Here is a 57,671-nt window from a genome sequence, read left to right on the forward strand (position 1 = left end):
CTCAGAAGTGAAACGCCGTAGCGCCGATGGTAGTGTGGGGTCTCCCCATGCGAGAGTAGGGAACTGCCAGGCATCAAATAAAACGAAGGGCCCTGTCGGAAGACAGGGCCTTTTGTTTTATCTGTAGTCTGTCGGTGGGCACTCTCCTGAGGAGGACAAATCCGCCGGGAGCGGATTTGAACGTTGCGCAGCAACGGCCCGTAGGGGGGCGGGCAGGACGCCCGCCATAAACTGCCAGGCATCAGACAAGTGAAGAAGCCCATCCTGACGGACGGGCTTTTTTGCGTGTGTGGTAACTGTAAAACCGTAGGCCTGATAAGCGCAGCGCCATCAGGCAACCTGCACCGCCGGATGGCGGCTCCGCCTTATCCGGCCTACATGCGCTTATCAGGCAGCGCCACTACTCACGGATAAATTAAATTCAACAATGGATACGGTTTCCCAAGATCGTCGACCTCCGAACGTCCCGTCACCTTAAATCCCATTTTCTTATAAAATCCAACAGCTTGTGTATTCTGCTCGTTAACATTGGTTGTCAACCCCGGCGCCAGTGTTAACGCATGTTCAACTAATCTCTTACCGATACCCTGACCACGCACGTCCGGATCGACAAACAGCGCATCCATATGTTCGCCGGTAAGCAGCATAAATCCTACCGGCTCATCCTGATCGGTCACGGCAACCCATAGTGGCGCTTCTGGCAGAAAATCGCTCACCAGTTCTTCCAGTTCGGCCCGATAAGCGTTTGACAGAAAATCGTGCGTGGCATCGACTGAGCGACGCCAGATCGCAATCAGTTTTTCCCCTTCCTCATGCCTTGAACGGCGAATGTTAATCATCATCTTCACTCCTTTTTTGCTTACTTCTATTCTAATGCAAATGCTGTCGTGAAACTTTCTCACCTTGAACTTGCAGACTCGACATTCGCCTGATTTCTGAGTATCTTCAGCTATCTGGATGTCTAAACGTTTAAACGTATGTCGTGAGGTTATCAGGTTATGCCGATTCGCGTGCTGGACGAGCTACCCGCCGTCAATTTTTTACGTGAGGAGAATGTCTTCGTCATGACGACTTCTCGCGCATCAGGTCAGGAAATTCGCCCGCTAAAGGTACTTATCCTTAACCTGATGCCGAAGAAGATTGAAACGGAAAATCAGTTTCTGCGTTTGCTATCGAACTCGCCATTACAGGTCGATATTCAACTACTGCGGATAGATGCCCGCGAGTCGAGGAACACGCCAGCCGAGCATCTGAACAACTTTTACTGTAACTTCGACGATATCTGCGATCAGAACTTTGATGGGCTTATCGTGACCGGAGCACCGCTGGGTCTGGTGGAGTTTAATGACGTGGCTTACTGGCCGCAGATTAGACAGGTGCTGGAATGGGCGAAAGATCACGTTACTTCGACGCTATTTGTCTGTTGGGCCGTTCAGGCCGCACTCAATATTCTTTATGGTATCCCTAAGCAGACCCGTACAGATAAACTTTCCGGCGTCTATGAACATCACATCCTTCATCCTCATGCTCTGTTGACGCGTGGTTTTGATGATTCGTTTCTTGCGCCACACTCGCGCTATGCCGATTTCCCGGCGGCGCTGATACGAGATTATACGGATCTTGAAATTCTGGCCGAAACAGAAGAAGGGGATGCGTACCTGTTTGCCAGCAAAGATAAACGTATTGCGTTTGTCACCGGTCATCCTGAATATGACGCTCATACGTTAGCGGGTGAATATTTTCGTGACGTTGAGGCCGGGTTAAATCCGGATATTCCGTACAACTATTTCCCGAAAAACGATCCGCAAAACATACCGCGCGCAACCTGGCGCAGCCACGGTAATTTACTATTTACTAACTGGCTCAACTATTATGTCTACCAGATTACGCCATATGATCTGCGTCACATGAATCCAACCCTGGATTAATCTTCTGCTTCTGACGATCCTAAAGCGTTTCAGCATGTTGAATCAGGCACCTTCGGGTGCCTTTTTTATTTCCGAAACGCACCTCATCATGTAATTAAATTTAATTTATATTGTTATCAATAGGTTAATGCATAATTAAATTAAAAATGGAAATTGTTTTTGATTTTGAAATTTAATTGAGTAGTCTTAGTTGTGTTGAACGAAAAGCGCACAGTGATCCTTCGTTCGCATTGGGGACGTATCTGGATCAACAACGAGGAGCTGCATGATGAATCCACAGGCAACCACAACTGATGAATTAACCTTTACCAGGCCGCAAGGCGAGCTGGAAAAGCAAGTCCTGACCGCTGAGGCAGTCGAGTTTTTGACGGAGTTAGTTACCCGTTTTACGCCAAAACGCAATAAACTCCTGGCTGCACGTATCCAGCAACAGCAGGATATTGATAACGGTAAGTTGCCTGATTTTATTTCGGAAACCACTTCCATTAGAGAAAGTAATTGGCAGATTCGTGGTATTCCGGCGGATTTACAGGATCGCCGAGTAGAAATTACCGGGCCGGTTGAACGTAAAATGGTGATTAATGCCCTGAACGCAAATGTGAAAGTGTTTATGGCAGATTTTGAAGACTCGCTGGCGCCGGACTGGAATAAAGTTATTGATGGTCAAATCAACCTGCGTGATGCGGTGAACGGCACCATTAGCTATACCAACGAAGCCGGAAAAATCTATCAGCTCAAGCCCGATCCGGCCGTATTGATTTGTCGTGTACGCGGTCTACATCTGCCAGAAAAACATGTTACCTGGCGGGGGGAAGCCATTCCCGGCAGCCTGTTTGATTTTGCTCTGTACTTTTTCCACAACTATAAAGCGCTGCTCGCTAAAGGTAGCGGCCCGTATTTTTACCTGCCGAAAACGCAAGCCTGGCAGGAGGCAGCCTGGTGGAGCGAAGTCTTCAGCTACGCCGAAGACCGCTTTAACCTGCCGCGCGGTACGATCAAAGCGACCCTGTTGATTGAAACGCTGCCGGCTGTTTTCCAGATGGATGAGATTCTTCATGCGCTGCGTGATCATATCGTCGGTCTCAACTGTGGTCGCTGGGATTATATTTTCAGCTATATCAAAACGTTGAAAAATCACCCGGATCGCGTCCTGCCGGACAGGCAGGTGGTAACGATGGACAAACCGTTTCTGAGCGCCTACTCGCGCCTGCTGATCAAAACCTGCCACAAGCGCGGTGCGTTCGCGATGGGCGGTATGGCGGCGTTTATCCCGAGCAAAGATGTTGAACGCAACAATCAGGTCCTTGCCAAAGTGAAAGCGGATAAAGCGCTGGAAGCGAACAATGGCCACGACGGCACGTGGATTGCGCATCCCGGGTTGGCGGATACCGCAATGGCCGTCTTTAACGAGGTACTGGGCGAGCACAAAAATCAGCTGTTCATTACCCGTGATGAAGATGCGCCGATTACCGCTGAGCAGTTACTGGAGCCATGTGAAGGCGAACGCACAGAAGCGGGAATGCGCGCCAATATTCGCGTGGCAGTGCAGTACATTGAAGCGTGGATCTCCGGCAATGGCTGTGTACCGATTTACGGTCTGATGGAGGATGCCGCGACGGCGGAAATCTCACGAACCTCTATCTGGCAGTGGATTCACCATGAGAAAACACTGAGCAATGGAAAACCCGTAACGAAAGCGCTTTTCCGCGAAATGTTGGCGGAAGAGATGCGGGTAATCCAGGACGAACTGGGCGAGCACCGCTACAGCAGCGGGCGCTTCGACGATGCCGCACGTCTGATGGAGCAAATCACCACCTCAGATGACTTAATCGACTTCCTCACCCTGCCGGGCTATCGCTTACTGGCTTAATTCACCACATAACAATATGGAGCATCTGCACATGAAAACCCGTACTCAACAAATCGAAGAATTACAGAAAGAGTGGACACAACCGCGCTGGGAAGGCATCACCCGCCCGTACAGCGCGGAGGAGGTGGTGAAATTACGCGGCTCGGTTAACCCGGAATGCACGCTGGCGCAGCTCGGCGCCGCGAAAATGTGGCGGCTGTTGCACGGTGAAGCGAAAAAAGGCTATATCAACAGCCTTGGCGCGCTGACTGGCGGTCAGGCGTTGCAGCAGGCGAAAGCCGGTATTGAGGCGATTTATCTTTCAGGCTGGCAGGTGGCGGCAGATGCCAACCTTGCATCCAGCATGTATCCGGATCAATCGTTGTACCCGGCAAACTCTGTTCCGGCGGTAGTGGATCGGATCAACAACACTTTCCGTCGTGCAGATCAGATCCAGTGGGCATCCGGTATTGAACCCAACGATCCGCGCTATGTGGATTACTTCCTGCCGATCGTTGCTGATGCGGAAGCCGGTTTTGGCGGCGTTCTGAATGCCTTCGAACTGATGAAATCGATGATTGAAGCCGGTGCAGCGGCCGTTCACTTCGAAGATCAGCTGGCGTCGGTGAAGAAATGCGGCCATATGGGCGGCAAGGTGCTAGTCCCCACGCAGGAGGCGATTCAGAAACTGATTGCTGCGCGTCTGGCCGCTGATGTGATGGGCGTCCCGACGCTGGTGATTGCGCGTACCGATGCGGATGCGGCAGATCTGATCACCTCCGACTGCGATCCCTATGACAGCGGTTTTATTACCGGCGAACGCACCAGCGAAGGTTTTTACCGCACCCATGCGGGCATTGAGCAGGCGATCAGCCGCGGTCTGGCGTATGCCCCGTATGCCGATCTGGTGTGGTGCGAAACCTCTACGCCGGATCTCGAACTGGCGCGTCGTTTTGCCGATGCTATCCACGCGAAGTATCCGGGCAAACTGCTGGCCTATAACTGTTCGCCATCCTTCAACTGGCAGAAGAATCTGGACGACAAGACCATTGCCAGCTTCCAGCAGCAGTTGTCGGACATGGGTTACAAATACCAGTTTATTACCCTGGCGGGCATCCACAGCATGTGGTTCAACATGTTCGACCTGGCGCATGCATACGCTCAGGGCGAGGGCATGAAACACTATGTTGAGAGGGTTCAACAACCCGAGTTCGCCGCGGCGAAAGATGGCTACACCTTTGTTTCCCACCAGCAGGAAGTGGGTACTGGTTACTTCGACAAAGTCACCACCATTATTCAGGGCGGCGCGTCATCCGTTACCGCATTAACGGGTTCCACCGAAGAATCGCAGTTTTGATTGATGCCCGGTGGCGCTGCGCTTACCGGGCCTACAGATAGCGTAGGCCGGATAAGCGAACGCGCCATCCGGCATGACGTGGTGCCGAATGAGGGAAAAAAATGCCGCGTGGCCTGGAATTACTGATTGCTCAAACCATCCTGCAAGGCTTTGACGCGCAGTATGGTCGATTTCTGGAAGTGACTTCCGGCGCGCAGCAGCGTTTTGAACAGGCCGACTGGCACGCCGTCCAACAGGCGATGAAAAGCCGTATCCACCTCTATGATCATCATGTGGGCTTGGTGGTGGAGCAACTGCGCTGTATTACCGATGGCAAAAGTACCGACGCGGATTTCCTTTTACGCGTTAAAGAGCATTACACCCGGCTGTTGCCGGATTACCCGCGCTTCGAGATTGCGGAGAGCTTTTTCAACTCCGTTTATTGCCGGTTATTTGACCACCGCTCGTTAACACCCGAGCGGTTGTTTATTTTCAGTTCGCAACCGGAGCGCCGCTTTCGTACTATCCCGCGCCCGCTGGCCAAAGACTTCTTTCCCGATCACGGTTGGGAGCCGCTGTTGATGCGCATACTCAGTGACTTACCGCTGCGTCTGCCCTGGCAGAATAAAAGCCGGGATATCCGCTATATTATCGCGCACCTGACTGAAACACTGGGCGAGGACGCGCTACCTCGCTGCCATGTCCAGGTGGCGAATGAGTTGTTTTACCGTAATAAAGCGGCCTGGCTGGTAGGTAAATTAACCACACCTGACGGTACGCTGCCGTTTTTATTGCCGATTCATCGCACTGATGAGGGTGAACTATTTGTCGATACCTGCCTGACCACCACGGCAGAAGCGAGCATTGTGTTTGGTTTTGCCCGCTCTTATTTTATGGTGTATGCGCCGCTGCCTGCCGCGCTGGTTGAGTGGTTGCGTGAAATCCTGCCGGGTAAAACCACTGCCGAACTGTATATGGCGATTGGCTGCCAGAAACATGCGAAAACCGAAAGCTACCGCGAATATTTGTGTTATCTGGCTGAAAGCGATGAGAAATTCATTGAGGCGCCTGGTATCCGCGGCATGGTGATGCTGGTGTTTACCCTGCCAGGTTTCGACCGGGTATTTAAAATCATTAAAGACAAATTCGCCCCGCAGAAAGAGATGTCTGCCGCCCATGTGCGTGCCTGTTATCAACTGGTAAAAGAGCATGATCGCGTCGGTCGTATGGCGGATACCCAGGAGTTTGAGAATTTCGTACTGGATAAACGGCAAATTGATCCGGCGCTGATGGCGCTGTTACGGCAAGAAGCGCCAGAGAAGATTACCGATCTTGGGGAACATATCGTCATTCGCCATCTCTATATTGAACGGCGCATGGTGCCGCTCAATATCTGGCTGGAACAGGTAGAAGGCCAGCAGTTGCGCGATGCGATAGAAGAATATGGTAATGCGATTCGCCAGCTTGCCGCCGCTAATATTTTCCCCGGCGATATGTTGTTTAAAAACTTTGGCGTTACCCGTCATGGTCGCGTGGTGTTCTATGACTACGATGAAATTTGCTACATGACGGAAGTGAATTTCCGCGATATTCCGCCAGCGCGTTATCCGGAAGACGAACTGGCCAGCGAACCCTGGTATAGCGTCTCGCCGGGTGATGTTTTCCCGGAGGAGTTTCGCCACTGGCTGTGTGCCGATCCGCGTATCGGGCCATTGTTTGAAGAGATGCATGCCGACCTGTTTCGCGCCGATTACTGGCGCGCGCTACAGACGCGTATTAAAGAAGGGCATGTAGAAGATGTGTATGCCTATCGTCGTCGCCAGCGCTTTAGCGTGCGTTACGGCGCGATCTCAAGTACGGCGAACTCTTCGTAAACCAGTTCCATCTCCGGCGACCAATTACCCTCGCGCTCAAAAAAGGCCCGGTGTGCCGCTTGCCAGTACGCCAGGCTAAGATCGCCTTCGCCTTCCAGTGCGGCGAGATCGGCGCTCATCTCGTTAAAACGGATCAGCCTGAGCGCCAGCGTGCGTATGACGCACACGGCGTCGCCTGTGCCGTTGAGCACAATGTGATATGACCCGGGCGTGACAGGGGGCTGCTCTTTCTGATAGCTAACCAGCGAGCTACAGGTGCCACGCTTTTTACCGGCGACCACTAGCGCCGCCAGCTCGTCGGCCAGCGCCGGCGAATCACCGAAAGACCAACAGAAGGCCTGTGGGTACTTCTCCTGCCAGTATAATTTCAGGCTGCTCATTTCAGCGAGTTCCACCATAGGCCAGCGTCACCTCTTTCGCCGCTTTAATCACCATGGCGCCAAGTTCGGTGACGCGATCGTCAGTAATGCGTGAGCAGGGGCCGGAAATAGAGAGGGCCGCAAACGGTTCGCGATGTTCGTCATAAATACACGAGGCCACGCAGCGCAGACCGAGCGCATGTTCTTCGTCGTCAAAGGAATAGCCGCGCTTGCGTGTTTGGGCGAGGTCATCTTTCAGATGCAGCGGCGACACCAGCGTCGCATGGGTATAAGCGTGCAACCCCTTGCGGTGCAGCAGACTGGTAACCTGTTCCTCACTGAGCTGTGATAAAAACGCCTTGCCCGCGCCAGAGGCGTGCATGGGCAGCTTGCCGCCAATAGGGGCGGACATGCGCATCAATTGTGTGCACTGCACCTGGTCGATAATAATGGCCTGATGGTCGCTCTGGTCGAGTACGGCAAGGTTTACCGTTTCGCCGGAGTCCTCCATCAACTTGCGCAAAATCGGATGGACAATCGCCAGCAGATTACGGCTCTGTAAGAAGCTGCTACCGACGATAAACGCGTGTGCGCCTACGGCCCAGTGGCCCAGCTCACCAACCTGGCGGACAAAACCCTGCTGCTGCATGGTGGTGAGTAGACGGTGAGTCGTGGAATTAGGCAAACCCGCCTGTTGCGCCAGTTCGGTCAGCGCGACGCTGCCGTTGGACTCGGCAATCCACTCCAGCAGCTTCAGACCGCGAGTTAAAGACTGAACCTGCCCGGTTACGGGTGCAGTGGTAGCGGCAGGTTTTCTCCCGCGTTTCGCGGGAACAGGGGCAACCATGGCAGACTCCTTTTTCTGTATCGTGGAAATCATTTTCGTTTTATTCAATTATAATGCAAGAGTTCCTGAACTGATCGGATGAGTGACATCACAGGATGCCCGATGGCGCTTCGCTTATCAGGCCTACGCTTTGGGAGCCGCCAAAGTAATTTGTAGGCTGGATAAGGCGCTTGCGCCGCCATCCGACAAAGCGACAGAAGTGGGTGGTAAGCTGAACATGTCTCATGTTGCCCGTTGTTCTCTTTTCCGCCAGCACGCTTTGTGCCAGTATGGCTCGTTACGTGGAGCGTTGTCGGGAGCGAGTGTGAGCAGCAAAGTTGAACAACTGCGTGCGCAGTTAAATGAACGTATTCTGGTGCTGGACGGCGGTATGGGCACCATGATCCAGAGCTATCGTCTACATGAAGAAGATTTCCGCGGGGAGCGCTTTGCCGACTGGCCCTGCGACCTGAAAGGCAACAATGACCTGCTGGTACTCAGCAAGCCGGAGGTGATCGCCGCTATCCACAACGCCTACTTTGAGGCGGGCGCGGATATCATCGAAACCAACACCTTTAACTCGACAACCATTGCGATGGCGGATTACCGGATGGAATCCCTGTCGGCGGCAATTAACTATGCGGCGGCCAAACTGGCGCGCGCCTGCGCCGATGAATGGACGGCGCGAACACCAGAAAAACCACGCTTTGTTGCGGGCGTGCTTGGTCCAACTAACCGCACGGCCTCCATTTCGCCGGACGTCAACGACCCGGCGTTTCGTAATATCACCTTCGATCAGCTGGTGGCGGCCTACCGTGAATCCACCAAAGCGCTGGTGGAAGGTGGCGTAGATCTGATTCTGATTGAGACCGTCTTTGACACCCTGAATGCGAAAGCGGCGGTGTTTGCGGTGAAAGAAGAGTTTGAAGCGCTGGGCGTTGATCTGCCGATCATGATTTCCGGCACCATCACCGACGCCTCTGGTCGCACCCTCTCCGGCCAGACTACCGAAGCCTTTTATAACTCGCTGCGCCACGCCGAGGCGCTCACTTTTGGCCTTAACTGCGCGCTGGGGCCAGATGAACTGCGCCAGTACGTCCAGGAACTGTCGCGGATTGCCGAATGCTACGTCACCGCGCACCCGAACGCCGGCCTGCCGAACGCTTTCGGCGAGTACGACCTCGACGCCGACACCATGGCGAAACAGATTCGCGAATGGGCGGAGGCGGGCTTCCTGAATATCGTTGGCGGCTGCTGCGGCACCACGCCGGAGCATATTGCGGCGATGAGCCGCGCCGTTGCCGGTTTGCCGCCGCGCCAACTGCCGGATATCCCGGTTGCCTGCCGCCTTTCCGGCCTGGAGCCGCTGAACATTGGCGACGACAGCCTGTTTGTCAACGTCGGCGAACGTACTAACGTCACCGGCTCGGCCAAATTTAAACGGCTGATCAAAGAAGAGAAATACAGCGAAGCGCTGGATGTCGCCCGTCAGCAGGTCGAAAGCGGCGCGCAGATTATTGATATCAACATGGATGAGGGGATGCTCGACGCCGAAGCGGCGATGGTGCGTTTCCTCAGCCTGATTGCCGGTGAGCCGGATATTGCCCGTGTACCAATCATGATCGACTCCTCCAAATGGGAGGTTATCGAAAAAGGGCTGAAGTGCATTCAGGGTAAAGGCATCGTCAACTCTATTTCGATGAAAGAGGGCGTGGAAGCCTTTATTCATCATGCGAAGTTGCTACGTCGCTATGGCGCGGCAGTGGTGGTGATGGCTTTTGATGAGCAGGGGCAGGCCGACACCCGCGAGCGTAAAATCGAAATTTGCCGCCGAGCCTACAAAATTCTCACCGAAGAGGTGGGCTTCCCGCCGGAAGACATCATCTTCGACCCGAATATCTTCGCCGTGGCGACCGGTATTGAAGAGCACAACAACTATGCGCAGGACTTTATCGGCGCTTGCGAAGATATTAAACGCGAGCTGCCGCATGCGCTGATCTCCGGCGGCGTGTCTAACGTGTCCTTCTCGTTCCGCGGCAACGACCCGGTACGTGAGGCTATCCACGCGGTATTCCTCTACTACGCCATCCGCAACGGCATGGACATGGGCATCGTCAACGCCGGGCAATTGGCGATTTATGACGACCTGCCTGCCGAACTGCGCGATGCGGTTGAAGATGTCATTCTTAACCGTCGCGATGACGGCACTGAGCGTTTGCTGGATTTGGCGGAGAAATACCGCGGCAGCAAAACCGACGAAGCTGCCAACGCCCAGCAGGCGGAATGGCGTAGCTGGGACGTGAAAAAGCGTCTCGAATACTCGCTGGTGAAAGGCATTACCGAATTTATCGAACAGGATACCGAAGAAGCCCGCCAGCAGGCCTCCCGCCCGATTGAGGTGATCGAAGGGCCGCTGATGGACAGCATGAACGTGGTCGGCGACCTGTTCGGCGAAGGGAAAATGTTCCTGCCGCAGGTGGTGAAATCCGCTCGTGTGATGAAACAAGCGGTGGCTTACCTGGAGCCGTTTATTGAAGCCAGCAAAGAAAAAGGCTCCAGCAACGGCAAGATGGTCATCGCCACCGTGAAGGGCGATGTGCACGACATTGGCAAGAACATTGTTGGCGTGGTGCTGCAATGCAACAACTACGAAATCGTCGATCTTGGCGTGATGGTGCCAGCGGAGAAAATCCTCAGAACGGCGCGTGAAGTGAATGCCGATCTGATCGGTCTTTCCGGGCTTATCACCCCGTCGCTGGACGAGATGGTCAACGTGGCGAAAGAGATGGAGCGTCAGGGCTTTACTATCCCGCTACTGATCGGCGGCGCAACCACTTCGAAAGCGCACACCGCGGTGAAAATCGAGCAGAACTACAGCGGTCCGACGGTCTACGTGCAGAATGCTTCGCGTACCGTGGGCGTGGTGGCGGCGCTACTCTCCGACACCCAGCGCGATGACTTTGTCGCCCGTACCCGCAAAGAGTACGAAACCGTGCGTATTCAGCACGCCCGCAAAAAACCGCGCACGCCGCCGGTCACGCTGGAAGCGGCGCGCGATAACGATCTGGCATTCGATTGGGAACGCTACACCCCGCCAGTAGCCCACCGTCTGGGCGTGCAGGAGGTAGAAGCCAGCATCGAAACGCTGCGCAACTACATCGACTGGACGCCGTTCTTTATGACCTGGTCGCTGGCCGGCAAATACCCGCGTATTCTGGAAGATGAAGTGGTGGGCGTTGAGGCGCAGCGCCTGTTTAAAGACGCCAACGACATGCTGGATAAACTGAGCGCGGAGAAACTGTTGAATCCGCGTGGCGTGGTGGGCTTGTTCCCGGCGAACCGTGTGGGTGACGACATCGAAATCTATCGCGACGAAACCCGTACTCATGTTCTGACGGTCAGCCACCACCTGCGCCAGCAGACTGAGAAAGTCGGTTTTGCCAACTACTGTCTGGCGGATTTTGTCGCGCCGAAACTGAGCGGCAAAGCGGATTACATCGGTGCTTTCGCGGTGACCGGCGGTCTGGAGGAGGATGCGCTGGCGGACGCCTTCAAAGCGCAACACGACGACTATAACAAGATCATGGTGAAAGCGATTGCCGACCGTCTGGCGGAAGCGTTTGCCGAGTATCTGCATGAGCGTGTACGTAAGGTTTACTGGGGATATGCGCCGAACGAGAGCCTGAGTAACGACGAATTAATCCGCGAAAACTACCAGGGGATTCGCCCGGCGCCGGGTTATCCTGCCTGCCCGGAACATACCGAAAAAGGCACTATCTGGCAGCTACTGGATGTCGAAAAACACACCGGGATGAAGCTCACCGAATCTTTCGCCATGTGGCCTGGCGCGTCGGTCTCCGGCTGGTACTTCAGCCATCCTGAGAGCAAATACTTCGCGGTAGCGCAGATCCAACGCGATCAGGTGACAGATTATGCTTTCCGTAAAGGAATGAGCGTTGAGGACGTTGAGCGGTGGCTGGCGCCGAACCTGGGTTACGATGCGGACTGATTCATAAAATCGTCACTTTTCCTTACAACATACAAGGCGCTCATTGGGTGCCTTGTCTCTTTCTTACAATTAAACCCTTATACTGAAGGAAGGCTCTACGCTGAATTTGCCGGATGACGGCGTAAACGCCTTATCCAGCATACCGTATTACGTATGGTAAGCCCGGTGGCGTGCAACGCCAGGAGGCCTTAACGCTGTGCGCCATCAGGCAATTTATCGCAAGTGAGCTTCAGGAAAACGTATAACGATAAGGAGAACCTGACGCCGTGTTAACTTTGCTCCATCTACTTTCTGCCGTTGCGCTGTTGGTATGGGGAACACATATCGTTCGTACTGGCGTAATGCGCGTGTTTGGCGCGCGTCTACGCACTGTCCTCAGCCGCAGCGTGGAAAAGAAACCGCTCGCCTTTTGTGCGGGTATCGGTGTTACCGCGCTGGTACAAAGCAGTAACGCCACCACTTTATTGGTAACGTCGTTTGTCGCCCAGGATCTTGTCGCCCTGACGCCAGCTCTGGTGATTGTGCTGGGTGCTGATGTGGGTACTGCGCTAATGGCGCGTATTCTCACCTTTGATTTGTCGTGGCTATCGCCGCTGCTGATTTTTATTGGCGTGATTTTCTTTTTGGGACGTAAGCAGTCCCGCGCCGGGCAGCTGGGTCGCGTCGGTATCGGGCTTGGCCTGATTCTACTGGCGCTGGAGCTGATTGTGCAGGCAGTGACGCCGATCACTCAGGCTAATGGCGTGCAGGTCATTTTCGCGTCGCTGACGGGCGACATTATGCTGGATGCGCTGATTGGCGCGATGTTCGCTATTATCAGTTATTCCAGCCTGGCGGCGGTGTTGCTGACGGCGACCCTGACGGCGGCGGGGATTATATCGTTCCCGGTGGCGTTGTGCCTGGTCATCGGCGCTAATCTGGGATCGGGGCTGCTGGCGATGCTCAATAACAGCGCCGCCAATGCTGCCGCGCGTCGCGTAGCGCTCGGCAGCCTATTGTTCAAATTGATCGGCAGCCTGGTCATTCTGCCGTTTGTCCATCCGCTGGCGAATCTGATGGATGAGCTATCGCTACCGAAGTCAGAGCTGGTGATCTATTTCCACGTTTTCTATAACCTGGTGCGCTGCCTGGCGATGGTGCCATTTGCCGAGCTGATGGCGCGTTTTTGTAAACGAATTATTCGTGATGAGCCTGAACTGGATACCCATCTGAAGCCGAAACATCTGGATGTCAGCGCGCTGGATACGCCAACGCTGGCGCTGGCTAATGCTGCCCGTGAGGTGTTGCGCATTGGCGATGCGATGGAACAGATGATGGAAGGGCTAAAAAAGGTCATGCACGGCGAACCGCGTGAAGAGAAAGCGCTGCGCAAGCTGGCGGATGACGTTAACGTGCTCTACACCGCGATTAAGCTTTATCTGGCGCGAATGCCGAAAGACGAGCTGGCGGCGGAGGAGTCCCGCCGGTGGGCGGAGATTATTGAGATGGCCCTGAACCTCGAACAGGCGTCGGATATTATCGAGCGAATGGGCAGTGAGATTGCCGACAAGTCGCTGGCGGCGCGTCGGGCATTTTCAGAAGAAGGATTGAAAGAGCTGGATGCGCTTTACGATCAACTGCTCAGTAATCTGCAACTGGCGATGTCGGTCTTTTTCTCCGGTGATGTCACCAGCGCCCGTCGGTTGCGCCGCAGTAAACATCGCTTCCGTATACTTAATCGCCGATACTCACATGCGCATGTCGACCGCCTGCACCAGCAGAACGTGCAAAGCATTGAAACCAGCTCGCTCCATTTAGGGCTGCTGGGCGATATGAAGCGTCTTAACTCACTGTTCTGTTCGGTCGCCTATAGCGTACTGGAACAGCCGGATCAGGACGAGGAACGGGGCGAGTATTAAGTGAAATGCCGGATGGCGGAGCCTACGGAGAACATGCGCGTAGGCCCGCCATTCGGCATTCAATGTGGACAGGGATTAAAAGCGATGACCCGCTTCCAGCGCCACGGCTTCTTCGCCCGCTTTAAACACCCAGGTGGTATTCGGGCCGCCGAGAACCGCCTGGCCGTTGCTCACCTGAATCCAGTTACCTTCCGGCAAACCAATCACTGTCAGTTCCGGCGCGACCACCAGCAGTTCGCGAATACGCTGCTCGCGGGTCTCGCCCTTATGACCTTCCGGCAAGGCGTTAGTGAAGTGAGGATTAATTTGCAGCGGGAACAGATCCAGCGCGTCGAATCCGTTTGGATCGACGATCGGCATATCGTTGGTCGTGCGGATAGTCGGGCAGGCAAGGTTGGCGCCCGCGCTCCAGCCGATATACAGCGCGCCGCGTTTTACCCTGTCCGCCACCGGCGCCAGCAGCCCGCGTTCACGCGATTCTTTCAGTAGCTGGAAGGTATTTCCGCCACCGACAATAATGATTTCCGCTTTCTCAATCGCCGCAAGCGGATCGGCGACACGATGAATCCCTGTGACGTTTATCCCTAATGGCGCAAGTACCTCTGCGGTTTTATCCGTGTACTCGTCCCATGTTTGCGTGACGCCGGCAAACGGAATAAACACGGCTGAGCGTCGACCGTTCAATTGATTCGCTATCAGCGGCAGAGCGTGTTCCAGCCAGGCTTTACCCGGCAGCGTCGAGTTACTTAATAAAAGCAGTTCCATTACTTCTCCACCTCATCAGGAAATGTCAAAACGTAATAATGCTACCATTATCCATTTAATGTCTTACTGATATGGCTCATGATGTTACGCGTGTTACAGGCAAAGCGCGGTTGCTAAAAGTGACGCCAGGCCAGATCTGCCATCTGGTATCGCCTGAAAAATTACAGGTATAATCCGCAAAATTATTTAACACGTTTAGAGACGAAAATGGCAAAACTGACCTTACAAGAGCAACTGCTACAAGCGGGATTAGTGACCAGCAAAAAAATGGCCAAAGTCCAACGCACGGCTAAAAAATCACGCGTTCAGGCTCGTGAGGCCAGAGAAGCGGTGGAAGAAAATAAAAAGGCGCAACTTGAGCGTGATAAACAACTTAGTGAACAGCAAAAACAAGCGGTTTTAGCGAAAGAGTTTAAAGCTCAGGTTAAGCAACTTATTGAAATGAATAGAATCAATGTCTCTAAAGGCGATATTGGTTTTAACTTCACCGATAATAACGTCATCAAAAAAATAGACGTGGATAAGCTCACCCAGACGCAACTGATTAATGGGCGTCTCGCGATTGCGCGTCTGGTTATCAATAACAGCGGTGAATGTGAATATGCGATTATTCCCGCGAGCGTCGCCGATAAAATCGCACAACGAGATGCGGACAGTATTGTCGTAAACAGTGCGCTGAGTCAGGAAGAGCAGGACGAAGATGATCCGTATGCCGATTTTAAAGTTCCTGACGATTTGATGTGGTAAGTCACATTCCCGACGTTTATGTAGAAAAATTTCTCAGAGAGTAAATATGCTGACTGACACATCTACCCGGCTTAATAAATATATCAGTGAAAGCGGCATCTGTTCGCGTCGCGAGGCGGACCGTTTTATCGAACAGGGCAATGTTTTTATCAACGGCAAACGCGCCGCCATTGGCGATCAGGTGGTCGCCGGGGATGTTGTTAAAGTAAATGGTCGGTTGATTGAGCCGCGAGAAGCGGATGATTTAGTGCTGATTGCGCTGAATAAACCGGTTGGCATTGTGAGTACCACTGAAGACGGCGAACGCGACAATATTGTCGATTTTGTGAACCACAGCAAACGTATCTTCCCGATTGGTCGTCTGGATAAAGACTCGCAGGGGCTGATATTTCTGACTAACCACGGCGATCTGGTCAATAAGATTCTACGTGCCGGTAACGATCACGAAAAAGAGTATCTGGTGACGGTGGATAAACCGATTACCGACGAGTTTATTCGCGGTATGGGCGCTGGCGTGCCGATTCTGGGTACCGTCACCAAAAAATGTAAGGTGAAAAAAGAGGCGCCGTTTGTCTTTCGCATCACCCTGGTGCAGGGATTAAACCGTCAGATCCGTCGTATGTGTGAATACTTTGGTTATGAAGTGACGAAACTGGAGCGTACGCGCATTATGAACGTCAGCCTGAGCGGGATTCCGCTGGGCGAGTGGCGCGATCTGACGGACGATGAGCTGATCGATCTGTTTAAATTGATTGAGCGTTCCTCTTCCGAAGCCAAACCAAAGGCCAAAGCGAAGCCGAAGACCGCGGGTATTAAGCGACCGGTCGTTGCGATCGAAAAAAGCAATGAGAAAGCGCGCCCGGCATCAAGCGGTAAGCGCTTTACCTCGCCGGGACGAAAGAAGAAAGGACGTTAACGTCTGCCGCGCGTCGGCGTATTCGCCGACCAGGAGAATGACGCTTCCGTATCGGGTTTATACGCCTGCTTTTTCTTCAACTGGCGGGCTTTTTTCGCTTCAGCTTCACGCAGCGCCATCAGCTTATCGATGTACTCCTTTTTTACGCTGTTGGTCTCAGAATTGGTCAGTGGACGCCCGTGCGCAATACGGGCGCGGTCCAGCAACGTTTTCAGTTCGCGCTGTTCGCGCTCGGTCATCTCTTTTTGAGTAATGCGGGGGAGTGCCATACGGGTGCCCTCAGTTAGCCGATGCATTTAGAGCCTATCCCATTAGGGCTATTTTACTTGCCATTTTAGACCTGGGCAGTGCTCAAAATCCTCACGTACTACGTGTACGCTCCGGTTTTTGCGCGCTGTCCGTGTCCAAACTGGCTGCGCCAATAACGCCTGGTGGGATAGGCTCTTAGTCTACGGCAATACGCAACGGGCGGATAGCGCTCAGTCAGCAATCCGCAGCTTTCCGGCGAAATCCTGTGGCGTATAACCCGTTGACGTAAATCCTTTATCCGTGATGATGTTATCGATTTCTTTTACGCTTGCGATGCACATCACACCGTCCTGACCAAATTTGGTATGGTCGGCAAGAATCACTGATTTTTTGCTCATCGCAATCATGGCTTTGGCAACGTAGGCTTCTTCAAAGCTCTTCACCAACACGCCATGCTGGGGAGAAATGCCGCCAGCGCCAATAAAACAGATATCCGCGTGAATCGCGTTAATCTGCTGACAAACCGAGACGCCGAGGTTGGCGCGAAAATGGTAATCATATTCGCCGCCTAATACATACACGCGGGCCTGCAGGTTATGCTCTTTAATTTTATCGGCAATCAGGGCTGAATTGGTAATCACGGAAAAAGCGAGAGGCGGTAATTGCTCGGCCAGAATAAGGTTAGTTGTACAGGAATCAATAAACAATGTATCCCGTTCACTGACCATTTCGGCGGCAAGTTTGCCAATCGCTATTTTCTCTTCGCGATGCGCCTCTATTCTTGCGCTAAACGCATCCTCCTGGACAACTTGCTTTTTGACTGCGCCCCCATGAATCTTAGTGATTTTGCCTTCAGACTCCAGTAAGGAGAGATCGCGACGAATGGTTTCCGAGGTGACGTTGAGCATTTCCGATAATTTAATAACGGTGACTTCACCGAATTTGTTTAATTCATCAAGAATATGTTTTCGTCTTTTAATTGGATTCATTATCTTTCGCCGCCGTCAACCTTTGGCGCATGGTAACTGGATGCGTCAGGCAACGCAACCACTCCAATGCATGGACGATACCCTCCTCATCATTCGTGGCAGTCACATAGCCGGCCTGCCGCTTTACTGCATCCGGCGCGTTGCCCATTGCGATGCTGATTCCGGCGGCGGCAAACATGCTGACATCATTCTGCTGATCGCCAATCGCGACCACCTTGTCAGAAGATATATTTAAATAATGAATTAATTGTTCTATTATGCACCCTTTATTTACATCGGATCTTTGAATATCAATATAATTTTCTCCCGTGACAACCGCATAATATCCACAAGGCAGGTGATTATTCACTTCTGTACACAGAGTATCTATCTCCGAAGATGCGGCAACAAGTGTAATTTTATATATATTGCGACGATTAAAGATATTTTCTGCAGTTTCAGTTATAAGCGGTAACTCAAATAAGCGGGCTTCATATGTTGTCCAGGGTGCAATTAGTCTATCGTCACGATGGTGAATTGCTTCGGCGCTAAAAAAGTGGTGGTGATAGCGGGAAAGAGAAATATGTTGGTCAATATTCCATAGATCTGTGGCGGTCAGCGGGGCAGCATGAATAATGCGCGGCCCCGCCATCTCCAGCAGGCGTCCGCAGTTAAAACCGGCGCACCAGCTAAACAACGTATCAACCTGTTGCTGGCGTAGCAGGCGTACCATTGAGGAGACCGGTCTGGCGGAACATGCCGCCAGCAGACCACCGTCCTGGCGGAACGCAATCAGCGCCTGACGCGTGCGCGGGCTGATTGTTTTCTGCGAGGTGAGTAATGTTCCATCCAGATCGGTGATCAACAACATCTCTCGTTCCCTGATATCAATGAACAATAAACGGCGTAACGGCTTCTTTGGCGGCGTTGCACACCATGTTGTCGATAGCCGTACCGACCACCAGAATATTGACCCCGGTATCTTTAAACGCTTTCGCGTTGGCGAGGTTAATCCCGCCTTCCGCCAGCGTCGGAACATCCACCGCGCCGACCAACGCCCGCAGGCGATCTTTAATCATCTGCGGGATATCGCCTGCCGCTACGCCTTCATAGCTCATGCCTGTCATCAGACCAATCATATCCACGCCGATATCCTGCATTCGCTTCGCCACGCTGGCGACCTCTTCCGGCGTGCGTGCAGGAATACCGAAAGTATGCAGATCGTCAGGATGGCCAATGTAGGCATCGACAGTCAGACCATACTGATGGGCGAGATTAACGATGTCCTGCAGATCGTCCCAGTCGGATTTATGCGTATGTAAACCGTCGGCCCCAGCGCGGGCAATCTCCAGAATTTCCGTTTCGCTGAGCGGCACCGGTAAGGTTTCGGTAAAACCGCCGGCGATACCAACGGTGATAAAAATATCGTCCGGGACCACATTACGCACACCGTGTACGGCCTCAGCCATCTGGCTATTGGTGATTTCGTGACGAATCTGCTCCGCCGCGTGCATGTTGTTCACGCCTTTGTGTCCACGCGCCAGCGCCAACGCAGGGTGGTTCGGCTCCAGTAGCTTAACGCCAGCCTCACACACGGCTTTCGCCAGGCGCGCATCGTCGCCGGTTATTCCTGTGCTGAGGATGGTTTGCCCGCCGTGAAGTGTGATGGCTTCTTTCACTTTCTGTAACGCTTTGGCGCGTTTTTTATTCATATCGCCTTTAAACATGGTGTACCTCTGGTGTTGGTGCATTAATTAACGGCTGTCGTTGTTGATTCGCTCTGTACGACAGGTTTGAAACGGTTAGCAATAATGGTGGTAAGGCAGGTCATCGCCATTGTGGCAATCATTACGATGGCCATCTGGAGCGCATTGTTGGATAAGAACGGTGAGGCGAAAGCCGGAACATAGGCCACCCCTTTGACGTTAAAAAAGCCCAGCATCATGCCGCCCATTCCGGCCCAAAAAATGGCGGAGCCAAAAACAATTTTGTTGGCGAACATGAAGGGATAGGCGGATTCAACAAAGGTGCCAAAGCCCAGGTTAATGAGCAGGCCCGGCGTAGCAACGGCAGCTTCGCTTTTTTCACGCGGGGCGATCACATTGGCAAGGTTAATACCTGCGGCCACCATCACCAGACCGACCATATCGACCGCGCCGAGGAAGCTGACGCCGGATTTTTCCATCTCCAGCAGCACCAACGGCAGGATCACCGCGTGATAGACGCCGCCGAGAATGGCAGGCCAGATAACCAGACCAGCCAGCAGCCCGGCAAGAATTGGGCTGAATGCCAGCGTGCTTTCGATAGCCAGTTTGATGTAATTACCCGCAGATAGCGCCAGCGGACTCAGCAGATAGTGCATGATTAACCCAGCGGCAAGGCCCGATATCCCACCGGCGACGATGTTGACGGTAGTCATTGGGAAGCGCCAGTTCAGGCACAGCTCGAACAGCCAACGGACGAAAATCCCCGCCATTACACCGCCGATAATGCCGCCGATAAGACCGCCCTCTACGGAAAGCACGCCAGCGACGACTCCGGCCACAATTGAAACTTCATCCAGTTCGGAAATCTGTTTTGCCGCCAGTACCGCGACTAACACCGGCAGACCTTTTAGTAATATTTCAAAGATATCGTTAAGTTTTTCCAGTCCTGGTATGTGGCTCAGGGCGAGTACAATCGCCATGGCGATAAAGCCTGGTAGCGCAGGGATCATGATGCTACGAATGTTAAAACGTTTGAGCAGGCTTTTTCCGGAACCGCTCTGCGAGGGCGAAGCGCTACCCAACTGTGGTTTGTACTTGATACCCCAATGTTTACACAGTGACGCCACGAAGGAGACGGCGCGGGTACGGCTGGTGGTGCCGGTTGTTCCGGAGGTCGCGACCACATTCGCCCCCTTTGCCGCCACCAGCGCCATGGAGGTTCCCCCGGTGCCGACAATCGGTGTTTTCATCTCAACGGCGGCGGCAAAAACGGCCTGGTTCGCCTTTACCGGATCGGCGCTCATTACCACGATCCCATCGATCTCACCGCAGCGGATCATCTCAGCGATTTGGCGATCGCTTTCTACTACCGAGGTGTTTACCTCCGAAAGTTTGCCCTGAAATATGCGCTGTGGTTTTTGTTGGTTTTCTGTGGTTAATGCATAAACCGATGCCGGGGTATCCGGTTTGGCGACGTCCATCGAGGCTTCTGCCGCGATAAACTGTACGGCGGCCACATTCACGCCCGCAGCCTCACACTGCTGATAAATCTCCTGGAGTAACTTCTCTGGCTCGGCGCCACCCAGGTTGTAGAGGTTGCCTCCACTGCTTCCAATAATCGCAATTTTTTTCATAGCGGCCTCAAATAGGGTAAGGGGGTTATCTGTGTTGTAGTGCAATCATAATTCCAACTAAAACAAAATAAAGCAACAATGAAAAAGTGGCCTTATACCAAACGATCTCAATTTTTAAAGGTAACGCATTAAAATATAATGATTAATTTATGTTTTTGCTTTGTGTTGTTTTATGTGGTTTTGTGACGAAGTTCAAAATGAGGAGGGCATAAATAGGGGAAAGCTGCCCATGTTGATGGGACGAGTAGGGTGTTGCGGATTCCTGAGCAGTATTCCGCCGGCAGCGCCTGGCGCGGGAACCGCCGGATGACGTGCTTGCGTCGCCATCCGGCAGCGTATTGCCTGATAGCGCTCACCCGCTGCCGTGTCAGGGCGATTATTCAAATAAGTTCTGATGCAGCTTTTGCACCACTTTCTCGGCATCGTCTCCCGGCACGAGGAAGCACAGATTGTGGCTGGAGGCGCCGTAACAAATCATGCGAATGTTGAACGGTTCCAGGACGCCAAACACTTCTTTACCAACGCCGCAGGCTTTTGACAGGTTGTTGCCAATCAGCGCGACCAGCGCCAGTCCTTCTTCGACTTCTACCCGACACAGCGCGGAAAGCTCCATCAATAAGGATTGGGTCAGTAACGTATCGCCCGTGGAGGTGGAGCCGGTAGTATCCAGCGTCAGCGCGACGCTCACCTCCGAAGTGGTAATCAGATCTACCGAAATATTATGCCGCGCCAGAATGCCGAACACCTCTGCCAGGAAACCTCGCGAGTGCAGCATATTCAGGCTGTGCAGCGTCAATAGCGTTTGATTGCGGCGCAGCGCCAGCGCACGGAACAGCGGCGGGTTTTGGGTTTTATTGCACACCAGCGTACCGCCCGCTTGCGGATCTTTACTGGATCCAACGAAGACCGGGATATCGCTACGCACGGCCGGGAGTAAGGTGGCTGGATGCAGTACTTTTGCGCCGAAGGTTGCCATCTCCGCCGCTTCTTCAAAGTCGATTTCATCAATTCGCTGCGCGACGGGCACCACGCGCGGGTCGGTGGTGTAAATACCGGGCACATCTGTCCAGATATCAACCCGCGCGGCGTGGAGCGCTTCAGCCAGCAACGCTGCCGTATAGTCGCTGCCGCCGCGGCCTAACGTCGTGGTGCGGCCTTTGCTTTCACTGCCGATAAAGCCCTGAGTAATGACCAAAGTTTCGTTCAGGCGCGGGAGCAACTGCTGCGCGGCCAGTTCCGCAAGCGCTGCGACGTCCGGTTCCGCACGACCAAAGCGATCGCTGGTACGCATCACTTTGCGCACGTCGAACCAGTGGGCCTGTACGTCGCGTTCACGCAGGATCTCAACAAATAGCAGGGTAGACATCAGCTCGCCGTGACTGACCAGTTCATCGGTCAGGGCTGCCGATGTCGCCAGCGATGCCGCCTCCGCCAGAATAGTGATGTTTTCCAGCAGGCGTTCAATCTCTTCGCGAATGACATTCGGATGACGCAGACGATCAAGGATATCGAACTGGATTTTACGGATGGCGTCGAGCGTAGCGAAACGTTCGCCAGGCTCCATCCCTTCGGCCAGCGCCACCAGCAGATTAGTGATGCCGGCAGACGCGGAAAGCACGACTAAACGAACATTGGCGTCGGAAAGTACGATATCCGCGCTACGGTTCATGGCGTCAAAATCAGCGACGCTGGTACCGCCAAATTTGGAAACAACGATCTCTGTCATATCAACCTCGTGTCAGGAAATGAAAAACGCGACCATGGCACAAGGGCAGAACAGAAACCGGTGCAGGCGCAAATGCAAGTAACGTATTTATAAATAAAAGTTGTGGCCTGGACTGTCAACGTTGGGATTATGCGGATTTTTTATGCTGAGTTTAGGCTCAGTAACAGCGCTTATAACCCCGATACCCGTTTGTAGTATGTTGGCTTATCTATGCGCCCGGCGACTCACCCACTTGCTGCCTTTCTGCACCTCGAATTATTTAGGGTATATACTTTTTATCCTCATTCGACAGTGCCTGGGGCAACGGCACTAAAACAATCACACTTTTCTGTGACTGGCGTTACAATCGATCCCAGTCACAATTCTCAAATCAGAAGAGTATTGCTAATGAAAAACATCAATCCAACGCAGACTTCTGCCTGGCAGGCGCTCCAGAAACACTACGATGAAATGAAAGACGTTACGATCGCTGAGCTTTTTGCGAACGATAGCGACCGTTTTGCTAAATTTTCCGCGACGTTTGACGATCTGATGCTGGTGGATTTCTCCAAAAACCGCATCACCGAAGAGACGCTGGCAAAATTACAGGATCTGGCGAAAGAGACCGATCTGGCCGGCGCGATTAAATCCATGTTCTCCGGCGAGAAGATCAACCGCACCGAAGACCGCGCCGTGCTGCACGTGGCGCTGCGTAACCGTAGCAATACGCCGATCATTGTGGACGGCAAAGATGTGATGCCGGAAGTGAACGCCGTGCTTGAGAAAATGAAAACTTTCTCGCAAGCGATTATCTCCGGTCAGTGGAAAGGCTACACCGGTAAGGCCATCACCGACGTGGTGAACATCGGTATCGGCGGTTCCGACCTCGGCCCGTTCATGGTGACCGAAGCGCTGCGTCCGTATAAAAATCATCTGACTATGCACTTCGTCTCTAACGTTGATGGTACCCACATCGCTGAAGTGCTGAAAAAAGTGAACCCGGAAACGACTCTGTTCCTGGTGGCGTCGAAAACCTTCACTACGCAGGAAACCATGACCAACGCCCACAGCGCGCGCGACTGGTTCCTGAAAGCTGCAGGCGATGAAAAACACGTGGCGAAACACTTTGCTGCGCTCTCCACTAACGCCAAAGCGGTCGGCGAATTTGGTATCGACACGGCCAATATGTTCGAGTTCTGGGACTGGGTCGGCGGTCGTTACTCGCTGTGGTCTGCCATCGGGCTGTCCATTATTCTGTCCGTCGGTTTCGACAACTTTGTCGAGCTGCTTTCCGGCGCGCACGCGATGGACAAGCATTTCTCCACCACTCCGGCGGAGAAAAACCTACCCATTCTGCTGGCGTTGATTGGCATCTGGTACAACAATTTCTTCGGCGCGGAAACCGAAGCCATTCTGCCGTACGACCAGTATATGCACCGTTTCGCCGCCTACTTCCAGCAGGGCAACATGGAATCCAACGGTAAATACGTTGACCGTAACGGCAACGCCGTGGATTACCAGACAGGCCCAATTATCTGGGGCGAACCAGGCACCAACGGTCAGCACGCGTTTTATCAATTGATTCACCAGGGTACTAAAATGGTGCCGTGTGATTTTATCGCCCCGGCTATCACCCATAACCCGCTATCCGATCATCATCAGAAGCTGCTGTCTAACTTCTTCGCGCAGACCGAAGCGCTGGCGTTTGGTAAATCCCGCGAGGTGGTTGAGCAGGAATATCGCGATCAGGGTAAAGATCCGGCGCAGCTTGAACACGTTGTGCCATTCAAAGTGTTTGAAGGCAACCGCCCGACCAACTCTATCCTGCTGCGCGAAATTACGCCATTCAGCCTGGGCGCGCTGATTGCGCTGTATGAGCATAAAATCTTTACGCAGGGCGCCATCCTGAACATCTTTACTTTCGACCAGTGGGGCGTTGAGTTGGGTAAACAGTTGGCTAACCGTATTCTGCCGGAGCTGGGCGATGATAAAGCTATTTCGTCCCATGATAGCTCTACCAACGGTCTGATTAACCGTTATAAAGCCTGGCGCGCCTGATGGCGCTGCGCTTATCCGGTCTACGTAATGCATAGCGTCTGTAGGCCGGATAAGGCGTTTCGCCGCCATCCGGCAAAAAGAGAATAAGATAATAAAAAAGCCGATATTCACATCGGCTTTTTTTATAAGATAATTCCGCTTGTCCGTCTTTATCCCCACAATTTTATATTGAGCTTAATCCTAAAATAAGCAATAACCAGAAAATCACTCTGCGTTACTTTCAGATTATACGGATGCCGATGTCTTTTATTTTAATTTTAACTTATTGATTTTATTTGTTTGTTAATTAAACAATGTAGGCGTTACTTCTTTAAAGTTTAATTATCCTAAAACCTCGCTGTTATTTCTCCCGGACATAATCCGCCTGCTTTGGTTGTGTATACTCGGTAGCGCCCGAAATTCTTTTGGGTAAATCTCCATTCATTCAATGAAGGGAAATTATGATGAAAAAAGTACTGTATGGCATTTTTGCCATAACCGCGCTTGCGGCGACATCTGTCTCGGCAGCCCCCGTTCAGGTGGGTGAAGCGGCAGGGTCGGCAGCGACGTCGGTATCGGCGGGAAGTTCCTCCGCCACCAGCGTTAGCACCGTAAGTTCGGCGGTGGGCGTCGCGTTAGCGGCAACCGGCGGCGGCGATGGTTCCAATACCGGAACCACGACCACCACGACCACCAGTACCCAGTAGTATCGGTACGTTTAACCATAACCACACTCCGGTGTGGTTATTTTGCCCCTCTGGAGAAGCGTCGTGAAGCGACTCGCACTTATCCTGATTTGCCTGCTATTACAGGCGTGTTCGGCCACCACTAAAGGCTTGGGCGATTCACTGTGGGACAGTTTGTTCGGTACGCCAGGCGTACAGCTAACGGATGACGATATTCAAAACATGCCTTATGCCAGCCAGTACATGCAGCTTAACGGCGGTCCTCAACTGTTTGTGGTGCTCGCTTTCTCGGAAAACGGGCAGCAGAAATGGGTGACGCAGGATGGCGCGACGATCGTGACGCAGCATGGCCGTCTGGTCAAAACGCTGCTCAGCGGCGACAACCTGATCGATGTGAATAATCTGGCGGCCGACCCGCTGGCGAAACCAGGACAGATTATCGATGGCGCGACCTGGACTCGCACCCTGGGCTGGACCGAACATCGCCAGGTGCGTTACGCCACCGCCCGCTCCGTTTTTACATGGCGAGGGACCGATAGCGTGAACGTCGGCAGTGAAGAGACCGCCGTGCGGGTGTTAGATGAAGAAGTGACGACCGATCAAACGCGCTGGCGTAATCGCTACTGGGTTGATGGCGAAGGCCAAATTCGCCAGACGGAACAGTATCTGGGCGCGAATTACTTTCCGGTGAAAACCACGCTGATTAAGGCGGCAAAATCATGATGAAAAGGACGATAAGCGCGCTGGCGCTGGCCTTTATCGCGTCATCCGTCTTTGCCAGCGGCACTGTTACCGTTTTTACCCAAGGTAATAGCGAGCCTAAAACGCTGACAGACGCTGAACGTCTGCTCGATTTAGTCGGACAGCCGCGCCTGGCAACGAACTGGTGGCCTGCGGCGGTGATAGGCGAAGAACAGGCGACCGTGACGGCGCGTCAACAGCAACAGGAACTTCTCGGGCGACTGGCGGCGCTCAGCGCTGAAGAAGACGGCGATGCGGCGGCGGCGATAAATACACTGCGCCGACAGATTCAGGCGGTGAAGGTGACGGGCAGACAATTCGTGAATCTTGATCCTGACGTGGTGCGGGTGAGCGAACGAGGTAACCCGCCGCTGCAAGGTCACTACACGCTCTGGGTCGGGCCGCAACCCACGCAGGTGACGCTCTTTGGCTTGATTAGCCAGCCGGGCAGCCAGCCGTTCGTCCCTGGGCGGGACGTCGCCAGTTATCTTGAGGGTCAGCGCTTACTCAGCGGCGCGGATCGTAGCTATGCCTGGGTGGTTTACCCTGATGGACGCAGCCAAAAAGCGCCGGTGGCTTACTGGAATAAACGTCATATCGAGCCAATGCCCGGCAGCATTATTTTTGTCGGTTTTGCCGATTCCCTTTGGCGCGGCACGCCGGAGGCGATAAATGCCGACATTCTTCATACCCTGACGCAGCGGATACCGGAATAATGAAAAAAACACATCTGCTCAGCGTGCTGGCGCTGGGTATTAGCGCGGCCTGCCATGCCGAAACATATCCAGCCCCTGTTGGGCCTTCACAATCTGACTTTGGCGGCGTGGGCCTGCTGCAAACGCCGACAGCGCGTATGGCGCGTGAAGGGGAGATGAGCCTGAACTATCGCGATAACGATCAGTACCGCTACTACTCGGCTTCGGTTCAGCTTTTCCCGTGGCTGGAAACCACGTTGCGCTATACCGATGTCCGTACGAAAAAGTACAGCAGCGTGGAATCATTCTCCGGCGACCAGACTTACAAAGATAAAGCGTTTGATGTGAAACTGCGGTTGTGGGAAGAGAGTTACTGGATGCCGCAGGTGGCGGCTGGCGCGCGCGATATCGGCGGGACGGGGCTGTTTGATGCGGAATATATTGTAGCGAGTAAGGCCTGGGGGCCGTTTGATTTTTCATTAGGTCTCGGCTGGGGCTATCTTGGCACCAGCGGCAATGTGTCTAATCCTTTCTGTTCGTATAGTGATAAATTCTGTTCGCGTGATAACAGTTATAAAGAGGCAGGTTCCGTCGACGGTAGCGATATGTTTCACGGCCCGGCCTCGCTGTTTGGCGGCGTGGAATACCAGACCCCGTGGCAACCGCTACGCCTGAAACTGGAGTATGAAGGCAATAACTATCAGCAGGATTTTGCGGGTAAACTGGAGCAGAAGAGCAAGTTTAACGTCGGCGCCATTTACCGCGTCACCGATTGGGCCGACGTTAACCTCAGCTACGAGCGCGGCAACACCTTTATGTTTGGCGTTACGCTGCGCACCAATTTCAACGATTTACGTCCCGCTTATCATGACAATTCACGCCCGCAATACCGACCACAGCCGCAGGATGCCATCCTGCAACATTCGGTAGTGGCTAATCAATTAACGTTATTGAAATATAATGCCGGTCTGGCGGACCCGAAAATCCAGGTCAAAGGCGATACGCTATACGTTACCGGTGAACAGATGAAGTACCGCGACTCCCGTGAAGGGATCGTGCGCGCTAACCGGATCGTCATGAACGATCTGCCGGAGGGGATCCGCACGATCCGCGTGACGGAAAACCGCCTTAATCTGCCGCAGGTCACCACTGAAACCGATGTCGCCAGCCTGAAACGCCATCTGGAAGGCGAACCGCTGGGACATGAAACCCCGCTGGCGCAAAAACGCGTGGAGCCGATCGTGCCAGAGAGTACTGAACAGGGTTGGTATATCGACAAGTCGCGCGTTGATTTTCATCTTGATCCCGTGCTGAATCAGTCGGTAGGCGGCCCGGAAAACTTCTATATGTATCAGTTGGGCGTAATGGGAACTGCGGATCTGTGGGTCACGGATCATCTGCTCACCACGGGCAGCGTGTTTGCCAATATCGCCAACAACTACGACAAATTTAACTACACCAATCCGCCGAAGGATTCACATCTGCCGCGGGTGCGTACGCATGTCCGTGAGTATGTGCAGAATGATGTTTATGTGAATAACCTACAGGCCAACTACTTCCAGTATTTTGGCAATGGTTTCTATGGGCAGGTCTACGGTGGTTATCTGGAGACCATGTTTGGCGGTGCCGGGGCGGAAGTCCTGTATCGCCCGATAGACAGCAATTGGGCGTTTGGTCTGGATGCCAACTACGTGAAACAGCGTGACTGGCGTAGCGCGCAGGATATGATGAAGTTTACCGATTACAGCGTGAAGACCGGACATTTGACCGCATACTGGACGCCGTCGTTCGCCCAGGATGTGCTGGTGAAAGCCAGCGTTGGTCAGTATCTGGCGGGCGATAAAGGCGGTACGCTGGAGATCGCCAAACGCTTCGATAGCGGCGTCGTTGTCGGCGGTTACGCGACGATTACCGATGCGTCGCCGGATGAATATGGGGAAGGGGATTTTACCAAAGGCGTATATGTTTCCGTGCCGCTGGATCTCTTCTCGTCCGGCCCAACCCGAAGTCGTGCGGCAATTGGCTGGACGCCGCTGACGCGTGACGGTGGTCAACAGCTTGGGCGTAAGTTTGGCCTGTATGATATGACCAGTGACAGGAGCGTAAATTTCCGTTAATACTCAGGCCGGATAAGGCGTTCAAAGCGCTATCCGGCAAATTATCTTATTGAACAAAATATAAACATAAATAAAAAATATAGATGCTCGTCACATTTGTGCGTTATACAGAAACCTCGCCGCAGAGAAAGAGGGGGCTGTTATGATGCCATTATCGCGCTCACGTCTTGAGTTTATCGCCACGATTTTACAAAACGTACTAAATTTGGGGCTGCTTACCCTCGGTCTGATCTTGGTCGTTTTTCTCGGTAAAGAGACGGTGCATCTGGCGGATGCATTATTCGTGCCTGAGCAAGCCAGCAAATATGAACTGGTGGAAGGGCTGGTGATCTACTTTCTTTATTTCGAATTTATTGCGCTGATTGTGAAGTACTTTAAGTCTGGCCTTCACTTTCCGCTGCGCTATTTCGTGTACATTGGGATCACGGCGATTGTGCGCCTGATCATTGTCGATCATAAAACGCCAATGGATGTATTACTCTATTCGGCGGCGATCCTCCTGTTGGTTATCACGTTGTGGTTATGTAATTCGAACCGACTACGGCGAGAATAGGCGTCGCCACACCGTAACGGACGTACGGCGTGGCGATAAATCAGCTTATTGTATGGCGGCTTTCGGCGTTTTCTCTTCTGCTGGCGTCCATAACTTCTCAAGTTCTTCCAGCGTTTTGCCTTTGGTTTCCGGCACGAACTTCCACATAAACAGCGCCGCCAGAATACCCATACAACCGTAAATCCAGTAGGAGAAACCGTTGTGGAAATGGGAAACCAGCCACGAATTTTTGTCCATCATCGGGAAGGTCCAGGAGACGAAGTAGTTCGCCAGCCACTGCGCGGCGACGGCAATGGCGAGCGCTTTGCCACGAATCGCGTTCGGGAAGATTTCTGCCAGCAGCACCCAACAAACCGGTCCCCAGGACATGGCAAATGCGGCGACGTAAAACAGCATCGACAGCAGCGCTATCAGCCCGGAAGCCTGGGTGTAAAACGCGGTGCCAAGGCTGAACATCCCAAGAGCCATACCCAATGCGCCAATAATTTGCAGCGGTTTGCGACCAAATTTATCTACCGTCATGATGGTCAGCACGGTGAAGCTCAGGTTGATTACGCCGACAATAATGGTCTGCAAGAGCGCCACGTCGGTGCTGGCCCCTAACGTTTTAAACACTTCCGGCGCGTAGTAGAGCACGACGTTAATGCCGACAAACTGCTGGAAGACGGACAGCATCACGCCAATGACTATCACGCCCACGCCAAACATCAACAGGCGTCCGCCGGTTTTACGACCATGCTCCAGAGACTGGTTGATCTCCTGCATGGCCTGGGTAGTGAGGCTGCTACCCATAATTTTGCGCAGAATGCCCTCCGCCTGTTCGTGTTTGCCACGTGCCATCAGCCAGCGCGGGCTTTCCGGTACGGTATACAGCAGCAGTAAAAACAGCAGGGCGGGAATACTTTCTGAAGCAAACATATATCGCCAGCCATCGGTATTCAGCCAGTTAGCGTCACCAGAGCGGGCAATGAAATAGTTAACGCAATACACCAACAGTTGACCAAAAATAATGGCGAACTGGTTAAAGGAAACCAGTTTCCCACGAATATGCGCTGGAGCCAGTTCAGCAATATACATCGGTGAGAGCATTGAGGCTAAACCAACGCCAATACCACCAATGATGCGATAAATAACAAATTCGGGGACATATCCGGCCAAATAAACAGGTACGGCATTATCTGGGTTAATCGTGGTAAATCCTAATTCTGGCCATGCGGAGCCAATACCGGAAATAAAGAACAGCAGAGCGGCGATTTTCAGCGAGTCCCGACGACCAAAGCGGTTACTGCAATAACCGCCCAGCGCACCGCCGATGATGCAGCCAATCAACGCACTGGCGACGCAGAAGCCCAATAGCGAGTTGGCGGCGGATTCACTTAAATGTTGCGGAGCGACAAACACGGTATTTAAGGATTCTACCGTTCCGGATATGACGGCAGTGTCATAGCCGAATAATAACCCTCCTAATGTTGCGACTAAGGTAATGGAAAAAATATAGCGGGAATTATAGTGGGTGTTCATTCAGACCTGCCTTAGAGGATACAGCTCTTTTGATCAGTGTCGTGATGGTGAATTTAACAGGCAGGGAAAACAATTATCATTTTTTACATTGCAATTATGTTTTGTCTTTTCTGTGATCTTAATTCTGTTTAATTTGTCTGTTTTCAGGCGGTAAATATAATTGCAGTGATGGGGGCCACGAAAGGAAATAATCGTAACAGCAATGCAAAATAACATAAAAAAAGCGCTCCGAAGAGCGCCAAAATACGACCATAAGTGGGGATAACATAAGTTGAGGGCAGTGGCATTGCCCGTTGCCGGGCAGGTACTTCGATAAGACTTAACCTTTCACACCCCCTGCCGTCAGGCCGTTGACCAGCCAACGCTGCGCCAACAGGAACACCAGGGTGATAGGAATAGCGGAAAGGACGGCGGCGGCGGCAAAGTCGCCCCACAAATAGTTTTGCGGGTTGAGATATTGCTGCATACCCACGGCCAGCGTATAGCTGTCCACATCGCGCAGTAACAACGAGGCGACCGGAACTTCGGTAATCGCCGCGATGAACGACAGAATAAACACCACCGCCAGAATCGGTACGGAAAGCGGCAGCAGCACCAGGCGAAATGCCTGCCACGGGGTTGCGCCATCCAGCGCGGCGGCCTCTTCCAGCGAGCTGTCGATAGTTTCGAAGTAGCCTTTAATCGTCCAGACATGCAGCGCAATGCCGCCAAGATAGGCGAAGATCACGCCGCCATGCGTATTCAGACCGATAAATGGAATGTATTGTCCCAGGCGGTCAAATAACGCATACAGCGCCACCAGAGACAAAACCGCCGGAAACATCTGGAAAATCAGCATCCCCTTGAGCAGTGTTGCTTTACCTGGAAAACGCATTCGTGCGAAAGCGTAGGCGCAGGTGGTGGAGAGCGCCACGATGCCGATGGCGGTAATACCGGCGATTTTCACCGAGTTCCACAGCCACAGCAGGACCGGGAAGGGAGGCGGCGTTACCCGACCATCCGCATGTTCCACGCTGAAACCCAGCGCCAGCCGCCAGTGTTCCCAGGAGATTTTATCCGGGATCAGGCTTCCGGTGGCGAAGTTCCCCTCACGTAGCGAGATAGCGATGACCATCAGCAGCGGGAACATGATCGCCGCGATGAAAATCAGCAGCCCCAGGTGCGTGATGAAGAGACGTAATTTTTGAGATTTGGGTTGGACCATAGCCATTGTTATTATCTCCCTTAATCAAACTTCATACGCGTGGCTTTCAGGTTCACGATGGCCAGCGCGCCTACCAGCAGGAAGATCAGCGTGGCAATGGCCGCCGCCAGACCGAAGTCCTGACCGCCGCCGCCTTCAAAGGCGATACGGTAGGTGTAGCTGACGAGCAGATCGGTATAACCGGCAGGCGTGGTGGTGCCGAGACGGTCTGGCCCGCCGTTGGTCAATAACTGAATCAGGACAAAGTTATTAAAGTTAAAAGCGAAGCTGGCGATCATCAGCGGCGTTAGCGGCTTAATCAGCAGCGGTAAGGTGATCTTAAAGAAATTCTGAAATGGACCGGCGCCGTCCATTGCGGAGGCTTCGTACAGGTCATCCGGAATCGCTTTCAGCAGTCCCATGCACAGGATCATCATGTAGGGATAGCCCAGCCAGGTATTCACGATAATCACCATTGCCCGCGCGGTGTTGGGGTCGCTGAACCAGGCAGGTTTAATGCCAAACAGCGCGCTCAGCATCATATTGATTTCGCCAAAGCTTTGGTTGAATAACCCTTTGAAAATCAAAATTGAAATAAACGACGGTACGGCGTAGGGCAGAATCAGCAGGACGCGGTAGATAGCTTTACCTTTCAGCGCTTCCCACTGTACGAGGCAGGCCAATACCATCCCAACCGCCACGGTTAACACCACAGTGAGAACCGAAAAGACCACGGTCCAGACGAAGATAGCGAAAAAAGGCTTCTGGATCCCTTCGTCGGTAAAGACGCGCGTAAAGTTTTTCGCGCCGATAGTAACGGTATAACCAGGACTGAGTTTTTCATCACCCCAGCTTCCGTCGGCGTTGATCGACTGATAATAACCGCTATCGTTGTTTGGCCGGTATTTTACGCCGCTCTGGTTATTGGTCAGCAGGCCGTCATCAGCCAGTGTGTACAGCGGACGGGTACCGGAAAACTGACGCAGCGAGCTCATAATCACTTTACTTTCATCCGGCAGGACGGCGGTTATCTGGTTCAGCGCCAGACGGTTCTGGGTGATTATCCGCAGATTGGCGCGTTCGCCGCCCGGTAGGGCATCGGTCTCTTTCAGCTGTAATTTTTGTTCGCCGCCGAAGGAAAATGCGTCAGACAGGTAATGTTTGCCCGTTTCTCCGTCGGTGAGGGCCAGTTGCCACTCGTCGCCGGCCGGGTAAAGACCGAAGTTATAGGTTTTTCCTGCCTGATAAGAACGGTCCATCAGCACTTGCTGGGCGCGTTCAAAGGTGAGCTGGTTGGTGCTGCTGTAGTTAGTAAAGGCGATGGCGATGGTGCACACCAGCGGGAATAGCACAAACAGCCCCATACCGGCGAGGCCAGGGTAAACGTAGCGCCAGGCGTAGGTTTTACGATTTGCAAAAATATACAAGCCAGCAGAGCTTAAAATCAGCGTCATGATGGCGAACAGATACTCCCCTTGTACGTACATTAAAACTACAAGGTAACCCACCAGCAGGCCCAGCAGACCAATTACTGACCATTTAAGCTGGTCGCTTTGCCACCAGTGTTTCTTTTTAATGACATCCATGGGGGTTTTCCTCTACAGCGTTGAAACTTCCTGGCCGGAGATGTGCCTGATGGCGCTGCGCTTATCAGGCCTACGGTGTGTTGTAGGCCGGATAAGGCATTTATGCCGCCATCCGGCACAGGCTCGCGGCATTACTTAGTGATACGGCTTTGTGCATCTTTCAGCGCGGCATCCACGGTTTGACGGCCGCTGGCGGCGTTGATCACAGCCGTACGTACCGCATACCAGAAGGCGGACATCTGCGGAATATTAGGCATGATCTCGCCTTTCTGGGCGTTATCCATGGTGGCGGCGATACGGGGGTCTTTCGCTAACTGCTCCTGGAAAGATTTCAGCGCCACGGCGCCCAGCGGTTTATCTTTGTTCACCGCTTCCAGACCCTGATCGGTCAGCAGGTAGTTTTCGAGGAACTCTTTCGCCAGCTCTTTATTCGGGCTGGCAGCGTTAATCCCCGCGCTCAGCACGCCGACGAACGGTTTCGAGGGTTTGCCTTTGAAGGTCGGCAGCAGGGTGACACCGTAGTTGACTTTGCTCTTGTCGATGTTCGACCATGCCCACGGGCCGTTGATGGTCATTGCCGTTTCGCCTTTATTGAAGGCTGCTTCGGCGATGGAGTAATCGGTATCGGCGCTCATATTTTTGTTCTTGATCATATCGATCAGGAAAGTCAGACCCGCTTTCGCGCCGGCGTTGTCGACGCCAACGTCTTTCACGTCATACTTGCCGTTTTCAAATTTGAACGCGTAACCGCCGTCAGCGGCGATCAAAGGCCAGGTGAAATACGGCTCTTGCAGGTTGAACATTATCGCCGACTTCCCTTTCGCTTTTAGTTCTTTATCCAGCGCCGGGATCTCTTCCCAGGTTTTCGGCGGGTTCGGGACGAGGTCTTTGTTATAAATCAGGGAGAGGGCTTCAACGGCGATGGGGTAGGCGATCAGCTTGCCGTTATAACGTACCGCATCCCAGGTGAACGGATAGAGTTTGTCCTGAAACGCTTTATCCGGAGTGACCTCCGCCAGCAGACCAGACTGCGCGTAGCCGCCAAAACGGTCGTGCGCCCAGAAGATAATGTCAGGACCGTCGCCGGTGGCAGCCACCTGCGGGAATTTCTCTTCCAGCTTATCCGGGTGCTCAACGGTCACTTTAATGCCGGTGTCTTGCTCAAATTTTTTACCGACCTCGGCCAGACCGTTATAGCCCTTGTCGCCGTTGAGCCAGATAACCAGTTTACCTTCTTCAATTTTGGCGAGAGCCGGGGCGGAAATCATCATCGTCGTAAGTGCGGATAATGCGAGGATGCCTACGCCAGTTTTAATCTTCATATCTCCCATCCTTTTTGGTGATGTACACAGAGGTGGTTTAACGGTCTCTAGTTTCTTTATACGACAACCTCTTTCCATCCTCCCCGCCCCTACGCCCCACCCCGGCTTTATGTGATCTGTGTTACATAAATGTGAGTAATGCGTGCTGGCGCACATAAAAACACGCCGATTTTTGCGGGCGGCATCACGAAATTCCTTTTCTGCCCGCGCCCGTGGTCTCAGGCGCTGTGCCCTCATCCTCCCGCCTCCTCCCCCATAAAAAAGCCGGGGGGTGGAGGATTTACCCCAGTCAGGGATCGCGCATAGTCAGGCCATCATGAATGTTGCTGTCAATGACAGGTTGTAACGAAGGGAGAAGGGCATGGCGAGCGTACAGCTACGAAATGTAACGAAAGCCTGGGGTGACGTGGTGGTATCGAAAGATATTAACCTCGATATCCATGACGGGGAGTTCGTGGTGTTTGTCGGACCGTCAGGCTGTGGTAAATCGACCTTGCTGCGTATGATCGCCGGGCTTGAAACCATTACCAGTGGCGACCTGTTTATCGGGGAAACCCGTATGAATGATATTCCGCCTGCCGAGCGCGGCGTGGGCATGGTATTCCAGTCTTATGCGCTCTATCCCCATCTCTCCGTTGCAGAAAACATGTCTTTCGGCCTCAAGCTGGCGGGCGCCAAAAAAGAGGTTATGAATCAACGCGTCAACCAGGTGGCGGAAGTGCTGCAACTGGCGCATCTGCTGGAACGTAAGCCAAAAGCGCTTTCCGGCGGTCAGCGTCAGCGCGTAGCGATTGGCCGCACGCTGGTAGCGGAGCCGCGTGTGTTTTTGCTGGATGAACCGCTCTCTAACCTGGATGCCGCACTACGCGTGCAGATGCGCATTGAAATTTCTCGCCTGCATAAACGTCTGGGCCGCACGATGATTTACGTCACCCACGATCAGGTCGAGGCGATGACGCTGGCCGACAAAATCGTGGTGCTGGACGCCGGTCGCGTCGCGCAGGTCGGTAAGCCGCTGGAGCTGTACCACTATCCGGCGGACCGCTTTGTCGCGGGCTTCATCGGCTCGCCGAAGATGAACTTCCTGCCGGTGAAAGTGACCGCCACCGCGATTGAACAAGTCCAGGTCGAACTGCCGAATCGCCAGCAAATCTGGCTGCCGGTCGAAAGTCGCGGCGTGCAGGTCGGCGCCAATATGTCTTTAGGCATTCGGCCGGAACACCTGCTGCCGAGCGATATCGCCGATGTCACCCTGGAAGGTGAAGTCCAGGTGGTCGAGCAGTTAGGGCACGAAACACAAATTCATATCCAGATCCCCGCCATCCGTCAAAACCTGGTTTATCGCCAGAATGACGTGGTGCTGGTAGAAGAGGGCGCCACATTCGCTATCGGCCTGCCGCCAGAGCGCTGTCATCTGTTCCGCGAGGATGGCAGCGCATGTCGTCGTCTGCATCAAGAGCCGGGTGTTTAAGGCCTCCATAAAAAAACGAAACGCAAAACCATTCGCAGTTTTAGAAGGTGGCAGCGTTTAAAGAAAAGCAATGATCTCAGGAGATAGAATGATGATTACTCTGCGCAAACTCCCTCTGGCGGTTGCTGTCGCAGCGGGCGTAATGTCCGCTCAGGCAATGGCTGTCGATTTCCACGGTTACGCCCGTTCCGGTATTGGCTGGACGGGAAGCGGCGGCGAACAACAATGTTTCCAGGTGACCGGTGCACAAAGTAAATACCGTCTCGGTAACGAATGTGAAACCTATGCGGAACTGAAACTGGGCCAGGAAGTGTGGAAAGAGGGCGATAAGAGCTTCTATTTCGACACCAACGTCGCCTATTCGGTTAACCAGCAGAACGACTGGGAATCGACCGATCCCGCCTTCCGCGAAGCGAACGTGCAGGGTAAAAACCTGATTGAATGGCTGCCGGGCTCTACCATCTGGGCCGGTAAGCGCTTCTATCAGCGTCATGACGTACACATGATCGACTTCTACTACTGGGATATTTCAGGTCCTGGCGCGGGTATCGAAAATATCGATCTGGGCTTCGGTAAGCTTTCACTGGCGGCGACCCGCTCTCAGGAAGCGGGCGGTTCTTACACCTTCAGCAGCCAAAATATTTACGATACTTCTAAAGATACCGCGAACGATGTTTTCGATGTCCGTTTAGCAGGCTTGCAGACCAATCCGGATGGCGTGCTGGAACTGGGCGTTGACTATGGTCGGGCGAATAAGAGCGACGGCTACAGCTATGTTGATGGCGCAACTAAAGACGGCTGGATGTTCACCGCGGAACATACCCAAAGCATGTTGAAAGGCTACAACAAGTTTGTCCTTCAGTATGCGACTGACGCGATGACCACGCAGGGTAAAGGCGGGGCGCAGGGTACCTATGGGTATGCCTATGATACAAAAGACGATGACGGTAATGTCATCCACCACGTTGACGACTACGTCAATAACAACGGCAAACTATGGCGCGTGCTGGATCACGGCGCGATTTCGCTGGGCGATCGTTGGGATCTGATGTACGTCGGTATGTTCCAGAAACAAGACCTGGACAATAAACTCGGTACCGATTGGTGGACTGTAGGCGTACGTCCGATGTTCAAATGGACGCCAATCATGAGTACCCTGCTGGAAGTGGGTTATGACAACGTGAAATCTCAGCAAACTGGCGATCATAACAACCAATACAAAATCACCCTGGCGCAACAGTGGCAGGCAGGCGACAGCATCTGGTCGCGCCCGGCTATCCGTGTGTTTGCGACTTATGCGAAGTGGGATGAGAAATGGGGTTATATCAAAGATGGTGATAAAACCTTACGTTATGCCGCCGCAAGCAACAGCGGTTTCAATACCACCAGCCGTGGTGATAGCGATGAGTGGACCTTCGGCGCCCAGATGGAAATCTGGTGGTAATACGATGGTCATCTGACGTAACGAGGGGCGCAAGCCCCTCTGAAACATCAGGTCTGATGATGCTTGTAAGCCGAATAAGGCGCCAGCCGCCATTCGGCGATATGTTTGGGTTGGCGCGCTATTGCCTGGCTACCGCTGAACCCGCCTTATTGAGGTGAGAATAATGAAAATGAAGAAAAGTCTCGTTGCCCTCTGTTTAACCGCAGGGCTGTTCGCCAGCGTGCCGGGTATCAGCCTGGCGGAAGTGAACTATGTACCGCAAAATACCAGCGCCGCGCCTGCTATTCCTGCTGCTGCGCTACAGCAATTAACCTGGACGCCTGTAGATCAGTCAAAAACGCAGTCTACCCAACTGGCGACTGGCGGCCAGCGCCTTGACGTCGCCGGCATTACCGGCCCGGTCGCCGCTTATAGCGTTCCGGCGAATATCGGCGAGCTGACATTAACTCTGACCAGCGAGGTCAATAAGCAAGCCAGCGTTTTTGCGCCAAACGTGTTGATTCTTGACCAAAATATGACGCCTTCGGCATTCTTCCCCAGCAGTTACTTTACTTATCAGCAGCCGGGCGTCATGAGCGCAGACCGGCTGGAAGGCGTGATGCGCCTGACGCCTGCGTTGGGGCAGCAGAAACTCTATGTTCTGGTGTTTACGACCGAAAAAGATCTTCAGCAAACCACTACGCTGCTCGATCCGGCAAAAGCCTATGCCAAAGGCGTCGGTAACTCTATCCCGGATATTCCCGATCCAGTTGCTCGCCATACCACTGACGGCGTGGTGAAACTGAAGGTGAAAACCAACAGTAGCTCCAGCGTATTGGTCGGGCCGTTGTTTGGCTCGTCCGGTACCGGGCCGGTAACGGTAGGCAATACCGCCGCGCCGGTCGCTGCGCCAGCGCCAGTCGCGCCGAAGAAAAGCGAACCGATGTTGAACGATACGGAAAGCTACTTTAATAAAGCGATTAAGGATGCCGTAGCGAAAGGCGACGTCGATAAAGCGCTGAAACTGCTTGATGAGGCCGAACGTCTGGGATCGACATCTGCCCGTTCCACCTTTATCAGCAGTGTAAAAGGCAAGGGGTAATTGTTTCCCCACAGTGCTGATTTTGCAGCAACTGGTGCGTCTCCTGGCGCACCTTTTTTTATCATTTCATGCGAATTGTTATTTTTTTGTTGCGCAACAGATCACTTAATTGTGATTGCGCCCCCCGTAATGTCTTTTCTGAGATACAATGACTTTAGGTTATGAATCGGAGAGTAAGGCATGTCACACCCTGCGTTAACGCAACTGCGTGCGCTGCGCTATTTTGATGCGATTCCTGCGCTTGAACCCCATTTGCTGGACTGGCTGTTGCTGGAAGATTCTATGACTAAACGTTTTGAGCAACTGGGAAAGCGGGTAAGCGTGACGCTGATTCGGGAAGCGTTTGTCGGCCAAAGTGAGGTCGAGGAAGTGTCAGGTTTACTGCCATCCGAATCCCGTTACTGGTTACGTGAGATACTGCTTTGCGCTGACGGCGAGCCCTGGCTTGCCGGACGTACCGTGGTACCGGAATCCACGCTGTGCGGACCTGAACAGGTCTTACAACATCTGGGTAAAACCCCGCTTGGACGTTATCTATTTACATCATCGACACTGACCCGCGATTTTATTGAAATTGGACGCGATGCAACGCTGTGGGGGCGCCGCTCTCGACTGCGGTTGAGCGGAAAGCCACTGTTGCTTACCGAGCTTTTTTTACCTGCATCGCCGCTGTACTGAGAGGAAGATAAAGATGGAGTGGAGTCTGACGCAGAGTAAGCTGCTGGCGTTTCACCGTTTGATGCGTACAGATAAGCCTATTGGCGCGTTGCTGCTGCTCTGGCCGACGCTTTGGGCGCTATGGGTGGCGACACCGGGTATGCCTCAGCTGTGGATTTTGGCGGTTTTTGTCGCTGGCGTGTGGTTAATGCGCGCGGCGGGCTGCGTGGTAAATGATTATGCCGATCGTAAATTTGACGGACATGTGAAACGTACGGTCAACCGGCCTTTACCCAGCGGCGCCGTGACAGAGAAAGAAGCGCGCAACCTGTTTGTGGTGCTGGTGCTACTGGCGTTTTTGTTGGTGCTGACGCTGAACGCCATGACGATTCTGCTTTCCGTGGCGGCGCTGGCGTTGGCCTGGGTTTATCCCTTTATGAAACGCTACACCCACCTGCCGCAGGTCGTGCTGGGGGCCGCTTTCGGCTGGTCAATCCCCATGGCGTTCGCCGCGGTGAGCGAATCCCTGCCGTTGAGCTGCTGGCTGATGTTCCTCGCCAATATTCTCTGGGCGGTGGCTTACGATACGCAATATGCGATGGTCGACAGAGATGATGATATCAAGATAGGCATTAAATCGACGGCGATCCTGTTTGGTCGTTATGACACATTGATTATCGGGATTCTGCAGCTTGGCGTCATGGCGTTAATGGCGCTGATCGGCTGGTTGAATGGTCTGGGATGGGGATATTACTGGTCTGTGCTGGTGGCGGGCGCGCTGTTTGTCTACCAGCAAAAACTGATTGCGAACCGTGAACGTGAAGCCTGCTTTAAAGCCTTTATGAACAATAACTACGTTGGCCTGGTGCTATTTTTAGGGCTGGCGATGAGTTACTGGCACTTCTGATGTCATGCCGGGCGGACCCGGCCTACAAAGCCAAAATTTTCAATACGTCATATCAGTTGCCCGATAAGCTTACGCCATCGGGCATTTCAGGCACTGGCTTACTCGCCCTGCGTCGCGCTTTCAATCGTCAGACGGACATCAGAGGTAATCAGATCGGCAAGCATCTGATATATCTTCATCGTTTCTGCCGGTTCGGCATCGCCCGTATCACTGATATAACCCTCATCCCGTAGCGTCAACACGAGTGAACTGAACACCGCTTTGTCGAAAAACTCCGGCGCGTTAATACCGTGCAGGACAGACAGACGTTGCGCCACGGTACGGCTTTCTTTCTCCAGCGTACTGCGGTTGATGGACGGATTGGCGCTCAACAGCCAGAACGTAATGGCATAACGCTGTAGCGTTTCGCGCGCGCCTGCCGCCAGCAGTTGCAGCGTACGGGAATGCGCCGGGTTGATATGCAGTTCATCATCCTGCAGGGTAATTAGCCCCTGACGCTGCATTTCACTGGCCAGCGCGTCAATGACCGAGGCTAACTCCTCGCGCTCCCAGCGCAGGAACAGCTCCGCTTTTAACATCGGATAGAGCGCTTCAACATGCTGCTGCAACGCATCACGCGAAATGCGACGATGCTGGGTGATAATCGCCGCCATCAGCGAAGGCATAATCAACATATGCGCGATATTGTTACGATAGTAGGTCATCAACACCGCCTGCTCGCGCGGCAGAATGATGATATCGCCAATGGTGTCTTTCTCGACCTCAAACTTATTCATCTGCAGCGCGTGAGCGATGAGCTCACCAGCGTTGGCGGCAGGAACGGTTGAGTCTGTGGAATAAGGGACATTGCGCATCAGATCGAGATAGCAATCAAGCTGTTCGGTGAGCTGCTCGCGGGTGAGCGAGCGCTGACGCGACGCTAACAGCGCGGTACAACACAGGTTCATCGCGTTTGCCGCGCCAGCGTTGTTAATACGCACCATCAGATCGGCGGCGATACTATTTACCGTCGGCGTCAGCCAGGCTGGGCGTATGGCCTCTATAGGGTCTATAGATTCGCGCCACTCCGGCACATGCTGGTTCAGGTACGTCATGAGCGGCATCGGTTCGCCAAAGTTAACGTAGCCCTGACCCAGATTGCGCAGCTTGCTCAAGCCTTTCAGCATCTGCGGCAGGCTCTCTTTCTCTTTTGTCGCGCCGCGCAGTTCTTTCGCATAGGTGCCCACTTCCATGACGTGCTCATAGCCGATGTAAATAGGCACTAACGTAATTGGACGGGTACCGCCGCGCAGCATCGCCTGGATAGTCATCGACAGGGTGCCGGTTTTCGGATCTAACAAACGTCCGGTACGCGAACGTCCTCCTTCGACAAAATACTCAACCGAGTAGCCGCGGCTGAACAGCTCGCCCAGGTATTCGCGAAAGACGGTGGAATAGAGTTTATTCCCCTTAAAGGTGCGACGAATAAAGAACGCGCCCAGACGACGGAAAATTGGGCCAGCGGGCCAGAAATTAAGGTTAATACCGGCGGCAATGTGCGGCGGAACCAGTCCCTGATGGTACAGCACATAAGAAAGGAGCAAATAGTCCATATGGCTGCGGTGACAGGGTACATAGACGATTTCATGCCCGTCGTGCGCCAGTTGGCGTACGCGCTCGGCGTTATGCACGTTAATCCCCTGGTACAGTCGGTTCCAGGTAAACCCCAAAATCCTGTCGGTCAAACGAATCATCTCGTAAGAGAAGTTCGCCGCGATCTCTTCCATCAGCGCAATGGCGTTTTGCTGCGCTTTTTCATGAGAGATTTTCTTACTACGCGCTTCGTCTTCTACCGCGCGGGCGATCGCTTTCGAGGCCAGCAGTTTGTTAAACAGATCCTGACGGGCGGGCAGGCGTGGGCCAACCGCCGCCAGGCGCTGGCGAGCAAAGTGCATACGCGCCACGCGAGCCAGCTTCTGCGCGATGATTTTATCGGTGCCGTGTTCATCAGCCATACGACGCAATGAGACGGACGGCGAGAATCGGACAAAGCTATCGCGACCCAGCCAGGAGATGGCAAAGAATTTCTGTACGCCGTTCAGCATACGTAAAGGCGGGTTATCTTCTCCCTTTTCACGACCCGGCGCGCGGCCAAACATCACGGAAACGGGCACCATCTGCACGTCCAAAGCCGGATTACTCCGATGCAGATCGAGATAATCGTGAAAAAGTTTCACCGACTCTTCTTTTGGCGTGTAATAGGTAAAGACACGCGGTCCGCCGTGAATAAATACATAGCGTGGCAGCAGCGCGCCGTCGATCTCCAGCGGCTCCAGCGGATCCGGGAGATCGTGCGCCAGACATTGAGCCCGCAGCGTCAGTAAGTCCGCTTTTGAGTTGTATGGCAAGACATACATAATGGGGCGAGAAGTATCGAGCCCCAATTCCTGGGCGGGTTCCGCCGGAATAGACTTGCTTTTTACCAGTATGCTTAATGGTAAATTCAGTAATTTGTAGTAAATTCGTGGCCAGCCGGACATAAACGATGTAAAGCCTCTGGTTAATAATGCAAATGCGGTGCAAGGATATCAGAAAGTTTAGCGAATTTCTGTTGTATCCCGTCATACTTCGCGCTGCGTTACGGCAGTCCGAATCGTGCAGGGCAACCGTATAATGTCATTGACGTTAATAATGTAAAAAGGTTCTTTTGATGGCCAATAATACCACTGGATTCACCAGAATTATCAAAGCGGCAGGATATTCCTGGAAAGGATTTCGCGCCGCATGGACTCACGAAGCGGCGTTTCGCCAGGAAAGTATCGCGGTATTGCTGGGCGTCATCATCGCCTGCTGGCTGGATGTGGATGCGATTACCCGTGTGTTATTGATAGGTTCCGTTTTACTTATCATGATTGTTGAAATCCTCAACAGCGCTATTGAAGCGGTCGTGGACCGCATCGGTTCTGAATACCATGAGCTTTCCGGCCGTGCGAAAGATATGGGATCGGCTGCGGTGCTACTGTCTATTTTCGTTGCCCTGATGACCTGGGGCATCCTGTTATGGTCACATTTTCGATAAAGGTTCCAAATTTTATAAATCTCTTGTTTTTTGCGCCGTTTGTGGTTCCAAAATCACCTTTAACTGTATATACTCACAGCATGACTGTATATACACCCAGGGGGCGGAATGAAAGCGTTAACGGCCAGGCAACAAGAGGTGTTTGATCTCATCCGGGATCACATCAGCCAGACAGGTATGCCACCGACGCGTGCGGAAATCGCGCAGCGTTTGGGGTTCCGTTCCCCAAACGCTGCGGAAGAACACCTTAAAGCGCTGGCGCGCAAAGGGGTGCTTGAAATCGTTTCCGGCGCATCGCGAGGTATCCGTCTGTTACAGGAAGAAGAGGACGGATTACCGCTTGTCGGGCGTGTCGCGGCGGGTGAACCGCTTCTGGCGCAGCAGCATATTGAAGGCCATTACCAGGTCGACCCTTCACTGTTCAAACCCAGCGCCGATTTCCTGCTGCGCGTGAGCGGTATGTCGATGAAAGACATCGGTATTATGGATGGGGATTTGCTGGCGGTACATAAAACGCAGGACGTCCGTAATGGCCAGGTGGTTGTCGCTCGCATTGACGATGAAGTGACAGTAAAACGCCTGAAAAAGCAGGGCAATAAAGTGGAGTTGCTGCCGGAAAACAGTGAGTTTACACCGATAGTGGTGGATCTGCGCGAACAAAGCTTTACGATTGAAGGGCTGGCGGTAGGCGTCATTCGCAACGGGGAATGGTTGTAATCTCTTTTTAATCTCCTTGTAAGCCGTCATCCGGCAATCGTGCAGCCTGATGGCGCTGCGCTTATCAGGCCTACGGGAATGCAGTTCCTGAGATGATTAATTTGTAGGCCGGATAAGGCGTTACGTCGCCATCCGGCAATGCGCTCGTTTCGTTTAACTCCTTGTCAGGCTTTTCTCCATGCCGCTTTTTACCTCCTCTGATAAAGCTCTCTGGCGTCTCGCGCTGCCGATGATTTTTTCTAACATCACCGTCCCCTTACTGGGGCTGGTCGATACGGCGGTGATTGGTCATCTGGACAGCCCGGTTTTCCTGGGCGGCGTGGCGGTGGGCGCGACTGCCACCAGCTTTCTTTTCATGCTGCTGCTATTTCTACGTATGAGCACCACCGGCCTAACGGCGCAGGCATTTGGCGCCAAAAATCCGCAGGCGTTAGCCCGGGCGCTCATTCAACCGTTATTGCTGGCGCTGGGCGCAGGCGTGATGATTGTGCTATTTCGCACGCCGCTTATCGAGCTGGCTTTACATATTGTCGGCGGGAACGACGCTGTCCTGGTGCAGGCGAGACGCTTCCTTGAAATTCGTTGGCTAAGCGCTCCCGCGTCACTGGCGAATCTGGTGCTGCTCGGGTGGCTGTTAGGCGTTCAGTATGCGCGGGCGCCGGTTATCTTGTTGGTCGTGGGCAATATCCTCAACATCGCGCTCGACCTGTGGCTGGTGATGGGACTTCATATGAACGTGCAGGGCGCCGCCCTGGCGACGGTCATCGCAGAATATGCCACATTACTGATCGGCCTCATGATGGTACGTAAAGTTCTCCATCTCCGCGGTGTGTCGCTGGATATGCTAAAACAGGCCTGGCGCGGCAACGTGCGCCGCCTTTTAGCGCTCAATCGCGATATCATGCTGCGCTCATTGCTCCTTCAGCTTTGTTTTGGCGCAATCACGGTGTCAGGCGCGCGGCTGGGCAGCGATATTATCGCGGTAAATGCAGTCCTGATGACCTTACTCACCTTTACGGCCTATGCGCTGGACGGTTTTGCTTATGCGGTGGAGGCGCACTCCGGTCAGGCTTACGGCGCGCGTGACGGTAGCAAGCTACTGGACGTCTGGCGAGCGGCGTGTCGTCAGTCAGGAATTGTGGCCTTGTTGTTTTCCACAGTCTATGCCCTGGCAGGCGAACATATTGTCGCGTTACTGACCTCATTGCCGCAAATACAGCTACTGGCGGATCGGTATCTTATCTGGCAGGTGGTATTACCGCTGGTGGGCGTATGGTGCTATCTGCTCGACGGTATGTTTATTGGCGCGACGCGCGCCGCCGAAATGCGCAATAGCATGGCAGTCGCCGCGGGAGGATTTGCGCTGACGCTCTTCGCCCTGCCGGTATTAGGAAATCATGGTTTATGGCTGGCATTAACCGTGTTCCTGGCGCTTCGCGGTCTGTCGTTGAGCCTTATCTGGCGTCGTCACTGGCGCGAGGGTACATGGTTTGCCAGATCGTGACGGTTAAAAATTCTGAATATAAAACCGAAGGCCGAATTCCTGCCTACAATTATTATCACGTCCAGCAGAAATTGCAGAGCATTTGGGCGAATAACACCTGCTATTCCTAACCGAATGATGAGGACAAGATGATGAATAAAGACGAAGCCGGCGGTAACTGGAAACAGTTTAAAGGTAAAATGAAAGAACAATGGGGCAAACTGACCGATGACGATATGACCGTTATCGAAGGTAAACGCGACCAACTGGTAGGTAAAATCCAGGAGCGTTACGGTTACCAGAAAGATCAGGCGGAAAAAGAGGTTGTTGACTGGGAAACCCGTAACAACTATCGCTGGTAATATGTTTTCCCCTACCAGGAGTACATGGATGTGCTTCCCACTGTTTGCTTATGAATGCGGGCGTGCCCCTCTCTACTGCCGCCCGTTTTTCCGTTCAGGCTAACGCGGTTTTTTCTTCACCAGCACCGAGTGATCGTGACCACAGTCGCCCGGATGGCGACACGCTTCCACTTCTACGCACGCAGGGCACAGACCGTGCGCCTCAATAACGTTATGTCGTAGCGCAAAGCCCATTTTAGCCGCCAGCGTATGCATGATGTCTTCCACGCCCTCGGCACACTCTTCCTTCACCACGCCGCAACGATCGCAGATAAACATGGCCGAGCTGTGCGTTGGCTGGTCGAACAGGTGGCAAACCACATAACTATTGGTGGATTCCACTTTATGGACAAAACCCTGTTCGAGCAAAAAATCCAGCGCGCGGTAAATGGTGGGCGGTTTGGCCTGTGGTTCCGTTTCGCGCAGCAAATCGAGCAAATCGTATGCGCTGATGGCACCCTGTTGCAGACTCATCAGGCGCAACACTTCGAGGCGCTGAGGCGTCAGGCGCACGTTGCGCTGCGCGCAGAGTTTTTCAGCTTGCGCCAGTAACTCTTGCGTTGTGGTCTTTTCCATGTAGCACCTCGAATGGCATGAAAGTCTAATCCGTTACTTTACCACGAGCTGCTTAAAACTCTGAAATTACCCCGCGACAATATATCGCCTGCTAAGCTTTTCCGCGCCAGTATTCTCATCTATACATAATGAGGGTCGATATTATAACAACAGGATTTAACATCACTATTTCACAGCAATAGTTCGCCTCTGTCCGGTAAAGCGTGGCGGAGGGATTACTTCACCTGATAATAAGATGGGCTAACTGTGAACAAAAACGTCAAACTTTCACTGATTGCTATCGCGGTCTCGCTTTTTATGGCAAAGCAGGCGAGCGCCGCCAATACCTGGACGGAAGCGCGTAATGACGCAATGGGCGGGACGGGCGTCGCGTCCGCGAATTATGGCAGCGGAGTACTGTTAAATCCGGCGTTACTGGCAAAAGCCAAACCGGAAGACAATATCACTGTTGTCCTTCCTGCGGTCGGCGTCCAGATTACGGATAAAGACAATCTCCAGGATGAAATTGACGATATCAGCGATAAAGTGGATTACTACGATGAGGTCGTCGATAACCTTACGCTGGGGCAAATTCTGCTCAATCCGCGAGACGTGCTGAATCAATTTCAGGGCGCCGCGCGCGACCTGGCCGATGAGCTGGAATATCTCAACGGAAAAACCGCCCGCGCCAATGCCGGCGCCGGGTTGGCGGTAAGTATTCCAGGGCAAACGCTTTCCGTGGCGTTTATCGCCAAAGGTTATGCGCATGGGCGCGTGAGTTCGTCCATTGATCAGAACGATATTCAGTATCTGCGCGATATCCAGCATGATGAACGTGTCGCGCTTCGTGAAGCAGGACGCGCTGCTTTGCTGGGGTCTGACGAAATTACAAAGCATTTAAACTCTACCGCGTCGGGGCGGGTAGCGATTGTATCTGACTACGGTATTGCGCTGGCGAAGCAGTTTGTGATGGGCGAGGTGCCTGTTTCCATTGGCGTTACGCCAAAACTGCAAAAAACCTGGCTCTATAACTACACCACCTCAATTTATAACTACGACAGTAGCGACTGGAATAGCAGCCGTTATCGCAATGATGATACGGGTTTTAACATTGATGCGGGGCTTGCTGCCGATATCGGTGAAAACTGGACGCTGGGGCTGAGCGGGCAAAATCTGGTATCTCGCGATATCGATACGAAAGATATTTACATCACTAATGGTATGACGGGAGAAACCACCAACTACAAAGATACATACCAAATCCGCCCCCTGGTTACCGCGGGCATCGCATGGCATAACGATTTGCTGACCGTAAGTGCCGATGGCGATCTGACGGAAACGAAAGGCTTTAAGAGCGAAGACAATTCACAGTACGTGGGTGTCGGCGCTGAAGTTCGACCGTTGTCATGGCTGGCGGTGCGCGCAGGGTATCGTGCGGATGTGAAAAATAACGATAGCAATGTGGTTACCGGCGGTCTTGGCTTTGCGCCCTTTAACCGCGTGCATCTCGACTTAATGGGACTGTACGGCGAAGATGAAACCTGGGGGGCAGGCGCGCAGCTTACAATGACATTCTGAGGTGCTTTCACCGGAGGCGCTACGCCTCCGGTTTAGCGTTATGCTATAGTAACGCCCCTTTTTTAACCGGATGCTTATTTATTCGCCATGCAGCCTGAAACCCAGTCCTCCGCTTTTCCTGCTTATCGCTTCTCCATCGCGCCTATGCTCGACTGGACGGACAGACATTGCCGCTATTTCCTGCGTTTGCTGTCTCGCCAGACGCTGCTCTACACCGAAATGGTGACCACGGGCGCAATTATTCACGGTAAGGGTGACTATCTGGCTTACAGCGAAGAAGAGCATCCGGTCGCTCTACAGCTTGGTGGAAGCGATCCGGCTCAGCTTGCGCATTGTGCAAAGCTGGCGGAAGCGCGTGGCTACGATGAAATTAACCTCAACGTGGGGTGCCCTTCCGATCGCGTGCAAAACGGTATGTTTGGCGCCTGTTTGATGGGCAATGCGCAACTGGTCGCCGATTGTGTTAAAGCCATGCGTGATGTCGTCTCGATTCCGGTGACGGTAAAAACCCGCATTGGTATTGACGATCAGGACAGCTATGCGTTTCTGTGTGATTTCATCAATACGGTTTCCGGTCAGGGCGAATGCGAGATGTTTATTATCCATGCGCGCAAAGCCTGGCTTTCTGGCTTAAGCCCGAAAGAAAATCGTGAGATCCCGCCGCTGGATTACCCGCGCGTATACCAGCTAAAGCGGGATTTTCCGCACCTGACCATGTCCATTAACGGCGGCATCAAATCGCTGGAAGAGGCGAAGGAGCACCTGCGCCATATGGATGGCGTCATGGTTGGCCGCGAAGCTTATCAGAATCCGGGTATACTGGCCGCGGTGGATCGGGAGATCTTTGGCGCCGATACCACCGATGCCGACCCGGTTGCGGTGGTTCGCGCGATGTATCCCTATATTGAGCGTGAATTGAGCCAGGGAGCGTATCTGGGGCATATCACTCGCCATATGCTGGGGTTGTTCCAGGGCATCCCCGGCGCGCGGCAGTGGCGTCGCTATCTGAGCGAAAACGCCCATAAAGCTGGCGCGGATGTTGCTGTACTGGAGCAGGCGCTAAAACTGGTAGCAGACAAGCGTTAAAAGTTCGCCAAAAATTAGTCAATCTCACCACGCTCTGTGCAGTCTTGCAGGGCGTTTTCTTTATATATCAAAAACATAAATATTGGCATGATTTTTGTAATAGCTTACCTGACCAAACCCGGTAAGCGCCGTGCCGCCGGGCAATGCCATCTTTATGGGGAGCGACTATGCTGGAACTACTTTTTGTGCTTGGCTTTTTTCTGATGTTAATGGTGACGGGCGTCTCCTTGCTGGGCATTCTGGCCGCGCTGGTTGTAGCGACTGCCGTCATGTTCCTGGGCGGAATGTTCGCCCTGATGATCAAGCTGTTACCGTGGCTACTGCTGGCGGTGGCTGTGGTGTGGGTGATCAAAGCAGTAAAAACGCCAAAAATCCCACAGTATCAGCGCAATAACCGTCGGTTTTACTAAGGTATTGAGCGGTTCGTCACAACCTGGAACTTTGCCCTCACAGGCAAATAGGAATCGATTATTAAATCTGTCATGATTGCGCAGGTAACGAATTCATCGCGCTGTACCCTACATACAGCCGAACAAAAAAAGAAAGGGCTTCCCAGGTGGAAGCCCAATTTCTTTGCAGAGCTATTACGGAATCAGCAGGCTTGAGCCCTGTGTGGCCCGGCTTTCCAGCACCTCATGCGCGCGACGGGCATCTTTTAACGCATAGCGTTGATTTTCAGCCACATCAACTTTAATCACGCCGCTGGCGATCAATGAGAACAATTCATTGCTGGCTTCGGTCAGTTCTTCACGTGTTGTAATATACCCCTGTAGTGAAGGTCGCGTGGCATACAGGGAACCTTTCTGATTCAGAATACCTAAATTCACGCCAGTGACGGGGCCGGACGCATTGCCGAAACTGACCATCAGTCCCCGACGTTGCAGGCAGTCCAGTGAGGCTTCCCAGGTATCTTTCCCCACGGAGTCATAGACCACGCGGACTTTTTTGCCGCCGGTGATCTCTTTTACCCGTTCGACAATACTCTCCTCACGGTAATTAATTACCTGCCAGGCGCCAGCGTCCAGCGCCCGCTGCGCTTTTTGCGCGCTACCGACGGTACCGATAAGCTTCGCGCCCAGCGCTTTCGCCCATTGGCAGGCGATCAGACCGACGCCGCCCGCAGCGGCATGAAACAGGAAGGGTTCGTCGGGTTTCACTTCATAGGTTTTGCGCAACAGGTAAAAAACGGTCAATCCCTTGAGAAAAGAGGCTGCCGCCTGTTCGAAGGAAATGGCGTCAGGTAAAATCGCGGCTTTATCTGCGGGGACGTTATGGACGGAACTGTAAGCGCCGAGCGTTGACTGCGCGTAGACGACGCGATCGCCCACGCGAATGTGCTCCACGCCGTTGCCGACTTTACTGACCACACCCGCAGCTTCGGTTCCCAGGCCCGCAGGCAACGACGGGGGCGGATAGAGTCCGCTACGGATATAGGTGTCGATGAAGTTGATGCCAATGGCTTTGTTCTCAACCTGGATTTCGTGTTCCGCCGGTTCCGTTGGCGTAAACTCCACGGTCTGAAGCACTTCCGGACCACCATGCTTGTGAAATTCAATACGCGTTGCCATGCTTCCTCCAAAAGAAATGTGGTAATCTTTCGACCCAATCACTATCTCGGTAACTCCATTCACTATGGCAGGAAATAAACCCTTCAACAAACCACAGACTGATGCCCGCGACCGCGATCCGCAGGTTGCCGGGATAAAAGTGCCGCCGCACTCGATTGAAGCGGAACAGTCGGTGTTGGGCGGTTTAATGCTGGATAACGAGCGCTGGGACGATGTGGCCGAGCGCGTGGTGGCGGAAGATTTCTATACCCGTCCGCATCGCCATATCTTTACGGAGATGGGGCGCTTGCAGGAAAGCGGCAGTCCTATCGACCTGATTACGCTCGCGGAATCGCTGGAGCGGCAGGGCCAACTGGACAGCGTCGGCGGTTTCGCCTATCTGGCGGAGTTGTCTAAAAACACGCCAAGCGCGGCGAATATCAGTGCTTATGCGGACATTGTGCGCGAACGCGCCGTGGTCCGCGATATGATCGCGGTGGCGCATGAAATTGCGGACGCTGGTTACGATCCACAGGGGCGTAATAGCGACGAACTGCTGGATCTGGCGGAGTCGCGCGTCTTCCAGATCGCGGAAAACCGGGCCAACAAAGACGAAGGCCCGAAAAGCATCGACCAGATTCTCGACGCTACCGTGGCGCGTATTGAGCAGTTGTTCCAGCAACCGCACGATGGCGTTACAGGCGTGGATACCGGCTATCAGGATCTCAATAAAAAGACGGCAGGGTTACAGCGTTCGGATTTGATTATCGTCGCGGCGCGTCCCTCCATGGGTAAAACCACTTTTGCGATGAACCTCTGCGAAAATGCGGCGATGTTGCAGGATAAACCGGTACTGATCTTCAGTCTGGAGATGCCCGGCGAACAGATCATGATGCGTATGCTGGCCTCGCTGTCCCGCGTCGATCAGACACGTATTCGTACCGGTCAACTCGATGATGAAGACTGGGCGCGAATCTCCGGCACGATGGGCATTCTGCTGGAGAAACGCAATATGTATATTGACGACTCCTCAGGTCTTACGCCGACAGAAGTCCGTTCGCGCGCGCGGCGTATTTTCCGCGAACATGGCGGGTTAAGTCTGATTATGATCGACTACCTGCAATTGATGCGCGTGCCGTCGCTTTCTGATAACCGTACTCTGGAAATCGCCGAAATTTCCCGCTCGTTGAAAGCGCTGGCGAAGGAGCTTCAGGTGCCAGTCGTGGCGCTATCGCAGCTTAACCGCTCCCTGGAACAACGCGCGGATAAACGTCCGGTGAACTCCGACCTGCGTGAATCCGGCTCTATTGAACAGGATGCCGACTTAATTATGTTTATCTACCGTGATGAGGTTTATCACGAGAACAGCGACTTAAAAGGCATTGCTGAAATTATTATTGGTAAGCAACGTAACGGTCCTATCGGTACGGTTCGTCTGACGTTCAATGGTCAGTGGTCGCGCTTCGATAACTATGCGGGACCGCAATACGATGATGAGTAACTCTCCGTCATTCTGTTAACAAGGAATTCAAATGCAAGCGGCAACAGTCGTCATTAACCGCCGCGCTCTGCGACACAACCTGCAACGTCTGCGTGAACTGGCGCCTGCCAGTAAGCTGGTTGCGGTGGTGAAAGCGAACGCTTATGGACACGGTCTTCTGGAGACCGCGCGAACGCTCCCTGATGCTGACGCTTTTGGCGTGGCGCGTCTTGAAGAGGCTCTACGTCTGCGAGCGGGCGGGATCACGCAGCCTATCCTGCTGCTGGAGGGTTTTTTCGACGCCGCCGATCTGCCGACCATTTCCGCGCAATGTCTGCATACCGCCGTACATAATCAGGAGCAGCTTGCCGCCCTGGAGGCGGTGGAGCTGGCGGAGCCGGTAACGGTCTGGATGAAACTGGATACCGGTATGCATCGTCTCGGCGTGCGTCCCGAAGAGGCGGAGGCGTTCTACCAGCGTCTGACGCACTGTAAAAATGTACGCCAGCCGGTGAATATCGTCAGCCATTTTGCCCGTGCGGATGAGCCGGAATGCGGCGCTACCAAACATCAGCTCGACATTTTTAATGCCTTCTGTCAGGGTAAACCCGGTCAGCGCTCTATTGCCGCGTCTGGCGGTATTCTGCTGTGGCCGCAGTCTCACTTTGACTGGGCGCGTCCGGGCATCATTTTGTATGGCGTATCGCCGCTGGAACACAAACCCTGGGGGCCTGATTTTGGTTTTCAGCCGGTGATGTCCTTAACCTCCAGTTTGATCGCGGTGCGTGACCACAAAGCGGGCGAACCGGTGGGTTACGGCGGGACATGGGTGAGTGAGCGCGATACGCGCCTGGGCGTGGTGGCGATGGGTTATGGCGATGGCTACCCACGAGCGGCGCCTTCCGGTACGCCAGTGCTGGTCAATGGTCGTGAAGTCCCGATTGTCGGGCGGGTGGCGATGGATATGATTTGCGTGGATTTGGGGCCAAACGCGCAGGATAACGCGGGCGATCCGGTGGTCTTATGGGGCGAAGGTCTGCCGGTTGAACGTATCGCTGAAATGACAAAAGTAAGTGCTTACGAACTTATCACGCGCCTGACTTCAAGGGTGGCGATGAAGTATATTGATTAAATACGCGGCAGGCCGGGTGGCGCTTGCGCTTATCCGGCTTGTCTCGCGCATTGGCTGTAGGCCGGATAAGACGTTCACGCCGCCATCCGGCAATATGCGCATCCACCACAACATCCTCTCGATCTTCTCGTCCTTCCGGTTTATTGTGTTATTTCCTGCCCTCTGTAAACCTGGAGAACCATCGCGTGTTTCAAAAAGTTGACGCCTATGCCGGCGATCCGATTCTTTCACTGATGGAGCGTTTTAAAGACGACTCCCGTCACGACAAAGTAAATCTGAGCATTGGCCTGTATTACAACGAAGACGGGATTATCCCACAGCTCAAAACGGTGGCCGAAGCCGAAGCCCGGCTTAACGCGCAGCCGCATGGCGCTTCGCTGTACCTGCCGATGGAAGGACTCAATACTTATCGCCATACTATCGCGCCTTTGCTCTTTGGCGCCGATCACCCGGTTCTTCAGCAACAGCGTGTGGCCACTATCCAGACATTAGGCGGTTCCGGCGCGCTGAAAGTGGGCGCGGATTTCCTGAAGCGTTATTTCCCCGACGCAGGCGTATGGGTGAGCGACCCCACCTGGGAAAACCATATTGCGATATTTGCCGGGGCAGGATTCGAAGTGAGTACTTACCCCTGGTATGACGACGCGACTAACGGCATCCGTTTTAACGATCTGCTGGCCACGCTGAATACGTTACCTGCACGCAGTATCGTGCTGCTGCACCCCTGTTGTCACAACCCGACCGGGGCGGATTTAACACCTTCGCAATGGGATGCGGTGATTGAGATAGTGAAAGCGCGCGATCTGATTCCGTTCCTTGATATTGCCTATCAGGGGTTTGGCGCAGGCATGGACGAGGATGCTTACGCTATTCGCGCCATTGCCAGCGCCGGGTTACCTGCGTTAGTCAGTAATTCTTTTTCGAAGATTTTCTCGCTGTACGGCGAGCGCGTCGGCGGCCTGTCCGTGGTGTGTGAAGATGCTGAAATCGCCGCGAGGGTTCTGGGACAGCTAAAAGCGACGGTGCGCCGAATTTACTCCAGTCCGCCGTGTTTCGGCGCTCAGGTGGTCGCTACGGTCCTGGGCGATGAGGCGTTAAAAGCGAGCTGGCTGGCGGAAGTCGACGCGATGCGTAACCGCATTATATCGATGCGCCAGACGCTGGTGAAGGAGCTGAAGGCGGAGATGCCTGACCGCAACTTTGATTACTTGTTACAGCAGCGCGGTATGTTCAGCTATACCGGGTTAAGCGAGGAGCAGGTCGAGCGGTTGCGCGATGAGTTTGGCGTTTACCTGATTGCCAGTGGCCGCATGTGTGTCGCCGGGCTTAATGCTTCAAATGTACACCGCGTGGCGAAGGCATTTGCCGCTGTCATGTAATATTCAGGCCGGACGGCGATAACAGTGCCCTCCGGCCTGACAATAGCTGTTGTGATCATCCTCTTTTTTCGTAACAAAACCGCAGATAATCCTTCCTTTTGACCGTTACTGGCGTTATGGTCAGATAGTTTTTTGAGCAAAGACTCATCTTAATAACTATAATATTCTGAATTTTAAGGGAAAAGCATGAAAAAAATAACCCTGGCGCTGAGTGCCGTCTGTTTGTTGTTTACGCTAAACCATTCCGCGAATGCGTTAGTATCTTCCCCTTCGACGCTCAATCCGGGCACTAACGTTGCAAAACTCGCGGAACAAGCGCCTGTCCATTGGGTCTCTGTCGCCCAGATTGAAAACAGCCTCACCGGACGCCCGCCGATGGCGGTCGGCTTTGATATTGACGACACCGTGTTATTTTCCAGCCCCGGATTCTGGCGCGGAAAGAAAACCTACTCCCCGGACAGCGACGATTATCTGAAAAATCCGGCCTTTTGGGAAAAAATGAACAACGGCTGGGATGAATTCAGTATTCCAAAAGAAGTGGCCCGACAGCTCATTGATATGCATGTTCGTCGTGGCGACAGTATTTACTTTGTCACTGGTCGTAGTCAGACGAAAACGGAAACCGTGTCGAAAACGCTGGCGGATAACTTCCATATTCCGGCGGCGAATATGAATCCGGTGATTTTCGCCGGCGATAAACCGGGACAAAATACGAAAGTTCAGTGGCTGCAGGAGAAGAATATGCGTATCTTCTACGGCGATTCGGATAACGATATTACTGCGGCTCGTGATTGTGGTATCCGCGGTATTCGCATCCTGCGCGCGGCTAACTCCACCTACAAACCGCTGCCGCAGGCAGGAGCGTTTGGCGAGGAAGTCATTGTCAACTCGGAGTACTAAAAATCAGGAGAGCGACAGGCTCTCCTTTTTTGCATGATTTTTGCACAAACTTGCCCCGCTGGCTTTTACCTTTTCCAGACTTGCTGCACACTATTCAGGAGACGTTTGTTTTTAGGAAGGAGCAGCCTATGTGGTATCAGCGCACCATTACACTGAGCGAGAAGCCGCGCGGGTTTCATCTGATAACAGATGAAATTATCGATAAATTGTCTGGCTTACCGCCTGTCGAAACGGGTTTGCTGCATCTGTTGTTGCTACACACCTCGGCCTCGCTGACGCTAAACGAAAACTGCGATCCCACCGTGCGCGCTGATATGGAGCGCCATTTCCTGAAAACCGTTCCCGATAATGCGGCGTATGAACATGATTACGAAGGCGCGGATGACATGCCTTCGCATATTAAGTCGTCAGTATTGGGCGTCTCGTTGCTGCTGCCTGTACGCCAGGGGCGTTTACAGTTAGGAACATGGCAAGGTATCTGGTTGGGAGAGCACCGTATTCACGGCGGTCCACGTAAAATCATCGCGACACTACAAGGGGAATGATAATGACCATTTCGGAATTACTGCAATACTGCATGGCAAAACCTGGCGCAGAGCAGAGCGTCCACAGCGACTGGAAAGCGACGCAAATTAAAGTGGAAGATGTACTTTTCGCGATGGTAAAAGAAGTTGAAGGACGCCCGGCAGCCTCTCTCAAAACCAGCCCGGAACTGGCAGAGTTATTACGTCAGCAGCACAGCGATGTACGACCGAGTCGGCACCTTAATAAAGCGCACTGGAGCACGGTCTATCTGGACGGATCGCTGCCGGATTCACAACTCTATTATCTGGTCGATGCCTCTTATCAACAGGCGGTAAATGCGCTGCCGGAAGATAAACGCAAGCAGTTGCCGCAGTCCTGATTATAGCGCGCCGACCAACAACGCCAGGGCGATATCAATGAGGCGGATGACCGTAGACCGGATACGGCTGTCGAGGGCGATTTGCGCATTATTGGCGCGTAGCCTGGCGAGGTCCCGCTGTCCTTCCAGCAGAATAATCATATCGTCGTCGTCCAGCCAGCCGCGAGCATGTTCCTGAAGCGCGCGGGCGATAAACGCGGCGGACTCGCGGATACCGTCGTCGCTGTCTTCTCTTGCCTGCTTATACGCCTGGATAAACTCGGCAATCGCCGAGGAGGCTACAGGATGTTCGGCCCGGGCGGTGGTCATCAGGTAATGTATTTCGTTAATAGACGCCATTTTCTTCTCCCTGAGTACAGCGTGCGCCCCAATGCAGACACTCACCCTGTATGGCTAATTTCCAGACCTGATTATTTTGCTGTTGGTATCTCTCAGCCTGGATGTAAGTAAGTGGTTGCTTACGTTGCATAACCCGCGCATAAAGACGCAAATAGTGATTTTTCAGCAGCGCCAGATTATCGAGTCGGTGTTTATCCCCACCTTGACGGGCGACCCGCTCAGCCTGAAAAAATGTCTGGCGGATATCACGGTCATCCTTGAACAGTGTCTCTTTTTGCCACGGTATTCGCGCCGCGTCCTGCAGGAAGCGGGTTGAGCGCGCTTGTAATAGCGTCAGTTGTT

At 53.3% G+C, this 57,671-nt stretch carries 53 protein-coding genes and 1 pseudogene (1 of these 54 running past the window's edge); 35 read left to right on the plus strand and 19 right to left on the minus strand.

Annotation, left to right across the window (positions count from 1 at the left end):
* Positions 1-404 precede the first annotated feature (404 nt).
* A complete protein-coding gene (locus tag ACLJRH_RS13300; RefSeq protein ID WP_000973248.1) occupies positions 405-842 on the minus strand; it encodes an acetyltransferase in 438 nt (145 codons plus the stop codon).
* A gap of 156 nt (positions 843-998) precedes the next feature.
* On the opposite strand from ACLJRH_RS13300, the gene metA reads away from it, so the two are divergent.
* From metA to aceK, 4 genes are all read left to right on the plus strand, one after another.
* The gene (gene metA / locus ACLJRH_RS13305) at positions 999-1,928 is read left to right on the plus strand and encodes a homoserine O-succinyltransferase MetA (protein ID WP_001122763.1); all 930 of its coding nucleotides are present in this window, start codon (positions 999-1,001) and stop codon (positions 1,926-1,928) included.
* A gap of 268 nt (positions 1,929-2,196) precedes the next feature.
* Entirely contained in the window at positions 2,197-3,798 is a 1,602-nt protein-coding gene (gene aceB / locus ACLJRH_RS13310; RefSeq protein WP_001069371.1) for a malate synthase A, read from the plus strand.
* A gap of 31 nt (positions 3,799-3,829) precedes the next feature.
* Positions 3,830-5,134, plus strand: coding sequence for an isocitrate lyase (gene aceA, locus ACLJRH_RS13315; protein WP_023137003.1), 1,305 nt, complete (start codon positions 3,830-3,832; stop codon positions 5,132-5,134).
* 101 nt (positions 5,135-5,235) lie between these two features.
* Positions 5,236-6,987, plus strand: coding sequence for a bifunctional isocitrate dehydrogenase kinase/phosphatase (aceK, locus tag ACLJRH_RS13320; RefSeq protein ID WP_001137266.1), 1,752 nt, complete (start codon positions 5,236-5,238; stop codon positions 6,985-6,987).
* Here aceK and ACLJRH_RS13325 read toward each other — a convergent pair.
* Positions 6,951-7,358, minus strand: coding sequence for an ASCH domain-containing protein (locus tag ACLJRH_RS13325; RefSeq protein ID WP_010989091.1), 408 nt, complete (start codon positions 7,356-7,358; stop codon positions 6,951-6,953). The two genes, aceK and ACLJRH_RS13325, sit on opposite strands and share 37 nt — an antisense overlap.
* 10 nt (positions 7,359-7,368) lie before the next feature.
* A complete protein-coding gene (gene iclR, locus ACLJRH_RS13330) occupies positions 7,369-8,193 on the minus strand; it encodes a glyoxylate bypass operon transcriptional repressor IclR (RefSeq protein ID WP_000226434.1) in 825 nt (274 codons plus the stop codon).
* Between the two features lie 304 nt (positions 8,194-8,497).
* On the opposite strand from iclR, the gene metH reads away from it, so the two are divergent.
* Both metH and ACLJRH_RS13340 read left to right on the plus strand, forming a co-directional pair.
* Positions 8,498-12,181, plus strand: a complete 3,684-nt coding sequence (gene metH, locus ACLJRH_RS13335; RefSeq protein WP_023137001.1) for a methionine synthase — start codon at positions 8,498-8,500, stop codon at positions 12,179-12,181.
* Between the two features lie 266 nt (positions 12,182-12,447).
* Complete coding sequence (locus tag ACLJRH_RS13340; RefSeq protein WP_000956811.1) at positions 12,448-14,079, plus strand: Na/Pi cotransporter family protein; 1,632 nt, start codon at positions 12,448-12,450, stop codon at positions 14,077-14,079.
* Between the two features lie 75 nt (positions 14,080-14,154).
* Here ACLJRH_RS13340 and pepE read toward each other — a convergent pair whose 3' ends face one another.
* The gene (gene pepE / locus ACLJRH_RS13345) at positions 14,155-14,844 is read right to left on the minus strand and encodes a dipeptidase PepE (RefSeq protein WP_000421783.1); all 690 of its coding nucleotides are present in this window, start codon (positions 14,842-14,844) and stop codon (positions 14,155-14,157) included.
* A gap of 71 nt (positions 14,845-14,915) precedes the next feature.
* On the opposite strand from pepE, the gene ACLJRH_RS13350 reads away from it, so the two are divergent.
* The 3 genes from ACLJRH_RS13350 to rluF are packed head-to-tail and all read left to right on the plus strand — an operon-like array spanning position 14,916 to position 16,507.
* A complete protein-coding gene (locus ACLJRH_RS13350) occupies positions 14,916-15,017 on the plus strand; it encodes a hypothetical protein (RefSeq protein ID WP_031603453.1) in 102 nt (33 codons plus the stop codon).
* A 34-nt stretch (positions 15,018-15,051) separates the two neighbouring features.
* Positions 15,052-15,591 (plus strand): DUF2058 domain-containing protein, encoded by a 540-nt coding sequence (locus tag ACLJRH_RS13355; RefSeq protein ID WP_001096724.1) that lies wholly within the window; start codon positions 15,052-15,054, stop codon positions 15,589-15,591.
* 46 nt (positions 15,592-15,637) lie between these two features.
* Positions 15,638-16,507: a 23S rRNA pseudouridine(2604) synthase RluF gene (rluF, locus tag ACLJRH_RS13360; RefSeq protein WP_000954617.1), complete on the plus strand. Its 870-nt coding sequence runs from the start codon at positions 15,638-15,640 to the stop codon at positions 16,505-16,507.
* Here the strand turns inward: rluF and ACLJRH_RS13365 are convergent.
* The 6 genes from ACLJRH_RS13365 to lysC form a co-directional block, all read right to left on the minus strand.
* Positions 16,504-16,776 (minus strand): DUF3811 domain-containing protein, encoded by a 273-nt coding sequence (locus tag ACLJRH_RS13365; RefSeq protein WP_001207628.1) that lies wholly within the window; start codon positions 16,774-16,776, stop codon positions 16,504-16,506. The two genes, rluF and ACLJRH_RS13365, sit on opposite strands and share 4 nt — an antisense overlap.
* Before the next feature lie 210 nt (positions 16,777-16,986).
* Complete coding sequence (locus tag ACLJRH_RS13370; RefSeq protein ID WP_001068171.1) at positions 16,987-17,745, minus strand: DeoR/GlpR family DNA-binding transcription regulator; 759 nt, start codon at positions 17,743-17,745, stop codon at positions 16,987-16,989.
* The gene (locus ACLJRH_RS13375) at positions 17,732-18,595 is read right to left on the minus strand and encodes a Cof-type HAD-IIB family hydrolase (RefSeq protein ID WP_000924644.1); all 864 of its coding nucleotides are present in this window, start codon (positions 18,593-18,595) and stop codon (positions 17,732-17,734) included. The genes ACLJRH_RS13370 and ACLJRH_RS13375 overlap by 14 nt, the downstream gene beginning before the upstream one ends.
* 16 nt (positions 18,596-18,611) lie before the next feature.
* The gene (locus ACLJRH_RS13380; protein ID WP_000472329.1) at positions 18,612-19,451 is read right to left on the minus strand and encodes a hypothetical protein; all 840 of its coding nucleotides are present in this window, start codon (positions 19,449-19,451) and stop codon (positions 18,612-18,614) included.
* A 23-nt stretch (positions 19,452-19,474) separates the two neighbouring features.
* Entirely contained in the window at positions 19,475-21,064 is a 1,590-nt protein-coding gene (locus ACLJRH_RS13385; protein ID WP_000716846.1) for a PTS sugar transporter, read from the minus strand.
* 376 nt (positions 21,065-21,440) lie between these two features.
* A complete protein-coding gene (gene lysC / locus ACLJRH_RS13390) occupies positions 21,441-22,790 on the minus strand; it encodes a lysine-sensitive aspartokinase 3 (RefSeq protein WP_000136392.1) in 1,350 nt (449 codons plus the stop codon).
* Positions 22,791-23,177: 387 nt separating this feature from the next.
* Here lysC and pgi point away from each other — a divergent pair, with 387 nt between their 5' ends.
* The 6 genes from pgi to psiE all read left to right on the plus strand — a co-directional run bounded on the left by pgi (position 23,178) and on the right by psiE (position 29,598).
* A complete protein-coding gene (gene pgi / locus ACLJRH_RS13395; RefSeq protein WP_023137000.1) occupies positions 23,178-24,827 on the plus strand; it encodes a glucose-6-phosphate isomerase in 1,650 nt (549 codons plus the stop codon).
* A 443-nt stretch (positions 24,828-25,270) separates the two neighbouring features.
* Complete coding sequence (gene yjbE / locus ACLJRH_RS13400) at positions 25,271-25,513, plus strand: exopolysaccharide production protein YjbE (protein WP_001541297.1); 243 nt, start codon at positions 25,271-25,273, stop codon at positions 25,511-25,513.
* Between the two features lie 63 nt (positions 25,514-25,576).
* On the plus strand, positions 25,577-26,215 hold the full coding sequence (locus tag ACLJRH_RS13405) for a YjbF family lipoprotein (RefSeq protein WP_000824805.1): 639 nt from the start codon (positions 25,577-25,579) through the stop codon (positions 26,213-26,215).
* Positions 26,212-26,949 (plus strand): capsule biosynthesis GfcC family protein, encoded by a 738-nt coding sequence (locus ACLJRH_RS13410; RefSeq protein WP_001647081.1) that lies wholly within the window; start codon positions 26,212-26,214, stop codon positions 26,947-26,949. The genes ACLJRH_RS13405 and ACLJRH_RS13410 overlap by 4 nt, the downstream gene beginning before the upstream one ends.
* A complete protein-coding gene (locus tag ACLJRH_RS13415) occupies positions 26,949-29,045 on the plus strand; it encodes a YjbH domain-containing protein (protein WP_023136999.1) in 2,097 nt (698 codons plus the stop codon). Before ACLJRH_RS13410 ends, ACLJRH_RS13415 begins: the two co-directional genes overlap by 1 nt.
* 142 nt (positions 29,046-29,187) lie before the next feature.
* The gene (gene psiE / locus ACLJRH_RS13420) at positions 29,188-29,598 is read left to right on the plus strand and encodes a phosphate-starvation-inducible protein PsiE (protein WP_000982752.1); all 411 of its coding nucleotides are present in this window, start codon (positions 29,188-29,190) and stop codon (positions 29,596-29,598) included.
* A 45-nt stretch (positions 29,599-29,643) separates the two neighbouring features.
* Here psiE and xylE read toward each other — a convergent pair whose 3' ends face one another.
* The 3 genes from xylE to malF form a co-directional block, all read right to left on the minus strand.
* The gene (gene xylE / locus ACLJRH_RS13425) at positions 29,644-31,119 is read right to left on the minus strand and encodes a D-xylose transporter XylE (RefSeq protein WP_023136998.1); all 1,476 of its coding nucleotides are present in this window, start codon (positions 31,117-31,119) and stop codon (positions 29,644-29,646) included.
* A gap of 319 nt (positions 31,120-31,438) precedes the next feature.
* Positions 31,439-32,329, minus strand: a complete 891-nt coding sequence (gene malG, locus ACLJRH_RS13430) for a maltose ABC transporter permease MalG (protein WP_001252081.1) — start codon at positions 32,327-32,329, stop codon at positions 31,439-31,441.
* 14 nt (positions 32,330-32,343) lie between these two features.
* A complete protein-coding gene (gene malF, locus ACLJRH_RS13435; RefSeq protein ID WP_000382565.1) occupies positions 32,344-33,888 on the minus strand; it encodes a maltose ABC transporter permease MalF in 1,545 nt (514 codons plus the stop codon).
* A 42-nt stretch (positions 33,889-33,930) separates the two neighbouring features.
* Here malF and ACLJRH_RS13440 point away from each other — a divergent pair.
* Positions 33,931-34,071 (plus strand): annotated as a pseudogene (locus tag ACLJRH_RS13440) (hypothetical protein); the annotation flags it as partial.
* On the opposite strand, the gene malE reads toward ACLJRH_RS13440, so the two are convergent.
* Complete coding sequence (gene malE / locus ACLJRH_RS13445) at positions 34,020-35,210, minus strand: maltose/maltodextrin ABC transporter substrate-binding protein MalE (protein WP_023136996.1); 1,191 nt, start codon at positions 35,208-35,210, stop codon at positions 34,020-34,022. The pseudogene ACLJRH_RS13440 and the gene malE overlap by 52 nt on opposite strands.
* A gap of 361 nt (positions 35,211-35,571) precedes the next feature.
* Between malE and malK the strand changes: the two genes are divergently transcribed.
* The 5 genes from malK to ubiA all read left to right on the plus strand — a co-directional run bounded on the left by malK (position 35,572) and on the right by ubiA (position 40,770).
* The gene (malK, locus tag ACLJRH_RS13450) at positions 35,572-36,681 is read left to right on the plus strand and encodes a maltose/maltodextrin ABC transporter ATP-binding protein MalK (protein ID WP_000179176.1); all 1,110 of its coding nucleotides are present in this window, start codon (positions 35,572-35,574) and stop codon (positions 36,679-36,681) included.
* An 88-nt stretch (positions 36,682-36,769) separates the two neighbouring features.
* Positions 36,770-38,125 (plus strand): maltoporin, encoded by a 1,356-nt coding sequence (locus tag ACLJRH_RS13455; RefSeq protein ID WP_001594897.1) that lies wholly within the window; start codon positions 36,770-36,772, stop codon positions 38,123-38,125.
* A 163-nt stretch (positions 38,126-38,288) separates the two neighbouring features.
* On the plus strand, positions 38,289-39,206 hold the full coding sequence (gene malM / locus ACLJRH_RS13460; protein WP_000782497.1) for a maltose operon protein MalM: 918 nt from the start codon (positions 38,289-38,291) through the stop codon (positions 39,204-39,206).
* 180 nt (positions 39,207-39,386) lie between these two features.
* Positions 39,387-39,884, plus strand: coding sequence for a chorismate lyase (gene ubiC / locus ACLJRH_RS13465; RefSeq protein WP_023136995.1), 498 nt, complete (start codon positions 39,387-39,389; stop codon positions 39,882-39,884).
* Between the two features lie 13 nt (positions 39,885-39,897).
* Positions 39,898-40,770 carry a 4-hydroxybenzoate octaprenyltransferase gene (gene ubiA / locus ACLJRH_RS13470; protein WP_000455251.1) on the plus strand — a complete coding sequence of 291 codons (873 nt, stop codon included), beginning with the start codon at positions 39,898-39,900 and terminating at the stop codon, positions 40,768-40,770.
* Between the two features lie 98 nt (positions 40,771-40,868).
* On the opposite strand, the gene plsB is transcribed toward ubiA, so the two are convergent.
* Positions 40,869-43,289 carry a glycerol-3-phosphate 1-O-acyltransferase PlsB gene (gene plsB, locus ACLJRH_RS13475; RefSeq protein WP_001631823.1) on the minus strand — a complete coding sequence of 807 codons (2,421 nt, stop codon included), beginning with the start codon at positions 43,287-43,289 and terminating at the stop codon, positions 40,869-40,871.
* 170 nt (positions 43,290-43,459) lie between these two features.
* Between plsB and ACLJRH_RS13480 the strand changes: the two genes are divergently transcribed.
* The 5 genes from ACLJRH_RS13480 (at position 43,460) to ACLJRH_RS13500 (ending at position 46,390) form a co-directional block, all read left to right on the plus strand.
* Positions 43,460-43,828: a diacylglycerol kinase gene (locus ACLJRH_RS13480; RefSeq protein ID WP_000002900.1), complete on the plus strand. Its 369-nt coding sequence runs from the start codon at positions 43,460-43,462 to the stop codon at positions 43,826-43,828.
* Between the two features lie 108 nt (positions 43,829-43,936).
* A complete protein-coding gene (gene lexA, locus ACLJRH_RS13485; protein WP_000646079.1) occupies positions 43,937-44,545 on the plus strand; it encodes a transcriptional repressor LexA in 609 nt (202 codons plus the stop codon).
* A gap of 178 nt (positions 44,546-44,723) precedes the next feature.
* Entirely contained in the window at positions 44,724-46,049 is a 1,326-nt protein-coding gene (dinF, locus tag ACLJRH_RS13490; RefSeq protein ID WP_001128113.1) for an MATE family efflux transporter DinF, read from the plus strand.
* A complete protein-coding gene (locus tag ACLJRH_RS13495; protein ID WP_010989093.1) occupies positions 46,046-46,159 on the plus strand; it encodes a hypothetical protein in 114 nt (37 codons plus the stop codon). Before dinF ends, ACLJRH_RS13495 begins: the two co-directional genes overlap by 4 nt.
* 21 nt (positions 46,160-46,180) lie before the next feature.
* A complete protein-coding gene (locus ACLJRH_RS13500) occupies positions 46,181-46,390 on the plus strand; it encodes a CsbD family protein (RefSeq protein ID WP_001030592.1) in 210 nt (69 codons plus the stop codon).
* Between the two features lie 99 nt (positions 46,391-46,489).
* Here the strand turns inward: ACLJRH_RS13500 and zur are convergent, their stop codons facing one another.
* Entirely contained in the window at positions 46,490-47,005 is a 516-nt protein-coding gene (gene zur / locus ACLJRH_RS13505) for a zinc uptake transcriptional repressor Zur (protein WP_000416271.1), read from the minus strand.
* Between the two features lie 246 nt (positions 47,006-47,251).
* On the opposite strand from zur, the gene ACLJRH_RS13510 reads away from it, so the two are divergent.
* The 3 genes from ACLJRH_RS13510 (at position 47,252) to pspG (ending at position 50,058) form a co-directional block, all read left to right on the plus strand.
* Positions 47,252-48,562, plus strand: a complete 1,311-nt coding sequence (locus ACLJRH_RS13510; protein ID WP_023136994.1) for a conjugal transfer protein TraF — start codon at positions 47,252-47,254, stop codon at positions 48,560-48,562.
* Between the two features lie 87 nt (positions 48,563-48,649).
* Positions 48,650-49,648, plus strand: a complete 999-nt coding sequence (gene dusA / locus ACLJRH_RS13515) for a tRNA dihydrouridine(20/20a) synthase DusA (protein WP_001825318.1) — start codon at positions 48,650-48,652, stop codon at positions 49,646-49,648.
* 167 nt (positions 49,649-49,815) lie between these two features.
* Positions 49,816-50,058 carry an envelope stress response protein PspG gene (gene pspG / locus ACLJRH_RS13520; RefSeq protein WP_000891414.1) on the plus strand — a complete coding sequence of 81 codons (243 nt, stop codon included), beginning with the start codon at positions 49,816-49,818 and terminating at the stop codon, positions 50,056-50,058.
* Between the two features lie 174 nt (positions 50,059-50,232).
* Here the strand turns inward: pspG and ACLJRH_RS13525 are convergent, their stop codons facing one another.
* On the minus strand, positions 50,233-51,216 hold the full coding sequence (locus tag ACLJRH_RS13525) for a quinone oxidoreductase (protein WP_000235555.1): 984 nt from the start codon (positions 51,214-51,216) through the stop codon (positions 50,233-50,235).
* 64 nt (positions 51,217-51,280) lie between these two features.
* On the opposite strand from ACLJRH_RS13525, the gene dnaB reads away from it, so the two are divergent.
* The 6 genes from dnaB to ACLJRH_RS13555 all read left to right on the plus strand — a co-directional run bounded on the left by dnaB (position 51,281) and on the right by ACLJRH_RS13555 (position 56,990).
* On the plus strand, positions 51,281-52,696 hold the full coding sequence (dnaB, locus tag ACLJRH_RS13530; RefSeq protein ID WP_000918353.1) for a replicative DNA helicase: 1,416 nt from the start codon (positions 51,281-51,283) through the stop codon (positions 52,694-52,696).
* A 31-nt stretch (positions 52,697-52,727) separates the two neighbouring features.
* The gene (alr, locus tag ACLJRH_RS13535; RefSeq protein WP_023136993.1) at positions 52,728-53,807 is read left to right on the plus strand and encodes an alanine racemase; all 1,080 of its coding nucleotides are present in this window, start codon (positions 52,728-52,730) and stop codon (positions 53,805-53,807) included.
* Positions 53,808-53,992: 185 nt separating this feature from the next.
* Complete coding sequence (tyrB, locus tag ACLJRH_RS13540; protein ID WP_000486914.1) at positions 53,993-55,186, plus strand: aromatic amino acid transaminase; 1,194 nt, start codon at positions 53,993-53,995, stop codon at positions 55,184-55,186.
* A gap of 186 nt (positions 55,187-55,372) precedes the next feature.
* A complete protein-coding gene (aphA, locus tag ACLJRH_RS13545; RefSeq protein ID WP_000724436.1) occupies positions 55,373-56,086 on the plus strand; it encodes an acid phosphatase AphA in 714 nt (237 codons plus the stop codon).
* A 128-nt stretch (positions 56,087-56,214) separates the two neighbouring features.
* Complete coding sequence (locus ACLJRH_RS13550; RefSeq protein WP_000270392.1) at positions 56,215-56,631, plus strand: secondary thiamine-phosphate synthase enzyme YjbQ; 417 nt, start codon at positions 56,215-56,217, stop codon at positions 56,629-56,631.
* A gap of 2 nt (positions 56,632-56,633) precedes the next feature.
* Entirely contained in the window at positions 56,634-56,990 is a 357-nt protein-coding gene (locus ACLJRH_RS13555; RefSeq protein ID WP_000155665.1) for an MmcQ/YjbR family DNA-binding protein, read from the plus strand.
* On the opposite strand, the gene ACLJRH_RS13560 is transcribed toward ACLJRH_RS13555, so the two are convergent.
* Complete coding sequence (locus tag ACLJRH_RS13560; protein ID WP_023137213.1) at positions 56,991-57,329, minus strand: hypothetical protein; 339 nt, start codon at positions 57,327-57,329, stop codon at positions 56,991-56,993. It lies immediately after the preceding gene.
* On the minus strand, positions 57,316-57,671 hold the 3' portion of the coding sequence (locus ACLJRH_RS13565) for a hypothetical protein (RefSeq protein ID WP_072105320.1). Its footprint extends 100 nt past the window's final position; the window shows 356 of its 456 coding nt (coding positions 101-456); the start codon falls outside the window, past its right edge; the stop codon is at positions 57,316-57,318. The genes ACLJRH_RS13560 and ACLJRH_RS13565 overlap by 14 nt, the downstream gene beginning before the upstream one ends.

Source organism: Salmonella sp. SAL04162 (assembly GCF_046551535.1).
GTDB classification, from domain to species: Bacteria; Pseudomonadota; Gammaproteobacteria; order Enterobacterales; family Enterobacteriaceae; genus Salmonella; species Salmonella enterica.

Bases quoted from the DNA above. Each gene is read 5' to 3' on its own strand.
- malE (WP_023136996.1), bottom strand. From the start codon at position 35,210: ATGAAGATTAAAACTGGCGTAGGCATCCTCGCATTATCCGCACTTACG.
- rluF (WP_000954617.1), top strand. From the start codon at position 15,638: ATGCTGACTGACACATCTACCCGGCTTAATAAATATATCAGTGAAAGC.
- ACLJRH_RS13410 (WP_001647081.1), top strand. From the start codon at position 26,212: ATGATGAAAAGGACGATAAGCGCGCTGGCGCTGGCCTTTATCGCGTCA.
- ACLJRH_RS13375 (WP_000924644.1), bottom strand. From the start codon at position 18,595: ATGTTGTTGATCACCGATCTGGATGGAACATTACTCACCTCGCAGAAA.
- ACLJRH_RS13380 (WP_000472329.1), bottom strand. From the start codon at position 19,451: ATGTTTAAAGGCGATATGAATAAAAAACGCGCCAAAGCGTTACAGAAA.
- ubiC (WP_023136995.1), top strand. From the start codon at position 39,387: ATGTCACACCCTGCGTTAACGCAACTGCGTGCGCTGCGCTATTTTGAT.
- aceA (WP_023137003.1), top strand. From the start codon at position 3,830: ATGAAAACCCGTACTCAACAAATCGAAGAATTACAGAAAGAGTGGACA.
- ACLJRH_RS13455 (WP_001594897.1), top strand. From the start codon at position 36,770: ATGATGATTACTCTGCGCAAACTCCCTCTGGCGGTTGCTGTCGCAGCG.
- ACLJRH_RS13480 (WP_000002900.1), top strand. From the start codon at position 43,460: ATGGCCAATAATACCACTGGATTCACCAGAATTATCAAAGCGGCAGGA.
- xylE (WP_023136998.1), bottom strand. From the start codon at position 31,119: ATGAACACCCACTATAATTCCCGCTATATTTTTTCCATTACCTTAGTC.
- aphA (WP_000724436.1), top strand. From the start codon at position 55,373: ATGAAAAAAATAACCCTGGCGCTGAGTGCCGTCTGTTTGTTGTTTACG.
- metA (WP_001122763.1), top strand. From the start codon at position 999: ATGCCGATTCGCGTGCTGGACGAGCTACCCGCCGTCAATTTTTTACGT.
- plsB (WP_001631823.1), bottom strand. From the start codon at position 43,289: ATGTCCGGCTGGCCACGAATTTACTACAAATTACTGAATTTACCATTA.
- iclR (WP_000226434.1), bottom strand. From the start codon at position 8,193: ATGGTTGCCCCTGTTCCCGCGAAACGCGGGAGAAAACCTGCCGCTACC.
- ACLJRH_RS13525 (WP_000235555.1), bottom strand. From the start codon at position 51,216: ATGGCAACGCGTATTGAATTTCACAAGCATGGTGGTCCGGAAGTGCTT.
- ACLJRH_RS13370 (WP_001068171.1), bottom strand. From the start codon at position 17,745: ATGAATCCAATTAAAAGACGAAAACATATTCTTGATGAATTAAACAAA.
- ACLJRH_RS13350 (WP_031603453.1), top strand. From the start codon at position 14,916: ATGGCTCATGATGTTACGCGTGTTACAGGCAAAGCGCGGTTGCTAAAA.
- alr (WP_023136993.1), top strand. From the start codon at position 52,728: ATGCAAGCGGCAACAGTCGTCATTAACCGCCGCGCTCTGCGACACAAC.
- dinF (WP_001128113.1), top strand. From the start codon at position 44,724: ATGCCGCTTTTTACCTCCTCTGATAAAGCTCTCTGGCGTCTCGCGCTG.
- malK (WP_000179176.1), top strand. From the start codon at position 35,572: ATGGCGAGCGTACAGCTACGAAATGTAACGAAAGCCTGGGGTGACGTG.
- yjbE (WP_001541297.1), top strand. From the start codon at position 25,271: ATGAAAAAAGTACTGTATGGCATTTTTGCCATAACCGCGCTTGCGGCG.
- malG (WP_001252081.1), bottom strand. From the start codon at position 32,329: ATGGCTATGGTCCAACCCAAATCTCAAAAATTACGTCTCTTCATCACG.
- pspG (WP_000891414.1), top strand. From the start codon at position 49,816: ATGCTGGAACTACTTTTTGTGCTTGGCTTTTTTCTGATGTTAATGGTG.
- ubiA (WP_000455251.1), top strand. From the start codon at position 39,898: ATGGAGTGGAGTCTGACGCAGAGTAAGCTGCTGGCGTTTCACCGTTTG.
- ACLJRH_RS13415 (WP_023136999.1), top strand. From the start codon at position 26,949: ATGAAAAAAACACATCTGCTCAGCGTGCTGGCGCTGGGTATTAGCGCG.
- ACLJRH_RS13355 (WP_001096724.1), top strand. From the start codon at position 15,052: ATGGCAAAACTGACCTTACAAGAGCAACTGCTACAAGCGGGATTAGTG.
- ACLJRH_RS13555 (WP_000155665.1), top strand. From the start codon at position 56,634: ATGACCATTTCGGAATTACTGCAATACTGCATGGCAAAACCTGGCGCA.
- dnaB (WP_000918353.1), top strand. From the start codon at position 51,281: ATGGCAGGAAATAAACCCTTCAACAAACCACAGACTGATGCCCGCGAC.
- ACLJRH_RS13550 (WP_000270392.1), top strand. From the start codon at position 56,215: ATGTGGTATCAGCGCACCATTACACTGAGCGAGAAGCCGCGCGGGTTT.
- ACLJRH_RS13560 (WP_023137213.1), bottom strand. From the start codon at position 57,329: ATGGCGTCTATTAACGAAATACATTACCTGATGACCACCGCCCGGGCC.
- malM (WP_000782497.1), top strand. From the start codon at position 38,289: ATGAAAATGAAGAAAAGTCTCGTTGCCCTCTGTTTAACCGCAGGGCTG.
- ACLJRH_RS13365 (WP_001207628.1), bottom strand. From the start codon at position 16,776: ATGGCACTCCCCCGCATTACTCAAAAAGAGATGACCGAGCGCGAACAG.
- aceB (WP_001069371.1), top strand. From the start codon at position 2,197: ATGAATCCACAGGCAACCACAACTGATGAATTAACCTTTACCAGGCCG.
- aceK (WP_001137266.1), top strand. From the start codon at position 5,236: ATGCCGCGTGGCCTGGAATTACTGATTGCTCAAACCATCCTGCAAGGC.
- pgi (WP_023137000.1), top strand. From the start codon at position 23,178: ATGAAAAACATCAATCCAACGCAGACTTCTGCCTGGCAGGCGCTCCAG.
- lexA (WP_000646079.1), top strand. From the start codon at position 43,937: ATGAAAGCGTTAACGGCCAGGCAACAAGAGGTGTTTGATCTCATCCGG.
- psiE (WP_000982752.1), top strand. From the start codon at position 29,188: ATGATGCCATTATCGCGCTCACGTCTTGAGTTTATCGCCACGATTTTA.
- dusA (WP_001825318.1), top strand. From the start codon at position 48,650: ATGCAGCCTGAAACCCAGTCCTCCGCTTTTCCTGCTTATCGCTTCTCC.
- lysC (WP_000136392.1), bottom strand. From the start codon at position 22,790: ATGACAGAGATCGTTGTTTCCAAATTTGGCGGTACCAGCGTCGCTGAT.
- ACLJRH_RS13300 (WP_000973248.1), bottom strand. From the start codon at position 842: ATGATGATTAACATTCGCCGTTCAAGGCATGAGGAAGGGGAAAAACTG.
- ACLJRH_RS13500 (WP_001030592.1), top strand. From the start codon at position 46,181: ATGAATAAAGACGAAGCCGGCGGTAACTGGAAACAGTTTAAAGGTAAA.
- ACLJRH_RS13385 (WP_000716846.1), bottom strand. From the start codon at position 21,064: ATGAAAAAAATTGCGATTATTGGAAGCAGTGGAGGCAACCTCTACAAC.
- pepE (WP_000421783.1), bottom strand. From the start codon at position 14,844: ATGGAACTGCTTTTATTAAGTAACTCGACGCTGCCGGGTAAAGCCTGG.
- zur (WP_000416271.1), bottom strand. From the start codon at position 47,005: ATGGAAAAGACCACAACGCAAGAGTTACTGGCGCAAGCTGAAAAACTC.
- malF (WP_000382565.1), bottom strand. From the start codon at position 33,888: ATGGATGTCATTAAAAAGAAACACTGGTGGCAAAGCGACCAGCTTAAA.